Genomic DNA, 56,767 nt, shown 5'->3' with positions numbered 1-56,767 from the left:
CGGCTGAGGCGCGAGGTCGGCAAGTTCCTCTCCTCGGTGCGGGCGGCCTGAGCCGCGCGCTACGGCGCAATCGTAAGCACCGCCTTCATGTTCGGGTGGAAGCGACAGTAATACTCCACCGTGCCGGCCTTCTTCAGGATCGACGTCACGGTCTTCTTTGGCGGTGTGGTCACGTCGAAATCGCCGTTGCGGGCGGTCGCGGTGTGCGCGAGTACATCCTTGTTGATCCATTCGATGGTATCGCCGACCTTGGCTGAGACTTCGGCCGGCGCGAACACCAGATTGTCGATCGTGATCTGGATCGTCGCCGCATGCGCCGGGACGGCTATCGCGCCGAACAGCAGGGCGGCCATAGCAAGCAGATAGCGTCCTGGACGCATGGCGGGCTCCCTATTTCAAGCCAGCGGCGACGTGTTCGGCGTGCTGCTGATGGCCCTGAAAGATCTTCAGGCCGGTCTGCAGCAGGCTCTTCAACTCGGCGTTATTGGCCGACGGGATCAACTGCGTCTCCAGCGCGCTGTTGACGGCCTTGTGGTAGGCGACCTCGTTGGCGACATAGGCCTTGTCGTATTCGGCGCCTTTGAGCTTACTGAGTTCGGCGAGCTTCTCGGTGGCCTGCTTCGACAGCGCCTTGCTGGTGTCGTTGTCTTCCGGCGTCACCTTGAGCTTCTTGACGAGGTCGAGCGCCTGCTTGTTCACGGCTTCATGGTCGCGCACCATGTCCTGCGCGAACGCCTTGACGTCCTTGTTGCCGGCCTTCTCGATCGCCTGCTTGGCGGCGGCGATGTCGATGACGCCAGCGGTGTAGGCGATATGCGCGATCTGGGGATCGGTGGGCTTTGCGCCCTGCGCCAGCGCGGCGCTACCCAGGATGCTCAATGCGGCGATTGCCGCGCTCAGTCGAACGAACATGTCTGACACTCCTGTGGCGCGGCGTGGAGGCCGCGCGTTGTTGACGAACAGGAGTTGGATGGTCGTAGAGTGCAGAGGTTCCCGGAAAATTTAATCGAACCCCAGCCGCTTCAGGACGGCATCGGTCAGCCGTTCACAGCGCCTGCCGGCAAACGGAAACGCTTCCATCACCACGGGGCCGATCTTCCTCTCGACATTGTCGCGCAGCATGGTGCGGGCGCGGTGCAGCCGGCTCTTCACCGTCTCCGGCTTGAGCGAGAGAATCTCGGCGGTCTCTTCCACATTCATGCCCTCGATCACGCGGGTGATGAAGACGAGACGGAACGCCTCCGGCAATTCGTCGATGGCGTGCTCGACGACACGCTGAATTTCACGCTGGGCCATGGATTTTTCCGGATCGTCGGAGGCGGCGAGGGGGAACTGGATGATCCGGGCTTCGAGCGCGCCCTGCGGCAACGAGTCTATCTCGACGGCAGGCCGCTGGCGGCGAAGACGGCCCAGCGCTTCGTTCATCGTGATCCGCGACAGCCATGTCGACAGGCTGGAATCGCCACGAAAACTTTCCAGATGCGTGAAGGCGCGAACGTAGGCTTCCTGCACCACGTCCTCGGCCTCGCTGTCGTTGCGGAGCAGGCCGCGGGCAAGGCGATAGAGCCTGCGGTTATTCGCCTGCATGATGGCGCGTACGGCCGCCTCGTCGCGGGCCAGCGCCCGCCGCACCAGCTCGGTGTCGCTGGATTCGACGGGCGCTATTTGCGGTATCTGGGCCTGGCGCATGATGTCCACCAATAACAGTGTATTGGGGTTGGATGCGGCAGGATTGGAAAGGTTCCCGAGAATTTGTAGTGGTTACGCCCCCACCGGCACCCGGTCGAGGAACCCGGTGATGCTGCGGATGCGGCCGTCGCTCAGCACGGCGAAGTCCGTGCCCTTGATCGGGCTGTCGCCGCCGTCGGGTCCGAGGCCCCAGGAGAAGCGGACGTGGTCGCCAAAGCCGTTGGGCTCGCCGATCAGGCTGAATTTGAAATCCGGAAAGCGCTGCTGCACGCCTGCGATCAGCGCGTCGACGCCGTCATGGCCGTCGCCCGACATGAGCGGGTCGACATATCGGGCGTCGCTGGTCCAGTTCTGGCTGAGGATTTCGCGCCGGCGGCTTGGAGTCCGCTCGTTCCACAAATCGATGTAGCTGCGGGCGATCTTGTTGATATCGGTCATCGTGCTCTCCTTCGGTTACGCCGGATTGATCGGCTGACCGACTATCGAAAAATTGCACGCGCCGATCGATTACCTCGGAGGTCAAGGATTTCGATTTTGCTGGTCCACCGTTCCGCTGCTGCCCCGGCCATGGGCGTCCAGCGCATCGAGGAAGCATCGCACTTTTGCGGGAACGAACTGACGGGCCGGCAGCAGCGCGTGAATGTTGAGCGGCTCGCACACGTGATCGTTGAGGATCCGCCGCAACGATCCCGCTTCCTCCGCCGCGCGGGTAAAGCTCGCCGTCACCCGCAACACGCCGAGCCCGGCGAGAGCTGCTTGCAACCGGATGTCCGCGTTCGAACTCACCAGCCGCGCTTTCTGAACCGCGAGATGTTCGGTGACACCGGCCGGCGTTGTTAGAGCCCACGGCGCGTCATGGGGCCCGGTCAGCATCGGAAGGCGGGCAAGTTCTTCCAGCGTGCGCGGCTCGCCGAATTTTTCCAACAGCGCAGGCGCGGCATACAGGCCGCGTTCGAGCGACGAAACCCTGCGGATCACGATTCCCGTCGATGGCAGCGGTGACTCCAGCATTGCAAACACGATGTCGTAATTCTCGGCCACCGGGCTGACGATCTCGTGCTCGACATCGATCCGGATGGTGAGGTCAGGGTAGCGGTCCATCAATTCGATCGCGACCGGCCCTGCATGGTGCGCACCGAACTCATAGGGCGACTTGATGCGCAACGTGCCCGCGACGGCGCTGCTCATGGCCAGCGCCTCGCCATGCGTATCGTGCAGCGCAATGAACAGCGGCCGCACCCGCTGATAGATGGTGTCGCCGGCATCCGTCAGGCGCAAATGACGCGTGGTTCGCTCGATCAGCCGCAGGCCGAGATTGGCTTCCAGCCGCTGCACTGCAGCACTGAGGCTCGACTTGGGATGGCCGAGCACGCGTGCGGCGGCGCTAAATCCGCCATGCTGCACCACCTCGCAAAACAGCTCCCAATCGCGCCAGTCCATCGGGGGCAATCGTCCATGTGGCGGGACGGTGTGTCCAGGAAATCCGGATACAAGGGAAACCGCCGATCCCATAGAAGATGACACAAAAGCAGTGCGGTTCGCAAAACACACCAAGGGAGAAACGGCATGTCGGATGACGGAATCTTTCTGCGGAATTCCTGGTACGTCGCAGCCTGGAATCACGAGTTGATCGACGGCCGGAAGCTCGCCCGGACCATTCTCGAACGGCCCGTGGTGATCTATCGCGGCACGAGCGGCAGGGTCGTCGCCCTCGACGACCGCTGTTGCCATCGCGCGGCGCCGCTGTCCATGGGCCGGATCGAAGGCGACGACATTCGCTGCATGTACCACGGCATGAAATTCGAGCCGGGCGGAAAGTGCATCCAGATCCCGGGCCAGGACATGATCCCGCCAAAACTCGGCGTGCGCAGCTATCCCGTGGTCGAACGCTACAATCTGATCTGGATCTGGATGGGCGACATCGAAAAGGCCGATCCGAACCTGATCGTGGACTATCCGCCGCTCGCCGATCCCAAATGGCGCGGCTTGCCCGGTTACATGCACTACAAGGCCAACTGGTTGTTGATCGTCGACAACCTCAGCGACTTCGCCCATCTCGCCTTCGTACATACCCATACGCTCGGCGGCTCCGAGGAATACGCCTACAAGACCAAGCCGGTCGCGATCGAGAAACTCGACGACGGCTTTCGTGTCGAGCGCTGGCACATGAGCGCCGATCCGCCGCCCTATCATCGCAAGGTGATCTCCAACAAGACCGACAAGATCGATCGCCGCAATATCGGGCGTATGATCGTACCCGGCATCTTCCTGCTCGACACGATGTTCGCGCCGGCAGGGCAGGGCGCGGAGAAGGGCGTGCAGGTGCCGGGCACGCGGCAATATCGCAATGCGCAATTCATGACGCCGGAGACGCGCAGCACCACGCATTTCTTCTGGAACTATCTGCACGATTTCGACATCGATAACCCGAACATCGCGCTGTCGCTGCGCAACAGCCTCGAAGAGGCGTTTCACGAGGATCTGGCGATCATCGAGGCACAGCAAAAGGTTTTCGACGCCGATCCGAACTATCAGTTGCTCGCGATCGGTGCGGATGCGGCGCTGACCTATTTCCGCTGGGTGCTGGCGCGGCGGATCGAGGCCGAGCGAAACGCGGCGAAGGCGGCGTAGAGGGCAAGGGGCGGTGACAGGCCGTCCCGCCCCTCAGTCGTGAGAGCATGACCATTGATCGGGCTGGGACCTGCGCCAAATTTGGCGTAAAAGCTCGCTCTCGACCTCGTTGGTTCTTGATCAGAGTCAAAGCTTGAGCTCTTGCCGTCCTCACTATGTGGGATGAATGAGCATGACAGAAAAAAAGAAACCGTCGGAGCCGGATGCGCGCGCCGACTGGACGCAGCAGGTGTGGCTGTGGCCGCTGGAAGCTTCGCGATTGGCGCTGCACACCTACGCGCAATGGTTCGCCGATCAAAAACCTGAGCCTTCCCGCGCGCCGGACCAGAGGCCGTTGGGCTGGACCACCCCGAACGTGGTGAGGCTGCAACTTCCGTCGATGCGGTTGCGGGAATTTTCGCGTGGGATCTCGGCGCAGCCGCCGCTTCTCATCTGCGCTCCCTATGCGCTGCACGGTGCGCTGATCGCGGATTTCGCGCCGGGTCATAGTCTGGTGGAGGCACTGCAGAAAGGCGGCGTGAACCACATCTATGTCCCGGAATGGTGCTCGGCCACACCGGAAATGCGCTATCTGTCGATCGACAATTATCTGGCCGATCTCAATGTCGCGATCGATGAGATCGGTGCGCCGGTCGATCTTGTCGGCCTGTGCCAGGGCGGATGGCTGTCGCTGGTCTATGCCGCGCGTTTTCCCGGCAAGGTGCGGCGTCTGGTGCTGGCCGGCGCTCCGGTCGATGTTTCAACACCGTCAGAGCTCTCGAAGATGGTGGCCGCGCTGCCCCAGCAGGCTTTTGAGCAGATGGTGCAGCAAGGTGACGGGATCGTCAGCGGCGAGCACATGCTGCGGTTCTGGAACATTCCGTTCAGTCAGCAAGACGTGGAAGCCGCGTTGCAACGGAGTCTCGGCGACGGATCGGACGAGGCCAGGATGTTGCTGGATCGCTACGAGCGCTGGGATCGCGCGACGCTGGATCTGCCGGGGACCTACTATCTCGAGGTGACCGACCAGGTTTTCCGCCAGAACCTGATCGCCAAAGGCCGCTTCATCGCGCTCGGCCGCAGGATCGATCTCGCCGAGGTGCGCGTGCCGGTCTTCCTGCTGGCGGGAGCGGACGACATCGTCGTCCCGCGCGATCAGGCGTTCGCCACGGCAGAGTTACTGGGCACGCGGTCGGCGTGGCTGGAACGGGCCAGCGAGCCGTGCGGCCACCTCAGCCTTTTCATGGGCCGCAAGGCCTTGAACCATTCGTGGTGGCGGATCGCCCGATGGCTTCAGGCCGATATCGGCGATGCCGCCGGCGCCAGGATCAGCGCGTGAGATGCAAATGAAAATGCCCCGGACTGCGGGTGCAATCCGAGGCAGAGACATACCTTGCGGCAGATGGCCTTACTTCCCTGCCACCACCATGATCTCGACATTGTACTGCGGCGCCGCGAGCTTGGCCTCGACGGTGGCGCGCGCCGGCGTGTTGCCCGCCGACACCCAGCCGTCCCACACCGCGTTCATCTCGGGAAACGTCTTCATGTCGGTGATGTAGATCGTGGCCGACAGCAGCTTCGATTTGTCGGTGCCTGCCTTGGCGAGATGGCCGTCGATGATCGCGAGGATGTCCTGCGTCTGCTCGGTCACGCTCTTGCCGGCGGCCTTGCCGGCGACGACGCCCGCGAGATAGACGGTGTTGCCGTGGACGACGACCTGGCTCATGCGAGGTCCGGTTTCGAAGCGCTGGATGGTCATGTTTTTCTCCTGATAAGGGGCGGCGGTTTCTTAGCGCGCTCAGGTCTTGAGGGCTACTGCGTTATTTGCATTGAACCTCGGCATAGGCGAGCGGAAGCGACGCCGTCCTTCAGACGGCTATGTCAGGGCTTGACGAGAAGGCTTCACCCCGCCGCCTTCGCCGCTGCGCGTCCCGCATTTCGCCCCGAGAACAGGCAGCCGCCGAGAAAAGTGCCTTCCAGCGAACGGTAGCCATGCACGCCACCGCCGCCGAAGCCTGCCGCTTCGCCTGCGGCATAAAGTCCCCGGATGATCTCGCCGTTGCTGCCGAACACGCGCGAGTCGAGATCGGTTTCGAATCCGCCCAGCGTCTTGCGCGTCAGGATGTTGAGTTTGACCGCGATCAGCGGGCCGTGGTCGGGATCGAGGATGCGATGCGGTTTGGCGGTCCGGATCAATTTGTCGCCGATGTAACGGCGCGCATTGTGCAGGTTCATCACCTGCGCGTCCTTGACGTAGGGATTTGTGATTTCGCGGTCGCGTGCCTCGATCTGCGCCTTGATGTGATCGTGCTTGAGCAAATTGTCGCCCGATAGCGCATTCATCGCATTGACGAGATCGGCGAGATTATCGCGCACGATGAAGTCGGCGCCGTTCTTCTTGAACGCTTCCACCGGTGCGGGTGCGCCCTTGTTGGTGGCGCGCTTGATCGTCAAGCGCCAGCTCTTGCCGGTGAGGTCGGGATTCTGCTCGGAGCCGGAGAGCGCGAACTCCTTCTTGATGATGCTCTGGGTCAGGATGAACCAGGAATAATCGTGGCCGGTGCCCATGATGTATTCGAGCTGGCCGAGCGTGTCGGAGCCGGGGAACAGCGGCGCGGGGAGGCGTTTTCCGGTGGCGTCGAACCACATCGACGACGGGCCGGGCAGGATGCGGATGCCGTGGCGCGGCCAGATCGGATTCCAGTTTCGGATGCCCTCGACGTAGTGCCACATCCGGTCGCGGTTGATCAGCCGAGCGCCGGCGGCTTCCGTGATGCCGATCATGCGGCCGTCGACATGTTCGGGCACCCCGGAGATCATGAATTTCGGCGGCTCGCCCAGGCGCTTCGGCCAGTTCTGCCGGACCATGTCGTGGTTGCCGCCGATGCCGCCGGAAGCGACGATCACGGCCTGCGCGCGCAGCGTAAAATCGCCGATCACCTTGCGCGAGGAGCTCTTGCCGCGTTCGACGGCATCCGGCTCGAGGATTGAACCACTGACGCCCTCGACTGCGCCGTTCGTCATCACGAGTGTGTCGACGCGGTGGCGAAATCTGAACGTTAACCGGCCATTTTCTTGCGCTTCGCGTGCGCGGCGCTCGAACGGCTCGACGATGCCGGGACCAGTGCCCCAGGTGACGTGAAAGCGCGGCACCGAATTGCCATGGCCCATCGCGTCATAGCCGCCGCGCTCGGCCCAGCCGACCACCGGAAAAATACGGTGGCCCATCGCGCGCAGCCAGTCGCGCTTTTCGCCGGCAGCGAACGCGACATAGGCTTCCGCCCATCGCTTCGGCCAAAGGTCGTCGTCGCGGTCGAAGCCCGCTGTCCCCATCCAGTCTTGCAGTGCGAGATCGTAGGAATCCTTGATGCCGAGCCGGCGCTGTTCGGGAGAGTCGACCAGGAATAATCCGCCGAACGACCAAAAGACTTGTCCGCCAAGGCTTTGCTCGCCTTCCTGATCGACGACGATGACGCGCTTGCCGGCATCTGCGATCTCCGTCGCCGCGACCAGCCCCGCCAGTCCGCCGCCGACCACGATTACGTCTGTGACCTCAGTCATCGTTTCCTCCCCCGTGCCATTTATGATTCAAGCCCGCGTCCTCGCGCGCGGTCAACGGCAATGGTTCTTGCCTGTGACCGCGTCGCCACCTCGGCGAGAGTCGCGTGTTCCAGTTTGGGACCTTTTCGCGCGGAGGGTGCAGCGGCCCGGCAACACTTAATTTGAATTTGTTTTGACCTGCTGTGTCTGCCTAGACAAAATCACGATCTCAAACGACGCTACGTCCTGTCTTGCATCACTAAGACGATCAGATTCGGTTTCGACCTTCTTCGACTGGGGCTGGGATATTATGAAGCTGCTGACTGGGTTGCTTGCAGCGGTGCTGCTGCTGGCGGGGGTAGGGGCGAGCCAGGCGGTGGTGCGGATTGCCGACGACCGCGGCGGCCGGATCGGTACCTATGTCGACAAATACCAGGGCCTGCGCACCTCAGGCGAAACCGTCATCATCGACGGCCTGTGCGCCTCGGCCTGCACCATCGTGCTCGGCGCGGTTCCACACGACCGTATCTGTGTGACGTCACACGCCAATCTCGGCTTTCATGCCGCTTGGGATTTCGGCGCCAACGGCCGCGCCGTCACCAACGCCGAAGCCACCCACATGCTTTATACGATGTATCCGCCCCCGGTTCGGAAATGGATCATGGCGCGCGGCGGCCTGACCCCGCGCATGATCTTCCTGCGCGGCAAGCAGCTGCAGACGATGTACAAGCCCTGCTACCTCGACGCGCAGGCCTCCACCAACAGGCCGGCATCGCGCTGAACGCGAGCGGCTGTTTCGCCGAAAAGTGACGTGGTGGCCGGGTCTTCCCGGCCATTTACTTTTCGTGCACCTCTCAGCCGGGCTTGCCCCTCCGCATGACGTGATGTCGGGCGCGGCCATTCCGCTTGCCTGCCCCGGGAACTGGCCCTATCTGAAACGCATGGCTCAGCCCGTTTCCACCCACCAGGACTTGATGGCGGCCGCTCGGCCGCAGGGCAGGGCGGCGTCCATGATCGTTTGGAGCGCAGCCACATCAGGCGCGCTGGCCGTGCTCGGCGCGGCGGCATTGTGGTTCCATTACGGCACCGCGGTGTTTTTCGAGATGATCGCCGCCGGCATCTCGGCCTGCTTCTGATACGGCGAAAAGGAAATCAATGATGGACCGGACGATCCGCCCGCTGGTGATTATCGCCGCCTTTGCCGCGAGCCTCGTGGTCGGGCTGGTGATCATGCTGTGGGCGATGGGCGGTTTGCGTACCGTCACGGCGCCGGCAGCGATCGGCGGTCCGTTTCAACTGACCGACCAGGCCGGCCAGGTCGTCACCGAGCAGAATTTGAAGGGCAAGCCGACGCTGATCTTCTTCGGCTTCACCCATTGCCCCGATGTTTGCCCGACCTCGCTGTTCGAGATTTCCGAGGTCTTGAAGGCAATGGGCACGGACGCCGATCGCGTCAACGCCTGGTTCGTATCCGTCGATCCCGAGCGCGACACGGCCGCCGCGATGAAGGACTACCTCTCCAGCTTCGATCCGCATTTGAAGGGGCTGAGCGGCGATCCGCAGGCGGTGGCCAAGGTGATTTCGGTCTACCGGGTCTATGCCAGAAAAGTCCCGCTCAAGGACGGCGACTACACCATGGACCATACCGCGCTGATCTATCTGATGGATCGCGACGGCCATTTCGTCGCGCCCTTCAACCTGAAACGGACGCCGGAGGAAGCCGCCAAGGATTTGAAGCGCTATCTCTGAGCGGGCAAGGTCGGCCAAAAGCTGTAAAACGGCCCTCGCATCGCGGGCCGGATGGTCTATAAGGCCATGAAATTCCGCAAGCATTGCCGAAGATGCCATATCCTAACGCCCCGTTAACCAATGCAAGACTGCGTCGAACCGCCCGCGCCTGGCTGGCCGGGCTGTCGATCGCGTCCGCGTTGATGGTTGTTGGCGGTGCGGCGCACGCCCAAACCCAACCCCGTCCGGCGGTCGAGGCGGCACCGCAGGCGGTGCCCGGCTTCTGGGACCCGCGTCGGCGTCCGGACCGACCGGACATGTCGCGCCTCACCGTGATCCGGTTCCTGACCGAGACCGATTACCCGCCGTTCAACTTCACCGGCGCCGACGGCAATCCGGCCGGCTTCAACGTCGATCTGGCGCGCGCGCTCTGCGACGAGATCAAAATCAGCTGCACTGTCCAGATGCGCCGGTTTGAGACGCTGGTCGATGCGATCACAAGCAATCGCGGGGACGCCATCATCGCCTCCATGGCGGTGACGCCGGCCTTGCGCGCCAGGCTCGATTTCACCGATCCCTATTACCGCGCGCCGGCGCGCTTCGTGTCGCGGCGCGACGCTGTGATGCCGGAGGTCCGCCCGGAATATCTCGAAGGCAAGAAGGTCGGCGTCATCGCCGGCACCTCGCACGAGGCCTATCTGAAGGCGATGTTCACCGACGCCGAGATCAAGTCCTATCCCAATGACGACGCGCTGCGGCTGGCGCTTCGGCGGAGCGAGGTCGATTTCATCTTTGGCGACGCGATTTCGCTGGCGTTCTGGATCAACGGCACCGATTCCGGCGAATGCTGCGCCTTCTCCGGCGGGCCCTTTGTCGAGAGCCGCTATTTCGGTGAGGGCATCGGCATCGCCGTTCGCAAGGGCAACGATCTGCTGCGGACGTCGCTGAACTGGGCGCTGTTCCGGATTTGGGAAAAAGGCCGCTTCACGGATCTGTGGCTGCGGTATTTTTCGATCAGCCCGTTTTAGCACCGTCATTCCGGGATGGTCCGAAGGACCAGACCCGGAATCTCGAGATTCCGGGTTCGATGCTGCGCATCGCCCCGGAATGACGGCGAGCCCCCGTCATTTTGCATTTTGCCTCGGAAGCGCTAGTTTCCGCGCCTCTTGGAGAACCTTCTAGATGTCCGTCATCGACCTTGCCTTTTGCCCGAGCGATCTGCGCGCGCTCGCCGAACAATCCAACGCCTGGCCGTTCGAGCAGGCCAAGGCGATTGTCGCGCGGCTGAAGAAAAGTCCGAAGGAAGAGGTGCTGTTCGAGACCGGCTACGGCCCGTCGGGCCTGCCGCATATCGGCACCTTCGGCGAGGTCGCGCGCACCTCGATGGTGCGCCATGCCTTCCGCGTGCTCACCGAGGATAAGATCAAGACGCGACTGCTCGCCTTCTCCGACGATATGGACGGGCTGCGCAAGGTGCCGGACAACGTGCCGAACAAGGAGCTGCTGGAAGCCAATCTCGGCAAGCCGCTGACCAGGGTGCCCGATCCCTTCGGCACCCATCCAAGCTTCGGCCAGCACAACAACGCGCGGCTGCGCGCCTTCCTTGATCAGTTCGGATTCGACTACGAATTCGCGAGCGCGACCGACTACTACACTTCGGGCAAGTTCGACGCGGCGCTGCTGCGCATGCTGGAGCGGATCGAGAAGGTGATGGCGATCATGCTGCCGTCATTGCGCGAGGAGCGCGCGGCCAGCTATTCGCCGTTCCTCCCCATTTGTCCGCGCACGGGCCTGGTGCTCTATGTGCCCGTGACGGCGCATGACGCGAAGGCCGGCACCATCTCCTACGAAGATCCCGACACCAAGGAGAGCGTCACCGTTCCCGTCACCGGCGGCCATTGCAAGCTGCAATGGAAGCCGGACTGGGCGATGCGCTGGTTCGCGCTCGGCGTCGACTATGAAATGGCCGGCAAGGACCTGATCGACTCGGTGAAGCTCTCCGGCAAGATCTGTTCGGCGCTCGGCGGTACGCCGCCGGAGGGGTTCAACTTCGAACTGTTCCTCGACGAAAAGGGCCAGAAGATTTCGAAGTCGAAGGGCAATGGACTCACGATCGACGAATGGCTGCGCTACGCCTCGCCGGAATCGCTATCGCTGTTCATGTACCGCGAGCCGAAGTCGGCGAAGCGGCTGTATTTCGACGTCATCCCTCGCGCCGTCGACGACTACCAACAATTCCTCGACGGCTTTACGCGGCAGGATGCCAAGCAGCAGCTCGCCAATCCGGTCTGGCACATCCATTCCAGCAAGCCGCCCAAGGCCGACATGCCGGTCACGTTCCAGCTCCTGCTGACGCTGGTGTCATCATCGAACGCGGAAAATGCCGAGACGCTGTGGGGCTTCATCGGCCGCTATCGTCCGGGCGTGACGCCGAAGAGCCATCCGAAGCTCGACGCGATGGTCGGTTACGCCATCAACTACTACCGCGACTTCGTGGCGCCGACCAAGCAGTTCCGCGAGCCGACCGAGGGCGAGCGCGCCGCGCTGCAGGATCTGCGCGATGCGCTGTCGCAATTGCCGGCAGGGTCGAGCGCCGAAGACATTCAGAACGTGGTTTACGAGATCGGCCGCCGCGAGCCGTTTTTGGATCAGGTGAAAAAGGGCAAGGACGGCCGGCCCGGCGTCTCGCTCGACTGGTTCAACATGCTCTACCAGGTGCTGTTGGGTCAGGAAAAAGGCCCGCGCTTCGGCTCGTTCGTTGCGGTGTACGGCGTAACCAACGCAATCGCGATGATCGACGGCGCGCTGGCGCGGTCGGCTTAATCTTCCTTGTCCGACAGGGGGAGAAGGAAGAAGGCGCGACAAATTGAGATGGCAGGCCCGCTGCAATTTCAGCCGTGGCCGCGCCGGATTGCGCTACAATGTCCGGCATAACAACGGTCAAAGCCCCAGCCGAGGGGCAGGCAACACAGTGGGAGAATGCTCATGCAGTTCAGGGTTTCGCCGAAAGCGCTCGACAACAGCAGCGCCGAGGAATGGCAGGCGCGGGTCGATCTCGCCGCGGCGCACCGGCTGGCCTTCAACCAGGGTTTTTCCGAAGGCATCTTCAACCATCTGACCTTCGCGGTGCCCGGCCGCAGCGACCGCTACTACCAGATCCCGTTCGGCACACATTGGTCCGAAGTTACCGCCTCCTGCTTCATGGAAGTCGGCATCGACGATGGCGAGGTCAAGCGCGGCGAGGGCGAGGTGGAGCGTTCCTGCTATTGCATCCACGCGCCGATCCACAAGGCGCTGCCGCAGGCCAAGGCGGTGTTTCACACCCACATGCCCTATGCCAGCGCGCTGACCCGGCTCGAAGATCCGCGCATCAAGGAGATCGGCCAGACCGAGGTCGGGCTGTCAGGCGCTATCGCCTATGACGACGAATATACCGGCCCGGCACTGGATCCGGCCGAAGGCGCGCGGCTGGCCGGCGTGATCGGCGACAAGAAGGTGCTGTTCATGGCTAATCACGGCATCTCGACGGTCGGCGCCACCGTCGCCGACGCTTATGACATGCTGTACTACGTGGAGCGCGCCGCGCAGGTGCAGATCTACGCGATGTGGACCGGGCAGAAGCTGAAACAGCTTCCTGCGCTGGTGGTGGAGAAGACCAAGCGCGATTACAAGGACGAGCATCTCTACAAGGGGCCGACTCCGGCCCAGCGGCACTTTGATGCGCTGAAGCGAATGCTGGACCGCAAGGAGCCGGATTACGCGACGTAATTTTTCGTCGTCCCTGCGAACGCAGGGACCCATACGCCGCGGCCTTCGGAAGGGGCAGACGGGAAGACGTCGCGCTTCGCCACTAACATTTGGGGTTATGGGTCCCTGTGTTCGCAGGGACGACAGCAACGACTGACTCGCCCACACGATCTACCCAAGATCGCCCTCGACATCGTCAGCCGGCAGCCGCTCTGACCTCATCCGCAAACTGCCGCCAGATCTCCGGCTGCCAGCTTCCATTGGCGGCGCCCGAGGTCGACGGCAATATCCACACCCTGGTGTGGCCGATCAGCTCAGACTGCTCGCCATAGTCTCGCTTGCCGTCGAAGAATTTCTGTCCGGCCGTCTTGCTGGTGAATGCGAGGAATTGCGGGCGGAATGTCGTGATGGCATTGCGCAGCCGGGCGCGATCCGCCGCCGTCAGTTTCGGAAGCGTGGCACGGTCCATCCCTGCGCCTGCTTTCACCAGATCGGTCAGGCCGATCCCGTGTTGCAGCAGGCTGCGATATTGATGCGGCTGCAGCGGCTCCGGCGTGAGCTTCGTCTCGTGCAAAATCTTCCAGAACTTGTTTTGCCTATGCGCGTAGTAGGCCCTCGCGGCGGCGGATGTCGTCCCGGCGGCGGTTCCGCACAACACGATGCGAAGGGAATGTTGCAGCAGGTCGCTCAGCACGTCCGTCACGAAGCGACATTCCTACTGGCTCGCCCACACGATCCTTGCGATCCAGGCGACGTCGTCGGCGTCGAGTGCGCGGTCGGGCTGGGCCGGGTTCAGCGATTGCAGTTCCAGCGTCCTGGTGGTGCGGCGCTTCAATTCCTTGACCATCACTTCGCCATCCGACGTCTTGAGCACCACGCGGTCACCGCGCCGGATCGGCGTGCCCGGCGACACCACGATGATGTCGCCGTCGCGATAAGTAGGCTTCATCGAATCGCCGGAGATCTCCAGCGCATAAGCGTGCTCGTCAGAGGCCTGTGGCAGCGCCACCTCGTCCCAGCCGCGGCCGGCGGGAAAGCCGTTCTCGTCGAAATGGCCGCCGCTGCCGGCTTGCGCCAGCCCCAGCAGCGGCACCGATGGCAGGCTGCGCGCGCCGTCGCCGATCAACTGCACAAAGGTGTCGATCGACGAGTTGGTCGCGGCCAGCGCCTTGGAAACCGATTCGGTCGAAGGCCAGCGCTCGCGGCCATCAGCCGTGACACGCTTGGATTTGTTGAAGGTGGTGGGGTCGAGGCCACTGCGTTTGGCAAGGCCGGACGGCGACATCCCGGCGCGTTCGGCCAGCCGGTCGAGCGCGGTCCAGACCTGGCTGTGGGTCAGAATCCGCTGCGCCTTGGATTGTCTCGCCATCGAAAACCTCTGAATCGCCTAGGAATTATTGCCTCATTCGGCCGGTTTGCGCAAATCTCGCGTAGCGTTTCCAGCGAAAGCCTGCCCCGCACTTGATGCGGGGTGGATACCGGTTCGCGTGGAGAAACGCGTCAAAGCAGGAAATTGACGCCCGGTTCTGTCGAATCACCGCCGAACGGGCACAGCGCCTGGTGCGGCAGCGCTTGAGTTGGCGGCCTGCCGCCTTTACGGTCGGCCGCAACCCCGGCCATTTCCGGGAAAATCCCAAGCACTCAAACGACAAGCCCGGACGCCGTGCGCACGATCTATAAAATCACTCCCGCCTCGGCCTGGCGCGAGGCCGAACGGCAGGGCGTCTACCGGGGTAGCAGCGACGATCTGCGCGACGGCTTCATTCATTTCTCCACGGCGTCCCAGGTCGTCGAGACGGCCCGAAAGCATTATTTCGGCCAGACCGGCCTGTTCCTGGTCGCGGTCGATGCGGACGCGCTCGGCGATGCCTTGCGCTGGGAGCCCTCGCGCAACGACGAACTGTTCCCGCATCTCTATGGCGAACTCGATCTCGGCGCGGTGACCGCCATCCTCGACATGCGCGCGCGGTCCGACGGCTATCACGACATTCCGGAGCTCATTCCGTGATCCGCGCCTTCGACGCCTTTTCGCTGCCACTGCTGCGCTGGTTCGATCCGGAGGACGCGCATCGCATGGCGATCCAGGGCCTGCGGCTGCTGCCTCCGGTCAAGTCGCGCGCCGACGACCACAAGCTGGCGGTGCGTGCCTTCGGCCTGAACTTTCCCAATCCGATCGGCATGGCCGCGGGCTTCGACAAGAGCGCGGAGGTGCCCGACGCGCTGCTGCGGCTCGGTTTCGGCTTCGTCGAGATCGGCACGGTGACGCCGAAGCCGCAGGGCGGCAATCCGCGGCCGCGGCTGTTTCGCCTCGAGCGCGATGAAGCCGTGATCAATCGCATGGGCTTCAACAATGACGGCGCCGAGGCTGCGCTGCGGCGGCTTGCGGCGCGCGCCCATCATGGCGGCATCGTCGGCGTCAATGTCGGGGCCAACAAGGATTCGTCCGACCGCGTCGCCGATTACGTCAAGCTGATCGAGACGTTCGCGCCGGTCGCGAGCTATTTCACCGTCAACGTCTCCTCGCCGAACACGCCGGGCCTGCGCAATTTGCAGCAATCCGCAGCGCTCGACGATCTGCTTGCCAAGGTGATCGATGCGCGCGAGAGGGTACGCAAGAATGCCGGCGATTCGCCGGTGCTGCTCAAGGTCGCGCCGGATCTCAGTCTGGCCGAACTCGACGATGTCGTGCAGATCGCGCGCTCGCGTGGCGTCGATGGCATGATCGTCGCCAACACTACGCTGGCACGTCCCTCGTCCTTGCGCGAACAGGCGAGAGCGAAAGAGCAGGGCGGATTGTCCGGACGGCCGCTGTTTAGGCTGTCAACGCGCATGGTGGCGGAGACCTATGTCCGCACCGAAGGCGCATTTCCCCTGATCGGCGTCGGCGGCATCGATTCCGGTGGCGCGGCGCTGACGAAGATCCGTGCCGGCGCCAGCCTGATCCAGCTCTATTCGTCGCTGGTCTACAAGGGCCTCGGGCTGGTCGAGGACATCAAGAACGACCTGGCCTCGACGTTGCTGCGAACCGGGCGCGACTCGCTGTCGGAGATCGTCGGCGCTGATGCCGCGACGATCACGGCCGAGGACTGGCCAGTGGTGTAGTTGCGTTCTCTTAGCCCGGATGAAGCGAAGCGCAATCCGGGAAAATCCCACTGCGGCGACCGCCCCGGATTTCGCTTCGCTGCATCCGGGCTACGGGCCGAACGACTTCCTCAGCAGCGCGGGATATCTCAGCGCCTCGAGCCCGCCGCGGGCGGCGTAATGCACCAATAGCGCGCCCCATAGCCCGGCATTGCCGAACGAGCGCAGCGCAAACCATGCGGTGAGGAAGATCAACAGCGACAGCACCATCAGATTGCGCATGTCGCGCGCCCAGGTCGCGCCGATATAGATGCCGTCAAAGGCAAAGGCGAATACGCCGAGCAGCGGCGCGAAAATCACGAACGGCAAATAATCGCGCGCGATGCGCCGCACTTCCACGCTTGCCGTCATGATGTCGATAAACGCAGGCCCGAACAGCAGGAAACAGGCGGCGACCGCGAGCGCGAAGCCAAAGCCCCACATCACGACGAGCTTCACGGCACCTGCGAAGGCCGCCTTGTTGTGTGCGCCATAGGCACGGCCGCAGAGCTGCTCGGCGGCATTGGCGAGGCCGTCGAGGAAAAAGGCGCCGAACAGCAGGAAATTGTTGAGTACGGCATTGGCGGCGAGCGTCATGTCGCCGGCGCGGGCGCCCTGCGCGGTGAAGAACAGGAACGCCGCGATCAGCGACGCGGTGCGGATCATGATGTCGCGGTTGACCGCGAGCATGCGCATCAATTTGGGGCGGTCGAACAGCAACGCGCGGGAGCCTGCGAATTGCCCGTCCGAAAGGTGGCGCGCGATCAGCAAGCCGAGCAGGAGGCCTGCGGCCTCCGCGATCAGCGCCGCGATTGCAGCGCCGGCAATTCCGAAGTCGAACACCAGCACCAGTACGACGGTCGCCGCCACGTTGATGAGGTTGATGGTGATCTGCATGCCGAGCGCCAGTTTGGCGCGGGCCTGCCCGATCAACCATCCCAGCACGACATAATTGCCGAGCGCCAGCGGCGAAGACCAGATCCGGATGATGAAGTATGTTTTGGCCGCGCGCGTAACGCCCTCACTGCCGCCCATCGCGTTGAGCAGAATAGTGGCGAGCGGAATCTGAAGCGCAATCAGCGCCGCACCTACCAGCGCCGCGACGATCAGCCCGCGCATCAGGATCGCGCGTAATTCCGACGTCTCGCCGGCGCCCAGCGACTGCGCCGTGAAGGCGACCGTGCTCATGCGCAGGAAGCCGAACAACCAGAACATGCAGTCGAAAAGTACCGAGGCCATCGCCACGCCGCCGAGCAGCGTGGCGTCGCCGAGCCGGCCGATTGCGGTGGTCGAGACGATGCCGATCAGCGGTGTGGTCAGATTCGCGATCATCGCGGGACCCGCGATGGCAAATACCTGTGCCGTCGTGACCTTGGATGATGAAGGGGAGGGGGCGTGCATGCCTAGAGTTCGACGATCATGCCGTCATAGGCAGCGGTGTAAGGAAGCTCACCCAGCCGGCCGAGCATGTCGTCGCTCATATGCGTCAGCACCAGCCGTTTGGCGTTGATCTCAGGCAGGTGCGCTTCCAGCGTCTTCAGGCTGAGATGGTTCTTGACGATCCTATCGTAGTAATAGGCCTCGGCAATGAACAGGTCCGCGCCGCGCGCCGCCGGGATCAGCATGTCCGTCCATTCGGTATCGGCGCTGTAGGCGATGACGCGGCCCTCGGCCTCGATGCGATAGGCCAGGAATGGTCCGCCGGATTCGCCGTGGACCACCGGATACGGCGTCACCTTGACCTCGCCAAAAGTCCGGCTCTGCTCCGGTTCGAGCGCAACGACCGAGAGATCGAAGCGCTGCTTTGTTTTCGAGGAATGCTCGAACAGCGCTTCCATCAGGTTGGCGAGCTTCGCCTCGATGCCTAACGGGCCTGCGACAACCAGCGGACGCGAGCGGCGCGTGAACTGCGCATCCAGCAGCAGGAACGGCAAGCCCGCAAAATGGTCGCCATGAAAATGCGTGATCAGGACCAGGTCGATTGTCTCGCGCGCGATGCCGAGGCGTTTCAGTGCGGGCAGCGACGACGCGCCGCAATCGATCAGGAAATTGACACTGTTGCCCGTGACGTGGAAGCAGGTGTTGAACCTGCCACCTGAACCGAGCGCGTCGCCGCAGCCGACAAATCGCAATTGCATCGGCTGCTCACCGCCTCTGGATGGCCTATCGTCCGCGCGGCGCGCCGAACAGCCGCGACAGCAGCCAGATCGGGATCACGATGACAGCGCCGAGCAGGAAGTAGCGCCACAGCCAGTTGACGGCGTCGAAGCCGAGATCCCACAGCCGCCGGAACAGGGTCTGGATGCTGTGCAGGATATTCCAGGGATCGAAGCCGATGGCGGCGAGCACCACGCCGACCAGGATCGACAGCAGGATCAGCCGGAACGCTACCGCCAGCGGCGAGCCGCCGAGAAAGCGGTACAGGCCGTCATTGCTGGCCGGCAGGTCTCTGACGTCGTTGGGCATCGGTTTCTCCTGCGGAAGGTCCCGCACAATATAGGACACGGCGGGGCAGATGGGGAACCCGCTCAATGCAGTCAATGGGCGCCATGCGCCGGCGGAAACTATATTTGACGCGTTTTCTTCACGCGAACCGGTCCCCACTTCGCTTGAAAACGCTTTGTTAATTTGCCGTCACGTCCTTCAGCATTCGCTCCAGCGTTTCCAGCCGGTCGGCCTCGCGCGGCGGCTTGTCCCAGCGCAGCCGGCTGATGCGCGGAAACCGCATCGCGACGCCGGATTTGTGCCGCGGCGAGCGCTGCAGCCCCTCGAAGGCGACTTCCAGCACCAGGCCCTGGTCCGGCTCGTGCACGACATGGCGTACGGGGCCGAATTTTTCTGTCGTGTTGCGGCGGACGAAACGGTCGATCTGCAACAGCTCCTCGTCGGTGAAGCCGAAATAGGCTTTTCCGACCGGCACCAGTTGCTCGCCGTCCTCGCCGTTGGTCCAAACCCCGAAGGTGTAGTCCGAATAATAGGACGAACGCTTGCCGTGGCCGCGCTGGGCGTACATCAGCACGGCGTCGATGATGTGCGGGTCGCGCTTCCATTTCCACCACTGGCCCTTCGGGCGGCCCGGCAGATACGGCGCGTCGCGCCGCTTCAGCATCACGCCCTCGACGGCTTCGGCATCCTCGCCCGCGCCGGCGCTGGAGGGATCGGCGCGTGCCGCCACCAGCGCCTCCCAGCTATCGAAGGCAATCGTCGGCGAAAGGTCGATGCGCGGATCGTCCAGCTTTTTGACGAAAGCCTCGAGATGCGCGCGGCGCTCGGCAAACGGCAGTTCGCGTAGATCGTTCTCATCGTCGCCGAGCAGGTCGTAGGCGCGCAAGTGGATCGGAAAATCCTTGATCAGTTTCGGCGAGACGACTTTCCGGTTCAGCCGCTGCTGCAGCACGTTGAAGGTCTGCACGCGCCCCTCGCGCAGCACCAGCAGTTCGCCGTCGATGGCGCCGGGCAGATGCAGCGACGGCACGAGATCGGGAAAGCTTTTTGTAATGTCCTCGCCGGTGCGCGAATAGAGCCGCGCCTGCAGATGGCCGCGCTCGTCGCGGCCGGAGACGGCCTGCACCCGAATGCCGTCCCATTTCCATTCCGCGATGAAGTCCGCGGGGTCGAGGCTAGCGAAATCCGTGTCCTCGATCGCATGCGCCAGCATCACCGGGCGGAACGGCGCGGGATCGCGATTGACCGGCTTCTCGCCGCGGCCCTCCAGCCATGCAAACAGGTCGAGATAGGGCGGGGCCAGCCCCGGCCAGATCAGTTCGATCTCATGCGCATCCTTGCCGCCAAGCGCGGCAGCCGCGGTTTTCGCCAGCCGCGCCGAAATCCCGATCCGCATCGCGCCGGTGACGAGCTTTAGCAGCGCCCAGCGGCCGGTCTCATCGAGCTCGTCGAGCCAGCGCGCGAGCTGTTTCGGGAGGTCGGTCTTGCCGAGCGTGCGAAGGGTGGTGACGACTTCACTCAGTGTGGGCGGCGGAGGGTTGTTGTGGCCGGGCAGCGGGGCCTTCCCCCACATCAGTGCGACTGTCTCCGATAAATCGCCGACATAGTCATACGACAGTCCGAACAACACCGGATCGGTACGATCCATAATCAGATCGCGGATCAGGCCCGGCTTGGCATGCTTGAACGACAGCGCGCCGGTCAGCGCCGCCAGCGCGTAGCCGCGGTCGGGGTCGGGCGTGTCGCGGAAATAGGCCGTGATCAGCCGCAGCTTGTTGTTGCGGCCGGGCTCGTAGGCAAGGCGATCGAGCAGTTCGGCAAAACGGTTCATGCCTCGGCCTCGTCGGCCGCGACCACTTCGCTCTCCCCTTCGTCGCCATAGCCGACGAGATCGAGCGGCCGCGCGGCAAGCCCACGCGTCTTGCACCAATGCACCAGCGCGTCTTCCTGCCCGTGCGTGACCCAGACCTCACCGGCGCCGGTGGCCGAGATGGTCGCGGTCAGCCCGTCCCAGTCGGCATGGTCCGAGATTACCAAAGGCAGTTCGACGCCGCGCTGGCGGGCGCGCGCCCGCACCCGCATCCAGCCCGAGGCGAAGGCCGTGACCGGATCGGGAAAACGCCTGGTCCAAACGTCGGATGTGGCCGACGGCGGCGCCAGCGTGATGGTGCCGGCGAGATCGGCCTTCTTCACGCCCTGGACCGCGCGTAGCTCGCCGAGGGCTATGCCACGGCTTTCATAATAGCGCGTGATCGTCTCCATCGCGCCGTGCAGATAAATCGGCGCGTCGTAGCCAGCCTCGCGCAGCAGCGCGATCACGCGCTGCGCCTTGCCGAGCGAATAGGCGCCGACCAGATGCGCGCGCTCGGGAAACAGCGCCACCGACGCCAGCAGTTTTTTCACCTCATCCGCCGCATCCCCATGGCGAAACACTGGCAGGCCAAACGTCGCCTCGGTGATGAAGACGTCGCAGGGCACGACTTCAAACGGTGTGCAGGTCGGGTCGATGGCGTCCTTGTAGTCGCCCGAGGCGACGATGCAGGTATCATTGCAGGTCACGGCGATCTGCGCCGAGCCGAGCACATGGCCCGCGGGATGGAATTTGATTTTGACCTCGCCAACGGTGATTTCCTCGCCATAGCGCACCGCCTGGGTGGTCGAAGCAAAATTATCGCCATAGCGCAGCCGCATCATGTCGAGCGTTTCCTGCGTGGCGAGCACGGCGCCATGGCCGGGCCGGGCATGATCGGAATGGCCGTGCGTAATCACGGCGCGCTCGACCGGGCGGACCGGGTCGATATGGAAGCCGCCCGGCTTGCAGCAAAGGCCGGCGGGAGCGGGGGTCAGGATGTCCTGCGGACGCATCCGGGTTATATAGGAGGCCTTACGACGAATTTTACCTGTCATGCGCGGGCTTGACCCGCGCATCCATCCTGAAAGAATCCTTCTTTTGATGGATTGCCGGATCCCGGCTACGCAAGGCTTCGCCGGGCACGCTGGTGTCAGGCCGGCGTAGCTTCAGCGAAGTCGGCAAGCCCGGCAATGACAAGTCTGGAACCCATGCCTGCCCGCCTCTTTCTGTCTTCCGGCGATCTGATGGCCGACCGCCGGTTCGAGTTCGCGCGCGACCTGCAATTGAAGGGCGATCTGCCCGCCGCCGCCGATTTGCTCATGCAGGCGATCGAACTGGCGCCGGATTTCACGTCCGCATGGTTCACGCTTGCCGATATCCGTGAACAACTCGGCGAGCATGAAGCGGCGGTTGCGGCGTATCAAAAGGCCCAGACCAGCGATCCCGGCGATCGCCACGGCGCTGGCCTTCGATTGATGCGGCTCGGCGCCGAACCATTGGTCGGCATGCCGCAGGCCTATGTGCAAACCCTGTTCGACCAATATGCGCCGCGATTTGAAACCTCTCTCGTCGACGATCTCGGCTATCGCGGCCCGGCGCTGCTGTTCAAGGCCGTGCTGTCAGTGCGATCAGCCGCGCGCAAGCCGGCGTTTTTCAAGCGCGCGATCGATCTCGGCTGCGGCACCGGGCTGGCGGCGGCAGCCTTCGCCAGGGAGGTCGATCATTTCATCGGCGTCGACCTGTCGCCGCGCATGATCGAGCGGGCGCGCGCAACCGGCCTCTACGCCGAACTCGAAGTCGCCGACATGCTGCAGGGTCTGCGGACGAGGGGAGATGCGAGCGCCGATCTCATTCTCGCCGCGGACGCGATGGTGTATGTCGCCGAGCTCGCGCCGGTGCTCGCCGAGGCAGCTCGGGTGCTGGCCACCGGCGGGCTGCTTGCCTTCACCACTGAAACCCATGACGGCGAAGGCGTCGTCATCGGCCAAGGGCTGCGTTACGCCCATGCGGCGGCCTATGTTCGCGCGGTGGTCCAATCTGCCGGCCTCAAATTATCCCTGCTGGAAGATCGTTCCGCCCGCAACGAGGATAACGCACCGGTTCCCGGCTTGGTCGCCGTCGCCGCGAAAACTTGAGTCTAGACGCTACGCACGCCGCGTAGGGCGGCATTGCGTGCGACATGTCTGCTATTGCCACTGACCCCGGAATGCCTGATCAAGGCTCCCATAAGGGAGAAACAACAATGAAGAACAAACAAACGCGCCGCGAATTCGGTGTCACCGTGCTTGCCAGCGCCCTCGCATCGGCGATGCCCGCGCCCTTTGTCTGGGCGGCGGAGAAAAAATACGATGCGGGTGCGAGCGACACCGAAATCAAGCTCGGGCAGACCGTGCCGCATTCCGGCCCCGGCTCGCTGTACGGCGTGCTCGGCCGGGTCGGCGAGGCTTATTTCCAGATGCTGAACGAAACCGGCGGCATCAACGGGCGCAAGATAAAATTCTTCACCATGGATGACGCCTACAGCGCGCCGAAATGCGTCGAGGCGACGCGGCGGCTGGTCGAGCAGGAGGAAGTGCTGGCGTTGTTCGGCTCGCTCGGCACCGCGCCGCAGACGGCCGTGCACAAATATCTCAACTCGAAGGGCGTGCCGCAGCTCCTGCTCAATACCGGCGCGTCGAAATGGAACGATCCGAAGAATTTTAAATGGACCATGGCAGGCCTGCCGCTGTATCCGACCGAAGCGCGCATTCTTGCCAAGCACGTCATCGCGGTGAAGCCAAATGCCAAAGTCGGCATCCTCTACCAGAATGACGATTTCGGCCGCGATTTCCTGGGGCCCTTCAAGAAGGTGCTGGCCGATGCCGGCGGCACCGCCCAGGTCATCATCGAGCAGACCTACGACCTGACCGATCCGACGATCGATTCCCAACTCATCAATCTCTCGAAGTCTGGGGCGGATGTTTTCTACAACATCTCGACCGGCAAGGCGTCGTCGCAGTCGATCCGCAGGGCCGCCGAACTCGGCTGGAAGCCGCTGCAGTTGCTGTCGGCGGGATCGACCGGACGTTCGATTCTCAGTGCCGCGGGCTTTGAAAACGCGAACGGCATCGTCGCCATCCGCTATTCAAAGGAGGCTGGACCGGGGCGCTGGGAAAAGGACAAGGACGTGATGGCGTTCGAGGAGTTGCGCAAGAAATATCTGCCCAACGTCGATCCGGACAACACCATCGCCTATGCCGGCTACGGCCAGGCGGCATCGATGGGCGAAATCCTGCGGCGCTGTGGCGACGATCTGACCCGCGCCAACGTGCTGAAGCAGGCGTCCACGCTGGCCGGCTTCCACTCGCCCTTCTTCCTCGACGACATCAATTACAGCTACACGCCCGACGACTACTCGCCGATGAAGACGCTCCATATCTCGGCCTTCGACGGCAAGGACTGGCAGATTTCCGAAAAGGCGGTCACGGAATAGGGCTCTCCGACCTCTCCCCGCAAAGAGCGGGGCGAGGTGAAAAGAAAAGCCCCGGCCTCTCGGCCGGGGCTTTCGTTTTGGTCACCTCTCCGCGATCAGTACTTCGCGACCACCGGCTGGTTGAAGTGGTAGTTGAGTCCGGTACGGAAGATGTGTTCGGTCGCGCCGGTGGCGAATGTCGTGGTGACGCCGTTGTTGGTGAACGGGGTCGTCGACGCGCCGAGGTCGACATAGAGATATTCGGTCTTCGACGTCCAGCCGGGCCCAAACAAGCCGAACAGCTCGAACGGCGTTTCGATGCCGGCACCTGCCGTCCAGCCGGCCCTGGTGTTGGAAATGTCGACAGTGTTGGTGCCGCCGAACGAGGAGAAGATGCGGGTCTTGACCTCGCCATACGCCAGGCCGGCGGTGGCATAGAACAAATTCGATCCGGCCGCGTAACCGATCCGGCCACGCAGGGTGCCGAGCCACGGCAGACGCTGGTCAAATTGCGCGAACGTCACGGCGTTGCAGTTGAACACGCAGGCCTTGTCGTCCCGCATCGACGAACCCTGAATGTCGGCTTCCACGCCGAACACCCAGTTCGCAGCCTGCCAGTTATAGCCGCCCTGCACGCCGCCGATGAAGCCGAGGGGACTCAGGGTAATGTGCGGAAGCGACGCAAACTGAAGCTCGCTGCGGTCGCGTCCCAGTCCGGTGCCGCCATTGGCGCCGAGATAGAATCCGCTCCAGTTCATCGCGATCGATTCCGCGCGCGAATCCGGGGCGCCGATCCGGTAGTTCAGCCCGCCGCGAAAAATGTGCTCGCGATATTCGAAGCTGAAGGTGTTGGCCCCGACGGTCGTCGATCGGTTGCCGAGATCGAGATAGAGATATTCGATCTTCCCGGTCCAGTTGCCGCCGAGCGAAGCTTCGACGCCGCTGCCGATCACGTAGCCGGTCCGGACCTCCTGGTTCACGGTAGTGGCCGTTGTGACGGGGAAGGCGATCCCGCCGAACACCGGCGCGAACGTGTTTGCCATCGTGTCCTTCACGTTGGCGTAGGCGAAGCCGCCCGTTACGTAGGTCAGCACCGGGCCGCTGGCATAGCCGAGGCGGGCGCGCGCGGTGCCGAACCAATCGATCCGCTGGTCGAACGTGATGGACCTGGCCGGGAGGCAGCTCGACACGCAGGTATAATTGTCATGCAGATCGGCGCCCTGGATGTCCGCCTCGACGCCGAAGACCCAGTGTCCGGCCTGCCAGTTGTAACCGGCCTGTACGCCGCCAAGCGCGCCGAACGGCGACTGGTAGGAGATTTCCGTGAAGTTCGTGGGCGGCGCGTTAATGGTGGTGAGGTCACGCCCGACCCCGAGCCCGGCATTGACGCCGACATAGAAGCCGGTCCAGTCGTAGATTGCCGCCACGGGTGTCTTGTACGTTGGCGCCTTGACCGGCAGATCCGCCGCATGCGCACTTATCGAGGCGGCATCAGCGCCGCCGCTGCAATTCTCTTCACGTTCCCCACCCCACGCTTGCTACCTTAGGTCGGGGGAACCTAAATGAGGTGCGACATTCTGTCCGTGACATTGAAGCCACACTCAGGAATTGTTCCCTGTGGAGCTTCTTGCGCAGAGGCCGAAGAGGGCAGCATGCGAGTGATCACCGGCTCATCGATCCCGTCAGCGCGGCCTCGACCTGTCGGTCAGGACGGCATAGCTCTCCCATTGTGACCCTCGCGCTGCACCCCGACATATCGCTGCTTCCGGACGTTTTTCTCCGCTGGTTCGCCGCGCGCGGCTGGTCGCCGCGCGAGCATCAATTGGCGCTGCTGGCAAAAGCGCGCGACGACCGCTCCGCGCTGCTGATCGCGCCGACCGGCGCCGGCAAGACGTTGGCCGGATTTCTGCCGACGCTGGCGGAACTCTCTTCTTCCGCTGCTTCGAAGGGGAGCGGCGAGAAGAACCTCATCTCCACCGGCCGCACCGTGAAGCGCACCGGCGGCCTCCACACCCTCTACATCTCGCCGCTGAAAGCCCTCGCGGTCGATATCGCGCGCAATCTCGAGACGCCGATTGCCGAGATGGGCCTGCCGATCAAGGTCGAGACCCGCACCGGCGACACACCGGTGTCGCGACGGCAGCGGCAGCGGCGCTATCCGCCGGACATCCTGCTCACCACGCCGGAACAATTGGCGCTGTTGCTGTCGTCCGACGATGCACCGTTCCTGTTCTCCTCGCTCAAGCGCATCGTGCTCGACGAATTGCATGCGCTCGTCACCTCCAAGCGCGGCGATCTGCTGTCGCTTGGTCTCGCGCGGCTGTGGCGGCTGGCGCCCGAAATGCGCGCGATCGGGCTTTCCGCGACGGTGGCCGAACCGGAATCGCTGGCGCGGTTTCTGGCGCCGCAGCACGATGGCAAGGAAACAGCCGCCGACATCGTCGTGGCCGGCGGCGCGGCGGCACCAGTTGTCGAGATGCTCGATACCAAGGAGCGCTTGCCATGGGCGGGCCACACCGCGCGCCATGCGCTCGGCGAAATGTACGAGCTGATCAAGCGCAACAAGACCACGCTGATCTTCGTCAACACCCGCAGCCAGGCCGAAATGCTGTTCCAGGATTTCTGGCGCATGAACGACGACGGCCTCGCGATTGCCCTGCATCACGGTTCGCTTGACGTCGCTCAGCGCCGCAAAGTCGAGGATGCGATGGCGGCCGGAAAGCTGCGCGGCGTGGTCTGCACGTCATCGCTCGACCTCGGCATCGACTGGGGCGACATCGATCTCGTCATCAATGTCGGTGCGCCCAAGGGGTCCTCGCGTCTGATGCAAAGAATCGGCCGCGCCAACCACCGGCTCGACGAGCCCTCGCGCGCGGTCCTGATACCGGCCAACCGTTTCGAGGTGCTGGAATGCCGCGTCGCGATCGATGCGATCGCCGAGAATGCACAGGATACGCCGCCCTTGCGTACCGGTGGGCTCGACGTGCTGGCGCAGCACGTGCTCGGCTGCGCCTGCGGCGAGCCGTTCCTGTCAGACGAGCTTTACGCGGAAGTTCTGACATCGGCGCCATATGCTTCTCTCACGCGAACCGATTTCGACGACGTGGTCGATTTCGTCGCCACCGGCGGCTATGCGCTGAAAACCTACGAGCGCTTCGCGCGCATCAAGCAGGACAAGCAGGGGCGCTGGCGTGTCGCCAACCCAAGAGTGCGGCAGAGCTACCGCCTCAACGTCGGCACCATCGTCGAAGAGGCGATGCTGAAGGTAAAGCTGGTGCGCGGACGCGGTGGCCGGGCCGGCTCCACCGGAATGATCGGCCGCGGCGGCAGGATGCTCGGCGAGATTGAGGAATACTTTATCGAGGGACTGGTCGCCGGCGACACCTTTGTGTTCGGCGGCGAGATCGTACGCTACGAGGCACTGGTCGAGGACCAGGTCTATGTCTCCCGCGCCAACGACAAGGATGCCAAAGTGCCGTCCTATATGGGCGGCAAGTTTCCGCTGTCTACCTATCTTGCCGAACGCGTGCGGAAACTGCTGGACGACCGGCGGCAGTGGAATGCGCTGCCGGAGCAGGTGCGCGACTGGCTGTCGCTACAGAAAAATTTTTCACTTGTGCCGGCAGTGCGGGAACTGCTGGTTGAAACCTTTCCCCGCGGCAACAAGCATTACTTCGTCTGCTATCCCTTCGAGGGGCGGCTGGCGCACCAGACACTCGGCATGCTGCTGACCCGGCGCATGGAGCGCGCGCGAGTGCGGCCGCTCGGCTTCGTCGCCAATGAATATGCGTTGGCGGTGTGGGGCCTCGGCGACATGTCGTTCATGATCCGCCACGGCAAGCTCGATCTCAACGCGCTGTTCGCCCCCGACATGCTTGGCGACGATCTCGAGGCGTGGCTGGCGGAATCGGCGCTGATGAAGCGCACCTTCCGGAACTGCGCGCTGATCTCCGGCCTGATCCCGCGCCGCTTCACCGGCGAAGAGAAAAGCCGCCGCCAGGTGCTGTTCTCGACCGACCTCGTCTATGACGTGCTGCGCAAGCATCAGGCTGACCACGTGCTGTTGCGCGCGGCGCGCGCGGACGCCGCCGCCGGGCTGCTCGATCTCAAGCGTCTGGGTGATATGCTCTCGCGTATTCTGGGACGAATCACCCATCGGGAACTCGAACATGTTTCGCCGCTCGCGGTACCGGTGATGCTGGAAATCGGCCGCGAGTCAGTTTATGGCGAAGCGGCGGATGAGTTGTTGGCGGAAGCCGCCGATGAACTCATCAAAGAGGCGATGGGGTAAGACGTGAAGGCAGGGGCGCAATTTTCGGGAGACGATCAAGAGATGCGCGCCTCGAAGGTCATGGTTGCCGACGTCACGTTCGTTGCCGACCTCTTCGGCGCGCTGTTCTGGCAGGAGCAGCGCCTGCTCGTCGTCTCCGACCTGCATCTGGAGAAAGGCTCCAGCTTTGCGGCGCGCGGTGTGCTGCTGCCACCCTATGACACGGTGGCGACGCTCGGCCGTCTCGCCGCCGTGATCGCGCGGCATGACCCGCGCATGGTGATCGCGCTCGGCGACAGCTTTCATGACCGCGCCGCCCACGAACGTCTTTCGGCGCCCGATCGCGAGGCGCTCTCGGCGATGCAGGCGCGGCGCGACTGGATCTGGATTTCGGGCAATCATGATCCAGCGCTGCCGCCCGATCTCGGCGGCGTGGTCGCGAGCGAAGTCGCGATCGGCCCGATTGTGTTCCGCCATGAGCCGACAGGGGCGGCGGGCGAAATCGCCGGCCATCTGCATCCCAAGGCACGCGTCGCCACCCGTGGCCGCCCGATGGAGCGGCGATGCTTTGCGAGCGACGGCGAGCGCGCGGTGATGCCGGCGTTCGGCGCCTATACCGGTGGGCTGAGCATCCGCGACGTCGCGTTCGCGAAAATCTTTGGCGCGCTCGGCTTCATGGCTCACGTGCTCGGCGACAACCGGGTACATGCCATCGCTGCCTCGCGCTGCTATTAGGAGTAGCGCCGGCATCGTCTTAACCTCGCCCCGCTTGCGGGGAGAGGTCGGATCGCATCGCAGATGCGATCCGGGTGAGGGGGTACAGGTCTCACCACCCCCGGCACTCGTGGAGGCAGCCCCTCACCCCAACCCTCTAAGAGCGAGCTTCGTTCGTCTCGACCCCGCGAAGAGCGGGGCGAGGGAGCGCAGCGTGCTCGCTGACTCTTACGCCGCCTTCGCCTGCACCGTGCTGCAGAATTCGGCCAGCCGATCCGCCAGCCGCAATGTCGCGGGGCTGGCATCGGGGGCCGCCACCAGCGCCACTTCGGTTCGGTCGATCGGTGCAAAACCATCCTTCGCCGTCAGCACGCGATGATCGGCCTGGATCGCCATCTCGGACAAAATGCTAAGGCCCATGCCGGCGGCGACCGCGGCCTGGATGCCGGAGAGGTTTGAAGAGGTATAGGCCATGTGCCAGAAACGCCCGGCGCTTTCCAGTGCATGGATCGCGCCCGCGCGATATAGGCAGCCCGAAGGAAAGCCGATCAGCGGCACCGAGCCGGTGCTGACATCGCGTGGATGGGTTTTGCTGGTGACCCAGTGCACGCGCTCCGGCCACACCGCGATGCCACCCTTTTCCCCGGCGGCACGCTTGAACAATGCGAGATCGAGTTCGCCGCGTTCGAGCTCGCGCTTGAGGTTGGCGCTCTGATCGGCGCGCACGTCGAGCCGCAGGCCGGGATGTGAGCGCGAGAATGCCGCCAGCAGTTTCGCCAAGCGATAGGCGGCAAAATCCTCGGGCACACCAAGCCGCACCGCGCCCTCGCTCTCGGGGCGCGCCACCACGTCGCGCGCTTCCTCCGCCAACGCCAGCAGACGCCGCGCGTACGACAATAGCCGTTCGCCGGCTTCGGTCGGCGTCACGTCCTTGCCGCTGCGGTTCAATAGTGGCTGGCCGACATCGTCTTCCAGCCGTTTGATTTGCTGGCTGACGGTCGATTGGGTGCGGTGAACGCGTTCGCCGGCACGGGTGAAGCCGCCGGCATCGACGACACTGACAAAGCTGCGCAGGAGCTCCAGATCGAGCATGTGAATGCTCCATTCATAAATCCACTGGATGTCAGTTTATCATTTAATTTACAAATATCAAGCCAAGGGCCTACCTGATTGGGAAAGGAGACTTCCCAGGAGATTTGCCATGTCGCTCGCGCCCTCGGTCGCGGTTCCTCGCGCCGGTTTCAATCCGCTCCCGCTCTATATCGGCCTGTTCTGCCTGCTCTGGAGTTTTGCCTTCGTCGCCGGCAAGATCGGCGTCACCGATTGCCCGCCGCTGATCCTGCTTGCCGCGCGTTTCTCGCTGGCCGGCGTCCTGATCCTCGGCATTACGGTGCTGCGTGGCGAGGCGTGGTCTTCGCTCGCCTGGCGCGATGCGGCCGTTTTCGCGATCATCGGCGTCGCCAACAACGCGCTCTATCTCGGCCTCGGCTACACCGGGCTGCAGACCGTATCCGCAGGCCTCGGCGGCCTGATCGTCAGCGCCAATCCGGTGTTCACCGCCGTGCTCGCGGCGGCCTTTCTGGGTGAGACACTGACCTGGCGCAAGGTGATGGGCCTTTTGCTCGGCATTGCCGGCGTCGGCTTTATCGTCTGGCACCGCATGTCGGTTGGCACGGATGACTGGCACGGCATCCTGTTCACGTTGGCGTCATTGGCCTCGATCGTGGCCGGCACCATCCTGTTCAAGGTGCTTGCGCCGAAGGGCAGCCTCTGGGTCGGCAATGGCGTGCAGAATCTCTCAGCCGGCATCGTGCTGCTGCCGTTTGCGTTCACCTTCTCCAGCGTGGGCGACATCGTGCCGAGCGCGCGGCTCCTGGGTGCGTTCGCGTTCCTCGTGCTCGGCGGATCGATCCTTGCGTATCTGCTCTGGTTTCATCTCCTGAAAGTGTGTGGCGCGACCGCCGCGAGCGCCTATCATTTCCTGATGCCGCCGCTCGGCATGCTGTTCGCGTTCCTCGTGCTCGGTGAGCATGTCGAACTTCGCGATCTGCTCGGGATCGTTCCGGTGGCGCTCGGCATCTATCTGGTGACCCGCCCGGCGGCGTCAGCGCCGGTCAAGAGGAGTACGACATGAGCCTATCAATCACCCTGATCGGCGGCCCCACCGCCCTGATCGAGATCGACGGCTTCCGTCTCCTCACCGATCCGACCTTCGATGAGCCCGGCGCTTATCAACTGCCGCATGTGAAGCTGGAGAAGTTGACCGGGCCCGCAATGAGCGCGCGCGATGTCGGCGCGATCGATGCGGTGCTGCTGAGCCACGATCAGCATTCGGACAATCTCGACCATTCCGGCCGTGACTTTCTCGGCGAAGCAAAGCGCGTGCTGACGACGGAGGCGGGCGCCAAGCGGCTCGGCGGCAAGACCGAGGGTTTTGCGCCCTGGGCATCGACCGAGCTGAAGAAGGGCGGCCAGTCGTTGACCATCACGGCCACGCCCGCCCGTCACGGACCGGCCGGCATCGAGCCTTTGTCGGGCGACGTGATCGGCTTCGTGGTGGAATCGAGCAGGGCAGGCAGCCGCCCGATCTACATCAGCGGCGACACCACCTGGTTCGATGGCGTCGCGGAAGTGGCAAAGCGCTTCAAGTGTGGTGTGGTGCTGCCGTTCGCCGGCGCAGCCCAGACCCGCGGTCCGTTCCATCTCACGATGGATACCAACGACACCATCGAGACCGCGCGGGCATTTTCCGATGCAGTGATCGTGCCCGTGCATACCGACGGCTGGGCGCATTTCCGCCAGAGCGCCGGCGATTTGCGCGCCACCTTCGATACGCTGGGGTTTGGATCGCGCTTGCGCATTCTGGAGCCGGGCGTGGCGACGACCATCGAGACGGCGCACCCCGCGTGACGGCAACGGCGGCTGCTTGTCTGCCACGGCGTCCTCGGGCAGGGTCCCGGTCCGGAACCTGCTCCCGTCAGGTTCGTTGTCGCTGCGGCTGGACCCGGCATGGCAGAGCACCACAAGTCGAACTCGAAACGTCAAACGAACAAGCATACTGGCAGTGACAGGCTGGCCCCGAAGGCCAGGCCGCCGCAGCCGTTTCGCTTCCGCGATGCGCTGAAGGCGCTCGGCCCCGGCCTGATCACCGGCGCGTCCGACGATGATCCGTCGGGGATCGGCACCTACAGCCAGGCCGGCGCGAAGCTCGGCTACGGCATCGGCTGGACCATGCTGCTGACGTTTCCGCTGATGGTGGCGATCCAGGAAATTTCCGCGCGCGTCGGCCGCGTCACCGGGCACGGCATTTCCGGCAATGCGTGCCGGTACTATCCGGCGTGGCTGCTCCATGTGGTGGTGACGCTGCTGTTCGTCGCCAACACCATCAACATCGCCGCCGACCTCGGCGCCATGGCGGACGCCAGCAAACTGCTGATCGGCGGCCACAGCATCGTCTATGTCCTGCTGTTCGGCGTGACCTCGGTCGCAGCGCAGATCTTCCTCGACTACAAGCGCTATGTCGCGGTGCTGAAATGGCTGACGCTCAGCCTGTTCGCCTATGTCGCGGCGCTCGCCTTTGCAAAAGTTTCGTGGGCTGAGGCGCTCGCCGGCATCCTCGTTCCGCGCCTTTCCTGGAGCCTCGACTATTTCACGACCATCGTCGCGATCCTCGGCACCACGATCTCGCCCTATCTGTTCTTCTGGCAGGCTTCGCAGGAAGCGGAGGATCAGCGTGTCGACGCGACGAAGCGGCCCCTGATCGAAAAGCACTATGGCGCGCGGAAGGAATTTCATCGCATCCGCGCCGACACCATCATCGGCATGGCGTTCTCCAATCTGATCGCGCTGTCGATCATCATTACCGCGGCGGCGACCCTGCATGCGGCCGGCAAGACCGATATTCAGACGTCGGCGGAGGCGGCCGAAGCGCTGCGCCCGATCGCCGGCGCGTTCGCGGAAGTGATCTTCGCGCTCGGCATCGTCGGCACCGGACTACTCGCGATTCCGGTGCTTGCCGGCGCCACGGCCTACGCCGTCGGCGAGGGGCGGCAATGGCCGGTCGGGCTCGCGCGCAAGCCGAAGGAAGCGGCCGCATTCTATGCCGTGCTGGCGCTGTCGGCGGGTATTGGCATCGCGCTGAATTTCACCTCCATCAACCCGATCTCGGCGCTGTACTGGAGCGCCGTCATCAACGGCGTGCTCGCCGTGCCCGTGATGGTGCTGCTGATGTTGATGGCGCGGCGCAAGGATGTGATGGGCCGCTTCGTGGTCGGCGGTTCGCTTTTTTGGCTGGGCTGGCTGTCGACGGCTGCGATGATGCTTAGTGTCGTCGCGATGGGCGTCGGATTCTTTGTCGGGAAGTCGTGATGGGGATACATGGTGGGCACGCTTCGCTTTGCCCACCCTACGAACTGAGCGACGGGCTCAATCCTTCCTAAACACGATCGAGGCCATCCATCCCGTCATCAGCGCCATGAACGCCGTGATCAGCCCGTAAACAAAACCGTGCTGCTGCGCGGTGGTGGCGACGAACTGCTCGAAGCCGACCTTGACGATTTCGAACGCGGTGTCGGTCTTGGCCACCAGTGCGCCGTCGGCGAACAGCTTGATCTCGACGTTATAGAGGCCGATCGGCACTTCCGCGGGCAGGGGAATGCCGGTGCGGAACAGCGTCGGCGTCAGGAATGTCACCGCCGAGGTCTCCTCGCGATAGAGGCCGTGCTGCCGTCGCAGCCGCACGAAGGCGCTGCGGAACACGTCGTCGGGCACCACGTCGGCGTAGTCGCTGCCGACGCGCTGGGTCAGCAAGACGTTGTTCAGCCCGAGCTGCTGCCGCCGCTGCACTTCGGGCGAGGCGATGGCGTCGAACGGCCGGTTGGAGAACAGCGCCAGGTAGCTCGGCACTTTCAGGAACTGCCGGGAGTCGGTGTTGATCCAGATCCCGAACCGGCGCTCCTTGCGGCGGGTGACCATGTCGGCGCGCGGGCCGGCAACCGTCACCACCAGATCGTAGGTGCGATTGGCCGGCGTGGTGGCGTCCTTCTCCACCGAGCCGAACAGCACGAGCTCCTCGCCGGAATAATTCGGCGTCACGGTGACGCGGTGGTTCGACACCGACACGATCAGCCGCTCGGCCTGCGTGGGCGAGGCCGCGAGCACTGCGCCCAGCAAAAGCCCGATCAGCGTGAGCGGGAGGCGCATGGTCATCCCGTCACCCCGGTTTCGCGGATGGTGAAGAGATCCTCGGGCCGGATCACCAGTTCGACGGCAAACCGGACGCCGACGGCGAGCACCAGCAGCCCGAGCAGCAGCCGCAAATGTTCGCCGCGGATTTTCTGCCCCGCGCGTGCGCCGAACTGCGCGCCGGTGACGCCGCCGACCATCAAGATCAGCGCCAGCACGGCATCGACCAGATGATTGGTGATGGCGTGCAGCATGGTGGCGAACACCATCGTGACCAGCGTGAGCACCATCGAGGTGCCGATCACGGTCGAGGTCGGCACCCGCAGCACGTAGATCAACAGCGGCACCAGGATGAAGCCGCCGCCGATGCCCATCACGGCGCCGATGAAGCCGATGACCAAGCCGATCACGACGACGGGAATCACGGACAGATAGATTTTCGAGCGCTTGAAGCGCATCTTCAGCGGCAGGCCATGGATCCAGACATGGCTGCCAGGGCGGCGCATGGTGACCGGGCCGCCGCGGCGGGCCCGCAACAGCGCCCGCAGGCCCTCCCAGAACATCAGGCCGCCGACGGTGGTCAGCAGGATCACGTAGGACATCGCGATCATGAGATCGAGCTGACCAAGCGAGCGCAGCAGCGTGAAGGTCCAGACCCCGAGCGCCGTGCCCATGGTGCCGCCGGTCAATAGCACCGCCGCCAGCAGTGGATCGATGGCGCGCCGTCGCCAATAGGACAGCGCGCCGGAAAACGAGGAGGCGGCGATGTGGCTGGCGACGGAGGCGACCGCGACCGCCGGCGCAATGCCGACGAAGATCAACAGCGGCGTCATCAGGAAGCCGCCGCCGATCCCGAACATGCCGGACACGAACCCAACCGCCGCGCCCATCGCCAGGATGAGGAAAACATTGACTGGGATATCGGCGATCGGGAGGTAGAGCTGCACGCGCGTCTGCTTTTGTAGCTTTGCCGCAAGAGACGGCCGGGCGGCCGCTCAGGGCATGGTTTCTGTTGTATTTGCCGGCAGTGGAAGCCGGTTCGCGCATGCACCTTTGCGTGCGCAGGGCCGGTTCCCGCGTCTTTGCATAACTGAATTCGAAGGGATGAGGGACTAAAAATGCCCGGGAAGGCAAATTTTTGCCGTACACGCGCGCGTCCGTCAGGACGTTGAAACGCGTTACAAATCCGAGGGCCAGATCCGTTCGTGCAAGCTCGGGCGCCCGGCTGGCTCAGGGCTTTCCGAGCGGTTCGGTGACGAGGTTCATGGCCAGCGCCTGTTTGGGGCTGAGCCAGCGAATCTCCCGGGTCTCGGACATTGCTTCCACGATGGAGGACGACACCCCCATTTTGGTCATGTAGCCCAGCACAGCGCCGGCAATCCGCTGGGCTTCCGCGACGGGGTCGTTCACAGGGCTGGTTGTGACAAACCGATGAACACCCAATGCCGAGCCCAATACGCCGAAGCGGGTCTTGCCCCCGGCATAGACCAGCACGCAGGCGCTGGCGCAATAAGCCGGCTTCACCCGGCCCGAGGCGTCGGCGCCGCCGACCGCGGTCGCAAGCGAGCGTGACCGGATGATCTCGCCCATGATCATGGCCTGGTTCAGATCGCCGCCGGGGGAGGCCAGCAGGACGATGTCGCCGGGGACGAGATTGGCCTGGTCCAGCTTGTCGCGAAACAGCGCTGCAGCGGCGGGGCCGATCGTGCCGCTGACGAAGAGTGCGCGGCGACCCTGCCCGGCGCCGTCGAGGTCGACCTTGTCGATCAGCGAAAAAGTCAGGCTCGGCGAGACGTACTGGTCTTTCCAGTAGTGCCAGGCCTCGGGCTGCGACAGGTCGCGGTAGGCGCGAATGCAGACGCCGGAGACCAGCAGGATGAAGATGGCGATCGACCAGAAATGCCGTTTGTGCCGGCGCGGCTGCACTGGCGACGGCTGGGCCTGACCAGCCGGCATGCGCGGCGGCGCGACCGCGGGGCCTGTCGGCGACCTGCGGAAGCGATTTTCCCCCTGGCTGTCTTCAGTCGACAATTGGTCCTCGTGGCAAGTCGACCCGTTTGGGGTCGGGTCATAGCGTTTTCGAGCGAAGTGGGTACCCGGTTCGCGTGAAGAAAACGCGTCAAAACAAGAATCTAGAGCTTTGGTTCTGATTCAATCAGAACGAAAGCTCTAGCCCCAAGCATTATACGAATTTATGGCAGAGGATTATGGCGGCGATGCCAGCGGCATCGCGACTTGTCTTATTGAACAGCGGCGGTGCGCTTGGCCGCGACGGCCGGCTTGGCGCCGGGCTTGCCGGTGGCCGGTGCGGGAGCTGAATCCCAGCCGCCGGCGGGCGAAGCCACGTTGACGGCGTCGTCGGGCTGCGGCTCCGGCGTAAAGGTCTGGATCGCGAGCCGGGCGGCCGCCAGCGACTGAACGTCGAGGCGCTTGGCGATATCGTCGCGCTTGCGACCGGCGTCTGCGTCGCCCTGGGCTGCCGCCAGGCTGAACCATTTGAAGGATTCGGCGAGGTTCTGTTCGACGCCGATGCCGCGGGCATAGAGGATGCCGAGGTTGAACTGGCTGTCGGCGACGCCGCGGTCGGCGGCCTTGCGGAACCAGATCGACGCGCTCTTGTAATTGGCGCCCTTGCCGCCGCCATCGGCGTCGAGCACGGCCAGATTATGCATCGCCTTGGCGCTGCCGCGCTCGGCCGCCTGCGCATAATAGCGTCGCGCGATATCGACGTCCTTTTTTACGCTCAGGCCCTTCTCGTAGAAGGTGCCGAGCCGGAAGATAGCCGGCACCACGCCAGCCTGGGCGGCGCGGTCGTACCATTTCGCGGCCTCGTCGAGATCAGGCGCAACGCCCTTGCCTTCGGCAAAGCGCACGGCGACCTCGTAAGCCGCAGCCGGATCGCCCTTCAGCGCGGCGGCGCGCAATGCCGGGCCGCCGATGCCGTCAGGCAGCCGCTCGGTCGGCGGCACCGCGATCATGGCGAGCTTGCCGCCGGTGGCCGGCATCGTCGTGATCGCGCCGGTGACGTCGCTGGCTGCCGCGGGGGCCGGCGGGGCCACGATCCGCGCGCTATCCAGCGTGTTCGGTGCGGAAGAATTGTTCGACTGCTTCTCGACCGGCGTCGGCGACATCATCAGGGGTCCTGGAGCCGCTGGCATTGCGGGCCTGGTGCTGCTCTCCGCCGGCGCCGGGGCCTGCGCCGCCGGAGCGGCCGGCTCGCTGGGCTGTTCCATCATCGGCAGTTGCAGCACGCTGCCGGTGTCGAGCAGCGTCATCGCCATCTTGAACGTGCCGAGCACGATCACGACCACGCTCGCGCCGACCAGGAGCGAGCGGATCTTGGAGGAGATGTTCGAGGGGTTCTTGTCGTCCGCCTTGGCCTTGTCGCCGCCCTTGTCCTTGGGCGCGGCCTTTGCCGAACGTCCCGCTTTCTCGGGAGGCGGCGCAGCGGCTGCGGCCTGCGCGGCGCGGCGCGCGGCGGCAATGAAGCTCGACGAGCTCACCGGCTCCTTGGGTGCGGAAGCGATTTCGCTGATCGCGTTCTCGGAAGCTGCGATCCGCTCCGACGGCGAAGACAAGCGCGCGGTCGGCCGCGTGCCCGGCTCGAGCGGATGATCCGGCGGCAATTCCGGCGCGATCGCGGTGCGCGGCGCGGCGGCGTGCGGCTCCAGGATTTCGCTGATCGCCCGCGGCGGCAATGGCGGGGCGGCCGGCGCGGCCGGCTGTGCGGCGTGGAATTCGCGTGGCGCGGCGGCGAAATGTTCCTGGGGCTGCGCTTGCAGCGCGGCGGGGTTCGGCAGTTCCGGTTTCGGCGGCGGCGCGGGCTGCATCAGGGGCGGTGGCGCAAAGGCCTGCGGCGGCGTTGCCGCACGCGGGGCCTCTTCGCGGATTTCAAGCGCCGCCCGGGCGGGCTCGGGCGCCGCCGGAGCTGCGGTGCGAACCGTGCGCAGATCACCTTCGATCGTCGACAGGCGGTCGACCACGTGGCCGAGCGTGCTGTGAACGGTCTCGAGCGAGTCCTGCGTGCGGCGGTCGGTTTCCGACTGGCTGAAGCGGATGTCGGACAGCTCGCGCTTGACCAGATCGACGATGCCGGGGTCCGTCGGCTGCGCGGTGTCGCCGGAATTGCGGGAATCGGCGAGCGCGACCAGGCTGGCGTGCTGGCGTTCGAGCGAACGCAGAATATCGTGCAGCCCTTCCTCGACCCGTCCGAGATCGACGGCGGGCGTGGCGGACCGGTCGTTGTTAGAGGCTTCCAGGCGCTCCAGCAGATAGGACACGCGTTGCTCGAGATGGGCAAAGGCCGACGTGTTGTCGTTGCCGACCGGGAGGCGATCGAGCCGTTCCGACAGCGAGCGCACTGCGTTTTCGAGGAGTTCCGAATGCTCGCTGGCAGCCGGCGGCTGCCTTGCTTCCACTGTCGCGGTCAGCGCGACCAGGCGCTGCTCGATCATGCCCCAGGCGTCGCTGTTGCTGTCGAAGCGGGAAAGCTGATCGACCTTGGCCGACAGCGTGTGCACGTCGTCGGCGAGCCGGGCCAGTGCGTCGTTGGAGGCGACGTTGGAGACGATTCCGCGCAGCGCCACGATCGCGCTTTCGAGCTGCTGCACCGTCGAGGGATCGTCGTTCGAGCGCAAGATCAGATCGAGCTTGGCGCCGAGATTGCGGATCGCCTCGTCATAGCCGGTGAGCTGCTCGGCCGGCGTCAGCGAGCGCAGCGCTTCGCGGATTTCGCCGAGCGCGCGTTCGATGCCGGCCAGCATCTGGCCATCGGTGCCGTGCTGGCGGCTGTCGTCGATGCGGCGGGACAGCGAGCGGATTTCGTTCTCGAGCGATTCAATCTCCCGGCGCGGCACCGCTTCGGTGATGGCCTGACGGATTTCGGCGAGTTCGCTGCGGAAGGCGGCGATCGACTCCTCGACATGATCGGGACGCTGCAGCGCCTCGATCTGGCTCGTGATCTTGAGCAGGTGCCGTTCGAGCGAGGAAAAATCCGGCCCCGCAGGCGCTGCCTGCATCATCGGCTGCGAAAAGTTGGGCTGGGCGGCAGAGGCCGTCGGTGCGGCGTTGCGCGACGACATCTGGCGCGGCGGCGGACTGTCGAGTTCGTTCTGGCGCGCGGCGATTTCGGCGATTGCAAAATCCAGCGAGGCCGGACTGAGCGGCGGCGCGGGGCGATAGACCTGGGCTGCGGCCCGCTCGACCTGATCGGTCTGACGCTGCTTTTCCTGCATCTGGGCCTGCCGGGTCGGCGCTGGGTTGGAAATCTGCGAGAGCCGCGCGTCGAGGCGCGAAATGGCGTCGTTGAGCTGGCGGGCCACCGTCGGCTCGCCACGGGCTGCTTCGCCACGCGGCGTCTCGCCGCGCGGCGCGGGCCGCGAAATCTGCTCGATCTGCTTTGTGATCGAATCCAGCCGCTGATGAATGTCGGCAACGTCGCGGCTTTCACGGCTCGGCATCGCCGGCCGCTGATGGGAAGGCGCGCTGAAGCTGGGCGGAAGCGGTTCGCCGATGGTGGAATTGAGCCAGTCGCTCAGCGACATGCCGGCGCGCCGCGCGGCCGCCTCGGCCCTTTCGCGGACGGATGGATCGATGCCGTCAACACTCCACGATACGCGCGAATTCATGCTCTCGTCCGGTTCCGCTTCGGCGCCCCACCAGCGCCATCAGCCTCCCCGCGCGTCCCACAGAAGAGACAATCTTATTTCCGCGCAGGTCGCCTGCCTCGGAACTGACTTTTGTTCCTTACGGTAAAGAACGGGTTAAGGAATGGGACGCACGGCCGCAAAAGTTACCGGGGCGTCAAATCGGCTGTGGCCGTTCCGATTCAATCGGAACGCAACCGCAGGGCCGAGATACAAAATCGCGAAAACAACCCCATGCAAAGTAGAATGGGCGCCGGCTAGCAGCCCTCCTGCCGCTTGCGTTCCCGGGTGCGGGATGGTCCGCCGTCACGGCCCACCCTGATCTCATCGCGCTCTACCCGTTGTTTTCGCGCTGGCCTTCTTCGATCGGCACGACGTTGGTCCGTGCTGCGCTGGCGGTGAGGGCCGACAGCGCCTCGATCGCCTCTTCGCACCACTCGGCAACAGCGCGCTCATGGGCCAGGCCGATGCGAAGCCCGAGCAGTTTGCCGACGTCGGCCGGCGGCGCCGTGCCGTCCGGAAAGCGTTTGTTGAGCAGCCGCTCATATCGCGCAAAACGGTCGCGGTGATGTTCCAGCCGCGCCATCAGGTCGGTGCGCACCGGTTCGATGTCGACGCTGTCGAGCGCATAGAGCCGCACCAAAAGGTCGTCCTTGATCGAGGCCGGAACGCTGGGCCGGGCGGCCCAATGCCGGAGAGCGGCCCGCCCTTCCGGCGTGAGCGTATAGACCAGCTTGTTCGGCTTACCGGACTGCACCACCTCGCGGCCCTGGATATGGCCGCGGTCGCGAAGCTTGGTGAGCTCGCGATAAATTTGCTGGTGGTCGGCCTTCCAGAAGAATCCAATGGAGTTGTCGAACGTCTTGGCGAGCTCGTAGCCCGTCATCGGACGTTCGGTCAGGCAGGCAAGGATCGCGTCACCAAGCGCCACGACGCCGGCCTCCGGAATAACAGTGATTGACATTATGCATAAAGTTGCATATGCGTCAATGCGCATAAGCTCCGGAGAAGCCCATTCCCCGGCGCCAGCCCGTCATCGCCCGCACAGGAGACATGATGACCATGAGCGGCCTCGACAAGTGGTACGGCTACATGAAGTCCCACGACACGGCGGCATTGTGGGACCTGCTGCATCCGGATGCGGTGTTCGAAAGTCCCGTCGTCCACACGCCGCAGCGCGGGCGCGACATCACCTTCAAATATCTGGCGAGCGCCGAGAAGGTCCTTGGCGGCCCCGGCTTCAAATATACGGGCGAATGGCGCAGCGCGAACGGCGCGGTGCTCGAATTCGAAAACGAGATCGAGGGCATCAAGATCAACGGCGTCGACATCATCACCTTCAGCGATGACGGCAAGATCACGCATTTCAAGGTGATGGTGCGTCCGCTGAAGGGAATCAATCTGCTGCACCGTTTGATGGGGGAGCAACTCGCCAGGCAGTGAGGCCAGGGCAGCGCCGTCCGGCGCGCCTTATGTCGCAATGGCTGTCCGCATATTTGCTGGCCTCTTACTCCCTACGACTGCCCGAACCGGATAAGGTCTCGTTCCGGATCGCCACGACGAATTCAGTTCAAGCGCCTTCGCCACTCTTTGCCCCTGCCGGGAGAACATCATGCCGATCTACAAAGCCCCCGTGGAAGACGTCACCTTCCTGCTTAACGACGTGTTCCAGATTGATCGCTACGACAATCTGCCCGGGTTCACCGACGCCTCCGCCGACGTGCGCGAGGCGATCATCGGCGAGGCGGCAAAACTCTCCGAAGAGGTGCTGCAGCCGCTCAACCGTGTCGGCGATCTCGAAGGCTGCAAGCGGAATGACGACGGCTCGGTGACCACGCCGAAGGGTTTTAAGGAAGCCTTCAAGCAGGTGGCCGAAGGCGGCTGGCTCGGACTGTCGGCGCCGGCGGAATATGGCGGGCAGGGGCTGCCGGTGACGCTGAGCCAGGTGGTCACCGAATTCCAGAGCGCGGCCAACATGGCGTTCTCGATGTATGGCGGCCTGACCATGGGCGCGACTGCGGCGCTGCTGGTGCACGGCAGGCCCGAGCAGAAGAAGATGTTCGTGCCGAAGATGGTGGCGGGCCAGTGGACCGGCACCATGAACCTCACCGAGCCGCAATGCGGCACGGATCTCGGCCTGTTGCGCACCAAGGCCGTCAAGCAGGCCGACGGCAGCTACATGATATCAGGCACCAAGATCTTCATTTCCGCGGGCGAGCACGATATCACCGAGAACATCATCCATCTGGTGCTGGCGCGCATCGAAGGTGCGCCGGCCGGCATCAAGGGCGTGTCGCTGTTCGTGGTGCCGAAGGTGTTGGTCAATGCCGACGGCTCGCTGGGCGCGCGCAACGGCGTGTCCTGTGGCTCGATCGAGCACAAGATGGGTATCCACGGCAATTCCACCTGCGTGATGAACTACGACAACGCCACCGGCTGGCTGATCGGCGAAGAGAACAAGGGCATGCAGGGCATGTTCGTGATGATGAACGAGGCCCGCCTCGGCGTCGCCGTGCAGGGCCTCGCACAGTCCGAAGTCGCCTATCAGAACGCCGTCCAGTATGCGCGCGAGCGTCTGCAGGGCCGCTCGCTGACCGGCGCCAAGGAGCCGGACAAGCCGGCCGATCCCATCATCGTGCATCCCGACGTGCGTCGCGTGCTGCTCACCATCCGCGCCTTCAACGAGGCGGCCCGCGCCATGGTGGTGTGGACCGCGCTGAAGAGCGACGTCGCGCATCGTTCCTCCGACCCGAAGGACCGCCAGGAAGCCGACGACCACATGGGCTTGATGACGCCGGTCATGAAGGGCGTGATGACCGACGTCGGATTCTCCAACGCGGTGCTGGCGCAGCAGATGTATGGTGGCCACGGCTACATCGCCGAGCACGGCATGGAGCAGTTCGTGCGCGATGCGCGCATCGCCATGCTCTATGAAGGCGCCAACGGCATTCAGGCGCTCGACCTGGTCGGCCGCAAATTGCCGCGCGATGGCGGCCGCGCCGTGATGGCGTTCTTTGCCGAGGTCGGCGCTTTCGCCAAGGAGCACGGCGGCGACGAGGCGATGAAGCCGTTCGTCACCCCGCTCTCGGCAGCCCTCGGCCATCTGCAGCAGGCCACCGGCTGGCTGATGCAGAACGCGCTGACCAAGCCCGACAATGCGGGTGCGGCCGCCACCGACTACATGCAATTGTTCGGTCTCGTGACCTTCGCCTATATGTGGGCGCGGATGGCCAAAGTGGCTCAGGACAAGATTGCGGGCTCCGGGGCCACGCCCTATCTCTCCACCAAGCTGGTGACCGGCCGCTTCTTCATGGAGCGGATGCTGCCGGAAACCTCGGTGCATCTTGCACGCATCCAGACCGGCTGCGCGACCACCATGGAATTGGCGGCGGAAGCGTTCTGAGATTTTTTCGCCGTTTCCCTGTCTTTCGCCTATAATATTATGATCCTCATACCAGGAGGGCGTCATGCCTGAGGCATATATCTACGATCACGTTCGCACCCCGCGCGGCCGAGGCAAATCCGATGGCGCGCTCCACGAGGTCACCGCGCTGGCGCTCGCCACCGTGCCGCTGCAGGCGCTGAAGGAGCGTAACAATCTGGCCGAGGACGTGGTCGATGACGTCGTGCTCGGCGTGGTCGATCCGGTCGGCGAGGCCGGCAGCGACATCGCGCGCTTCGCCGCGCTGAAGGCGGGGCTCGGCGAGACAGTTCCCGGCGTGCAGCTCAGCCGCTTCTGTGCTTCCGGCCTCGATGCCGTGAATTTCGCCGCCGCCCAGATCATGGCCGGCCAGCATGAACTCGTGATCGGCGGCGGAGCCGAGTCCATGAGCCGCGTCGGTATCGGCGCGTCCGGCGGCGCCTGGCCGATGGACCCCTCGATGGCGGTGCCTTCCTATTTCATGCCGCAGGGCGTCTCGGCCGACCTGATCGCCACCAAGTACGGTTTTTCGCGCGACGACGTCGACGCCTACGCGGTGCAAAGCCAGCAGCGCGCCGCAAAGGCCTGGGACGAGGGCCGCTTCAACAAGTCGGTGGTGCCGGTCAAGGATATCAACGGCCTGACCATCCTCGCCAAGGACGAACACATGCGCCCGACCACGACGATGCAGTCGCTCGGCCAGTTGCAGCCGTCGTTCGTGGTCATGGGCCAGATGGGCGGCTTCGACGCGGTGGCGATCCAGTCGCATCCCGAGGTCGAGAAGATCAACTACGTGCACCACGCCGGCAATTCCTCAGGGATCGTCGACGGAGCGGGCGCGGTGCTGCTCGGCAGCAAGGAGGCCGCCGCCAAGTACAGCCTGAAGCCGCGCGCAAAAATCCGCGCCTTTGCCAATATCGGCTCGGAGCCCGCGATGATGCTGACCGGCCCTGTCGACGTCACCGAAAAGCTGTTCGAGCGCTCCGGCATGAAGAAGTCGGACATCGATCTGTTCGAACTGAACGAGGCCTTTGCCTCGGTGGTGCTGCGCTACATGCAGGCCTTCGACATCGATCCTTCGAAGATCAACGTCAATGGCGGCGCGATCGCGCTCGGCCATCCGCTCGGTGCGACCGGTGCGATGATCCTCGGCACCGTGCTCGACGAGTTGGAGCGCACCAACAAGTCCACCGCGCTGGTGACGTTGTGCATCGGCGGCGGCATGGGGACGGCTACGATCATCGAAAGAGTGTAGGTGCCGTAGGGTGGGCAAAGGCGCTCTTGCGCCGTGCCCACCATCACGCACCCCGCTGGGAATGGTGGGCACGCTGCGCTTTGCCCACCCTACGAAATCCAATTTAACCGCCGCGCCTGACATCGGCTGCCGGCATCGAGGGAGCACCAACATGGCCTTCAAGAATTTCAAGGTAGAGACCGACGCCGACGGCATTGCGCTCGTCACCTGGGACATTCCCGGACGTTCGATGAACGTGCTGGACGAGACCTCGACCACCGAGCTCGAAGAGATATTGAAGCAGACCACGGCGGATGCCGCGGTGAAGGGCGTCGTCATCACCTCCAGCAAGGAGGCCTTCTGCGCCGGCGCTGATCTCTCGATGCTCGAGGGCATGAACGTCGCCTATGCCAAGATGCTGAAGGAGAAGGGCGAGGAAGCTGCCAACCAGATGCTGTTCGAGCAGAGCCGCCGCTTCTCGCTGGTATTGCGCGGCATCGAAACCTGCGGCAAGCCGTGGGCGGCCGCGATCAATGGGCTCGCGCTCGGCGGCGGCTTTGAGGTGACGCTGTCCTGCCATTACCGCGTCGCGGCTGAAAATCCCAAAACTCGCCTCGGCCTGCCCGAAGTGAAGGTCGGCCTGTTCCCGGGCGCCGGCGGCACCCAGCGCGTGCCGCGCCTCGTCCCGCCGCAGGATGCGATGACGATCCTGCTCAAGGGCGATCCGGTCACGGTCGACAAGGCCAAGGCGCTCAATCTGATTCACGCCATCGTGCCGGCGGCCGATCTGATCGAGGCGGCCAAGGACTGGATCAAGGGTGGCGGCAAGGCGGTCGCGCCCTGGGACGAGAAGGGTTTTAAGCTGCCGGGCGGCCCGGTGTTCTCCAAGGCCGGCATGATGATGTTTCCGGCCGGCAACGCCATCTACCGCCGCGAGACCTACGACAATTACCCGGCGGCGCGCGCTATCATGAGCTGCGTCTACGAGGGCCTGCAGTTGCCGATCGACGCCGCGCTCCGCGTCGAGTCGCGTTACTTCACCAAGGTGCTGCGCTCCAAGGAAGCGGCGGCGATGATCCGCAGCCTGTTCCTGTCGATGCAGGAACTGAACAAGGGCGCGCGGCGTCCGCAGAACGTGCCGCCGACCAGGATCAAGAAGGTCGCCGTGATCGGCGCCGGCTTCATGGGCGCCAGCGTCGGCTACGTCTCCGCGCGTGCCGGCCTCGACGTGGTACTGATCGATCGCGACCAGGAAAGCGCCGACAAGGGCAAGGCGCATGCGCAGAAGGTGATCGACGAGCAGATCACCAAGGGCCGCGCCAAGGCGGGTGACCGCGACGCGCTGCTGGCGCGCATCACCCCAACCGCGGACTACGCCACGCTCGGGGATTGCGATCTCGTCATCGAGGCCGTGTTCGAGGACCGCAAGGTCAAGGCGGACACCTTTGCCAAGGCGCAGCAGTACTTGAAGCCCGATGCGATCTTCGCGTCCAACACCTCGACGCTGCCGATCACCTCGCTTGCCGAAAGCTTCAAGGAGCAGGGCAAGTTCGTCGGCATCCACTTCTTCTCGCCGGTCGAGAAGATGATGCTGGTCGAAATCATCCTCGGCAAGAACACCGGCGATGTCGCGCTCGCCGCCGCGCTCGACTATGTGCGGGTGATCGGCAAGACGCCGATCGTCGTCAATGATTCGCGCGGCTTCTACGCCAACCGCTGCGTCGGCCGTTACATCGCCGAAGGCAACGAGATGTTCCTGGAAGGCGTGCCGCCGGCCATGATCGAGAACTGCGCCAAGATGGCCGGCATGCCGGTCGGCCCGCTGTCGCTGTCGGATGAAGTCGCCCTCGACCTCGGCCTCAAGGTCATCAAGGCGACGGAAGCGGATCTCGGTCCCAATTCCATCAACCCCGACCAGAAGAAGCTGATGGTGGAGCTGGTCGAAAAACAGGGCCGCCTCGGCCGCAAGAACAGCAAGGGCTTTTACGACTACCCCGAGAAGGGCAAGGGCCAGAAGAGCCTGTGGCCGGGATTATCAGCGCTGCAGCCGAAGCAGCTCGATCCGGATACGCTCGATATCGAGGAATTGAAGCAACGCTTCCTGGTGGTGCAGGCGGTGGAAGCCGCGCGCACGGTGGAGGATCACGTCATCACCGATCCGCGCGAGGCCGATGTCGGCTCGATCCTCGGCTTCGGCTTTGCGCCGTTCACCGGCGGCACGCTGTCCTATATCGACTTCATGGGCACGCGAAAATTCGTCGAGCTCTGCCACAAGCTGGAGGCCAAATACGGCTCGCGCTTCACCCCGCCGAAACTGCTGGAAGACATGGCGGCCAAGGGCGAGACTTTCTACGGCAAGTTTCCGCCGAAGAAACAGGCGGCGTAATATTTCCCCCGTCATTCCGGGATGGTCCGAAGGACCAGACCTCAGGGGTGCAATTGCACCCCGGGGAATCTCGAGATTCCCCGATGTGCAATTGCACATCGGAGGTTCGATGCTTCGCATCGCCCCGGAATGACGAACACAAAAAAGGCCGGATTATGGATCCGGCCTCCTTCGATATGTGGCTGTTCGCAAGAAACTCACGCCGCCTTCAGCAGGCCTTCCTTGGTCAGCGCTTCCTGCACCTTTGGGCGCGCTCCGACGCGGGCCTTGTAGGCCATCAGGTTGGAGAGATGAGCGAGATCCCATTTCATCCGTTCGGCCCATGACAGCATCGTGAACATGTAGCCGTCGGCGACCGAAAACTGCTTGCCCATCAGGTAGTCTTTGCCGGCCAACTCGCCGTCGACGTACTTGAACTTGCCCATCACCCGGTCCTTGAAGAAGGCCTTGGCGTCATCTGACAGCGCCGGGGCGAACTGCGGACCGAGGTTCTTGTGCAGCTCGCTGTTGATATAGGTGAGCCAGGCCTGCAGCTTGTAGCGATCGGCATGGTCGCGGCTGGGGGCCAGATTCTTGTCCGCGGCCTTGTCGGCAATCATCTGGACGATGACCGGGCCTTCGGTGACCAGTTCGCCGGAATCCAGCGCCAGCGCGGGCACCTGGCCCTTCGGATTGACCGCCAGATAGTCGTCGCCGTTTTCCAGCTTCTTGGCGCGCAGATCGACCTTGACTAGGTCGTAGGGGAGGCCGGCCTCCAGTAGCGCGATATGGGGGGAAAGGGAGCAGGCGCCTGGCGAATAATACAATTTCATTGGATTTTCCTTTCGTTTCCGTCCCTTGGAAATCTTGGCTTTGGGCGATGGAACGACTAAATGCATCTGCATGAAATAGTCAAGATTGATGCAGCTGCATTTAGTGCGGTACACTGATCTGTGACTGGCATGGACCGTAGCATGAAACGCAAACCATCGACCGAGGCGACCGCCGCCTGGATCCGCCTGATGCGGGTGCAGAGCCGGGTGCTCGATGCCGTCGAGCAGGATTTGAAGAAAGCGGGCTTTCCGCCGCTGGCCTGGTATGACGCGCTGCTGGAACTGTCGCGCGCGCCTTCCGGCGAGATGCGCCCGGTGGAACTGGAAAAGCAGATGCTGATCCCGCAATATTCCACCTCGCGGCTGATCGACCGCCTGGTCGACGAGGGCCTGGCGGCGCGGCGCGAATGCAAGATCGACAAGCGCGGGCAGTTCGTGGAGATCACCGAGGCCGGGCGCGAGCTGCAGAAGAAAATGTGGAACGCCTATTCGGCGGCGATCGAAAAGCACGTCGGCTCCAAACTGTCCGATGCCGACGCCATGAAGCTTTGCGGTCTGCTCGACCGGCTGGGCTGCTCCTGCTCCGAGGTCAAGGCGGCCGCTGCCCGCGACGGCGTGCCGGCGCGATGACAGTCCTGATATGTTTCGTTGATGCGGACGACGCCGTCCGCATTCCCTTGGCCACACGGCGCGTTCGGTCGAATCGCCAGAGATCCGGATTTTTTCATGGCGCGTGACCAGATCGATATGACGCCGCTGCAATCACGTGACGAACTCGTCACGTGGTTCGAAGCCGGCACCAAGCCGCCGTCCGAGTTCCGCATCGGTACCGAGCACGAGAAGACCCCGTTCACGCTGGAGGGCCGTCAGCCCGTGCCGTACGAGGGCTCGCGCGGCATCGGCGCGCTGCTCGAAGGCATGCAGCTTTTGCTCGGTTGGGAGCCGATCATGGAGCGCGGCAACATCATCGGGCTTTACGACGTCACCGGGGGTGGCGCGATTTCGCTGGAGCCGGGCGGGCAGTTCGAATTGTCGGGGGCGCCGGTCGAGACCGTGCACCAGACCCAGTCCGAACTGATGGCGCATCTGGCGCAGGTCCGCGAGATCGCAACGCCCTTGGGGATAGGCTTTCTCGGGCTTGGCATGACGCCGTCCTGGTCACGGTCGCAGATCCCGGTGATGCCTAAGGGCCGCTACAAGATCATGACCAACTACATGCCGAAGGTCGGGCAATACGGCATCGACATGATGTACCGGACCTGCACGGTGCAGACCAATCTCGACTTCTCCTCGGAAGCCGACATGGTCAAGAAACTGCGGGTGTCGATCGCGCTGCAGCCGGTCGCGACCGCCCTGTTTGCCAATTCGCCGTTCACCGAAGGCAAGCCCAACGGCTTCCTGTCGTTCCGCTCCGAGATCTGGCGCGACACGGATAACGCGCGCTCCGGCATGTTGCCGTGGGTGTTCGAGGACGGCATGGGATTCGAGCGCTATGTCGATTACGCGCTCGATGTGCCCATGTATTTCGTCAAGCGCGGCGAGACCTATGTCGACGTCGCCGGCTCGTCGTTCCGTGCCTTCTTCGAGGGCCGCAACAACTCGCTTCCCGGCGAGCGCCCGACGTTGTCGGACTGGGCCAACCATTTGTCGACGATTTTCCCGGAAGTCCGCCTCAAGCGTTATCTGGAAATGCGCGGCGCCGATGGCGTACCGTGGGGCCGGCTGCCGGCGCTGCCGGCGTTCTGGGTCGGGCTGCTGTATGACGACGAAAGCCTGAACGCGGCATGGGATCTGGTCCGCCACTGGACCGCGCAGGAGCGTCAGGCATTGCGCGACGACGTCCCGCGCTTCGGCTTCAAGGCCAGGATCAGGGATCGCTATTTGTTCGAAATCGCCCGGGAATGCCTGAAGCTGTCGCATGCGGGGTTGCGGCGGCGTGGCCGCATCGATCAGCTCGGCCGTGACGAGAGTCGCCACCTCGAGCCGCTGGAGCGCATCCTCGAATCGGGCCGCACGCCGGCGGAAGAAATGCTGGACAAGTTCAACGGCGAGTGGGGCGGTTCCGTGGAACCCGTCTATCAGGAATACGCGTTTTAATTGAACGGGTTGCTTAACCTTCCGGCCGTTCATCCACCGTACAGGTTGATGGCGCTCAAATGGCGCTCGGATCAAAGAGATAGGGCGGGGTGGTGATTTGAGGTCACCCCGTTCTGAAAGCGCGCATTCGAAAGCAACTACGGATGAGGACTGTCCGCCTGCTCAGGGCGTGTGTGGTCACGCTCGCCTTTTTGGCGGCGGCCGTATCCGCGCGCCCGGCGCTGGCGCAGGCCAATTTCGACCGTCCCGGTGGTGATTATCTCAGCGCACCCGTGATCTCGGGCGATCCGGCGGAATGTGCGCTGGTGTGCGAGCGCGATCGCCGCTGCCGCGCCTGGACCTTCAGCTATCCGACCGACCTGGCCAACCGCGCGGTGTGCTGGCTCAAGAGCAACGTGCCGGCGCGGGTGCAGAGCGATTGCTGCGTCTCCGGCGTGCGCGGCGCCGGCGTGCTCGAACGGCGCAACGAGGCAGTCGAAACCTCGATCGACCGCTTCGGCGGCGACTACAAGAGCTTTGATCTCAAGAGCGGTGACGGCGACGACGCCTGCAAGGCCGCCTGCGCCGCCGACAACAAATGCCGCGCCTGGACCTATGCGCGGCCGGGCTATGCCGGCAAGGAGGCGCAGTGCTTCCTGAAGAAGGACATCAAGCCGCCGCGACGCAAGGCGGGGTTCACGTCCGGCGTGGTGAGGTAGGGCTACGGCTTCATTCGGCCGGCAGCACCGTGATCTCCGGCCACAGCGCCTTCCATCGCGCCGCTTTCGCCGCGTAATTCACGGCGGAAAAATTCGCGCCGGGATTGGGCCGCACGATCAGTGCGGCGACATCGTCATACCCGTTCGGCGCGTACACCTCGTAGCCTTCGCGCGTGCGCCGGATTCCGATCTGGGTATTCCCGGTCAAGAACCGGTCTATGCCTTGCATCGAACACCGCAGCTCCGGGTAGGGCAGGCCATGCTTTTCGGGGTACCAGAGATGAACGCGCGCCTGGTTGCGCGCCTCGACCGCGATGCCGCGGCTTGCAAACCGCTCCGCCAGCGTGCGGATGACGTTGTCTTCCGCCTCCCACGATGTATCGGGATCGAAATAGAACACGTCGTAATCGTTGATGCCGTAATCGACCGCGCGGCTCGTCAGCACGTTCCACACCGTCTGCACCAGACAGCCGGAGACCAGCCACGCATCCGGCAGCGCAAGCCGAAACAGTTCCTCGGCAATGATTTCGTTGGCGGGATTTTGCAGGGCGGCGGTGAGGAATTGGTCGCGGTTCATCGTACTGCCGTAGGGTAGGCAAAGCGAAGCGTGCCCACCATTCCCTTACGATCGTGGAAAGATGGTGGGCACGGCGCCGCGCGCCTTTGCCCCCCTACGAATTCATGTCGAATTCCTTCACCGCCTTCTTCGACGCCAGCGTGCGCCAGTGTCGCCGCAGCAATGGCTCGACATTGGCGCGCTTGGCCTTCGACAGGCGGATCAGCACCATCGGATAATCGCGGTAGTGATCGGTGAAGTAAAACACCTTCGGCTGGCTTTCCACCAGCATCTCGCGCTCATCTTGCGGCACGCCCGGCATCACCAGGCTGTCACCGTCTTCCTTCAACCGCGCCAGCATCTTCTTGCGCACTTTGAGCGCCGGCGTGCCGTAGGAGGTGCCGTCTTCGACTTCAGGCCAGGCCAGCGCGATTTTTCGCAACTCGTCGAAGGTCATGGGCTTCGCCCGGCGAAGAATGTAGCCCGGATGGAGCGAAGCGAAATCCGGGGAAACTGCATCCGCTGGCGAAACCTTTCCCGGATTTCGCGGAGCCTGTCATCGGGCGCGCATTCGCGCGACCCGTTGGCTGCATCCGGGCTACGTCCTCACTGCACCGAGGTAAAAAACCGCGCCAGCCGGAAACCCGACAGCCACGTCCACATCGGCTGGCTGCGCATGCCGAGATCCCACGAGCCGACCACGGCATCCGCACGGCCGATCAGATTGTCGATCGGCAGCAGTCCGACGCCGCCGTCGCGCACCGCGACGCGGCTGTCGGCGGAATTGTCCCTGTTGTCGCCGAGCACGAACAGTTTGCCCGGCGGCACCGTCACCTCGGGCGTGTTGTCGAGCCTGCCATTGTCATGCATCTTGAAAATGGCGTGGCTGACGCCGTTCGGCAGCGTCTCGACGAAGCGATAGGCACGCTCGGTGTTACCGCGATCGTCTTCCGCCTGACCTGTGCCATCGGGCTTCAGCGTCGCGGCGTGGTCGTTGATGAAGAGCTGGCCCTGCCGCAACTGGATGCGGTCGCCCGGCAATCCCACCACGCGCTTGACCCAGGCCTGCGAGCGGTCGCCGGGCCAGCGGAACACGACGACGTCGCCGCGCTTGGGCGTGTCGCCGAACAGCCGGCCGGTCTCGGGGAGCGTGATCTGGATCGGCAGCGACGCCGCACCGTAGCCGTAGGGAAATTTCGAGGCGAGCAGCGCGTCGCCGATCAACAGCGTCGGCTCCATCGAGCCGGACGGCACGTAAAACGGCTCGGCCAGCGCGCCCTTGGCAACGAATACGATGGCCACGATCGCAGCTAACTGCGCGGCCTGCGCACGCCAGCTCACAGGCTTGCCCGGGGAAACTTCCTTATTGGTCACTACCTTCTCGTCGCTCACTAGCCTGTTCCTCCGACGGTGATCTTTTCCATCCGCAGCGTCGGCTGGCCGACGCCGACAGGCACGCCCTGGCCGTTCTTGCCGCAGGTGCCGATGCCGGTATCCAGCGCCAGATCGTTGCCGACCATGGTGATCCTGTGCAGGTCGGTCGGCCCGTTGCCGATCAGCATCGCGCCCTTCAATGGCGCGCCGAGCTTGCCGTTCTCGATTTTGTAGGCCTCGGTGCACTGGAACACGTATTTGCCCGAGGTGATGTCGACCTGGCCGCCGCCGAAATTCGCGGCGTAAATGCCGTTCTTTACTGAGGCGAGAATCTCCGCCGGATCGCGGCTACCCGCCAGCATGTAGGTGTTGGTCATGCGCGGCATCGGCACATGGGCGTAGCTCTGACGGCGGCCGTTGCCGGTCGGCTTCATGTTCATCAGCCGCGCGTTCTGCCGGTCCTGCATGTAGCCGACCAGGATGCCGTCCTCGATCAGCACGGTGCGGTTGGTCGGCGTGCCCTCGTCGTCGATCGAGAGCGAGCCGCGCCGCGAGGCCATGGTGCCGTCGTCGACGACGGTGACGCCCTTGGCCGCGACCTGCTTGCCCATCAATCCTGCAAACGCCGAGGTCTGCTTGCGATTGAAGTCGCCTTCGAGGCCGTGACCGACCGCTTCATGCAGCATCACGCCCGGCCAGCCGGCGCCCAGCACGACGTCCATTTCACCGGCGGGGGCGGGAACCGATTCCAGATTGACCAGCGCCTCGCGGATCGCGCCGTCGGCGGCCTCGCGCCACGCCTTGGTCTCGATGAAGCGCGCGTAACCTTCGCGGCCGCCATAGCCCTTGCTGCCGCTCTCCTGCCGGTCGCCCTGGCCTGCAACCACGGAAATATTGACCCGCACCAGCGGGCGGATGTCGCGATAGCTCTCGCCATCGGGACGCAGGATTTCCACCACCTGCCAGGTGGCGCCCAGGCTGATGGACGCCTGCCGCACCCGCGGATCCTTGTCGCGCAGATAAGCGTCGATCTCGGCCAGCAGTTTTACCTTGGTCTCAAAACCCGGCGCATCCAGCGGGTTCTCGTCGCCATAGAGCCGCACATTGGTATGCGCGGGAGCAGCGGCAAAATTGCCGCTGTAGCCGCCGCGCACGGCCGCCACCGCATCCGCCGCGCGGATCAGCGCCGGCAGCGAGACATCGGACGAATGCGCATAGCCGACCGCATCGTCCTTGACCGCGCGCAGGCCGAAGCCTTGGGACGTGTCGTAGGTCGCCTGCTTCAGCCGGCCATTGTCAAAACCGAGCGCTTCGGTCTGGCCATACTCCAGAAACAGCTCGCCATCGTCGGCCCCGGCCAGCCCCCGCGTAATCTCACGTCGGACGGCATCGCGGTCGAGATTGGCGCGGTCGAGAAGGGAGGTCGTGGCGGGATTGGTCATCAAATCAGTCCGTTGTCGGAGGGGCACATCCAAGATAGTTGTTTCCCGGCCATTCCGCGAGGGGCGGGATCAACACGTTGCCGAGACGATGGCCTCAGTCGAAATTGTTCCGATAGCGCAAGACCATATCGAAAGCTTTCATCGAGCCCTCGATTTCGTCGCGCGGGAGCGGCGCTATCTCGCGTTTCTGGAAGCCCCGCCGTTCGAATCAACGCGGGCCTTCGTTCTCGACAATATCAAGCAGGGTTATCCGCAACTGGTCGCAGTGTCGGCCGGCCAGGTCGTCGGCTGGTGCGACGTCGTGCCCAACCCAAGGCAGATTTATGCCCATGTCGGCGTTCTCGGCATCGCGCTTTTGCCGGAATTCTGGCGGCAGGGAATAGGAGGGCGTTTGATCCGGCAGACGCTCGATGCGGCGCAGGTCTTCGGGCTGCGCCGGGTCGAACTGACGGTTCGGGAAAACAACGCGGTGGCGATCGATCTCTACAAGAAATTCGGGTTTGTCATCGAAGGACGGCAGCGCAACCGAATTCTGATCGATGGCGCTTACGAAAGCCTGATCCTCATGGGCGTGCTGTTCTAGCAGCTTCCCTCAAGGCAGTTTGTCATACCCCTCGCCCAGCCCATTCAGGCTGAGCGGAAACCCAATTCCCTCTTCGGGCGTCTCAAAGATAATAAAAGTTGCCGTCTTGGCGGTCCTGAGCTGCCCGAGCAGCTTCTCGTCCATCACCACCTCGGCGACGCACCCATTGGGCAGGCACCGCACAAAGCCGGCCCGTCCCACGTCCTGATTATCCAACTTCAGGCCGAGCCCGGAGGGGAGCAGCACACCCAAGGGCGCCACCACCCGCATCAGCTTGCTCTTCTGGTCGGCGGTTTTCAGCACGATCACGGTCAGGCCGGCGTTGGAGCGGTCTTCGGCCACCACGCTCTGGATCAGGGCACACTGCTCGCCTTGCGCGCCGGGCGGGGTGTCGCAGCGGATCTGCCAGTCGCCATGGACCGACCGCACCGCGCCTTGGGCGCTGGCCGCCTGGGTCAGGCCGAGCAGGAACACCACGGCGAGCAGGCCGCCGAGCCAGCGGGCCGGTTCCAATCCACGTCCTGCCTGATGTTTCGAACGCCCCATCCGGGTCGATCCTCTTATCATTTCCGGCTGCGCCGGTGATATTTCCGGCCCGGCAGCACACATTTGTAACCGGGCTGGACTGATACGCAATGACGGCGCCTTGAAGGCAGTCCCGCGAACCGATCCGCGCCGCCGAGGACCTATGCGAATCAGGCCGCTCGGGAGCGCCGTGACTGTGCCTACATCCGGCAACCGGGCTGTCAAGCGGCGCGGGCTTGCAAAACGGCGGGTTTTTGCTGATTTGCCAGGAAAATCCGACATCCGGCGAATAGCAGGTGACGCATGGCGTTGCGCCCTACTACTGCATTGCGAGAGCCTTGGAATTATGGTTTGAGAGGCTGGATTTCGACGCGTTCTAACGATCTGGCCCAAGGTACCCTGGCAATACTGTTGCAGGTACTTTTGAAGGTGTACTTCCAAAAGTACCTCCGGTAGGCCGTTTGTGAGAGCGGATCGTGCGGCATTTTCGGCCATTCGGCTGAAATGCTTTTGGGGATTTTATTCAAGGGAGCGCGAGCGGCATGAAGATGTCGAGTGGCCAGATGGGCTGGCGGTTGCTGGGATTGGCGGTGGCGAGCATGGCGCTTGTCTCCGGCGGGACGTCTTTTGCGGCGCAGCCGCAGCCGTGGGAAGTCACGCTGCAGCCAGCCGCCTCCCCGGTGATGGAAAACATCGTCTGGTTCCATAACTTCCTGTTCGTGCTGATCACGCTGATTACGCTGTTCGTGCTGGCGCTTTTGGTCGTGGTGGTGGTGAAGTTCAACGCCAAGGCCAATCCGGTCCCCTCCAAGACCACCCACAACACGTTGATCGAGGTGGCGTGGACGCTGATTCCGGTGCTGATTCTGGTCGGCATCGCAGTGCCGTCGTTCCGCCTGCTGTTCCAGCAACTCGACGTTCCCAAGGCCGATCTGACCGTCAAGGCCACCGGCAAGCAGTGGTACTGGAGCTACTCCTATCCCGATAACGGCAAGTTCGAATTCGATTCGCTGCTGGCGCAGGACAAGCAGCCGCGTCTGCTCGGCGTCGACAACGAGATGGTGGTACCGGTCAACAAGGTGATCCGGGTCCAGACCACCGGCGCCGACGTGATCCACGCCTTCGCGGTGCCGGCGTTCGGCATCAAGATCGACTCGATCCCCGGCCGCCTGAACGAGACCTGGTTCAAGGCCACCAAGGTCGGCATGTATTACGGCCAGTGCTCCGAACTGTGCGGCAAGGATCACGCCTTCATGCCGATCGCGGTGCGGGTCGTGAACGACCAGGAATTCGCTGCCTGGGTTGAGACCGCGAAGAAGAAATATGCGACCAACCCGGCGAATACCTTCGCCGCGGCTGGCCAGGCTGCGCAGTAGGCGCAGGCCAGGGGATAAGGGCGACGGGACCTGAAAGGGTCCGAAAAGGGACTGCAAGGCAGGATTTACAAAATGGCAACGAGCGCAGCGACACACGACGACCACGCCCACGGACATGACGACCATGCGCATGCTCATCCGACCGGATGGCGGCGCTTCGTCTATTCGACGAACCACAAGGACATCGGCACGATGTACCTGGTGTTCGCGATCATCGCGGGTGTCATTGGTGCGGCGATGTCGATCGCGATCCGCATCGAGCTGATGT

General features: G+C 63.9%; 54 protein-coding genes and 1 pseudogene (2 of these 55 only partly in view). 28 read left to right on the top strand and 27 right to left on the bottom strand.

Annotated elements, in window-relative coordinates; genetic code table 11:
• Nucleotides 1-51 carry the end of a methyl-accepting chemotaxis protein gene (locus V1283_RS34900; RefSeq protein ID WP_334391136.1) on the top strand. Its footprint begins 2,025 nt before the window's first position, so the window shows 51 of its 2,076 coding nt (coding positions 2,026-2,076); its start codon lies beyond the left edge, outside the window; it ends in the stop codon at nt 49-51.
• 8 nt (nt 52-59) lie between these two features.
• On the opposite strand, the gene V1283_RS34895 is transcribed toward V1283_RS34900, so the two are convergent.
• From V1283_RS34895 to V1283_RS34875, 5 genes are all read right to left on the bottom strand, one after another.
• On the bottom strand, nt 60-380 hold the full coding sequence (locus V1283_RS34895) for a cupredoxin domain-containing protein (protein WP_334391135.1): 321 nt from the start codon (nt 378-380) through the stop codon (nt 60-62).
• A 10-nt stretch (nt 381-390) separates the two neighbouring features.
• Nucleotides 391-912 (bottom strand): DUF4142 domain-containing protein, encoded by a 522-nt coding sequence (locus tag V1283_RS34890; RefSeq protein WP_334391134.1) that lies wholly within the window; start codon nt 910-912, stop codon nt 391-393.
• Nucleotides 913-1,002: 90 nt separating this feature from the next.
• Nucleotides 1,003-1,689: an RNA polymerase sigma factor gene (locus tag V1283_RS34885; protein ID WP_334391133.1), complete on the bottom strand. Its 687-nt coding sequence runs from the start codon at nt 1,687-1,689 to the stop codon at nt 1,003-1,005.
• Nucleotides 1,690-1,761: 72 nt separating this feature from the next.
• Nucleotides 1,762-2,127: a nuclear transport factor 2 family protein gene (locus tag V1283_RS34880; RefSeq protein WP_334391132.1), complete on the bottom strand. Its 366-nt coding sequence runs from the start codon at nt 2,125-2,127 to the stop codon at nt 1,762-1,764.
• An 81-nt stretch (nt 2,128-2,208) separates the two neighbouring features.
• Nucleotides 2,209-3,129 (bottom strand): LysR family transcriptional regulator, encoded by a 921-nt coding sequence (locus V1283_RS34875; RefSeq protein ID WP_334391131.1) that lies wholly within the window; start codon nt 3,127-3,129, stop codon nt 2,209-2,211.
• Nucleotides 3,130-3,255: 126 nt separating this feature from the next.
• On the opposite strand from V1283_RS34875, the gene V1283_RS34870 reads away from it, so the two are divergent.
• Nucleotides 3,256-4,320, top strand: a complete 1,065-nt coding sequence (locus V1283_RS34870; RefSeq protein ID WP_334391130.1) for an aromatic ring-hydroxylating dioxygenase subunit alpha — start codon at nt 3,256-3,258, stop codon at nt 4,318-4,320.
• 166 nt (nt 4,321-4,486) lie between these two features.
• Nucleotides 4,487-5,638, top strand: coding sequence for an alpha/beta fold hydrolase (locus V1283_RS34865; protein ID WP_442895803.1), 1,152 nt, complete (start codon nt 4,487-4,489; stop codon nt 5,636-5,638).
• A 69-nt stretch (nt 5,639-5,707) separates the two neighbouring features.
• Here V1283_RS34865 and V1283_RS34860 read toward each other — a convergent pair whose 3' ends face one another.
• The gene (locus V1283_RS34860; RefSeq protein ID WP_334391129.1) at nt 5,708-6,058 is read right to left on the bottom strand and encodes a RidA family protein; all 351 of its coding nucleotides are present in this window, start codon (nt 6,056-6,058) and stop codon (nt 5,708-5,710) included.
• Between the two features lie 143 nt (nt 6,059-6,201).
• Nucleotides 6,202-7,860 carry an FAD-binding dehydrogenase gene (locus V1283_RS34855; RefSeq protein WP_334391128.1) on the bottom strand — a complete coding sequence of 553 codons (1,659 nt, stop codon included), beginning with the start codon at nt 7,858-7,860 and terminating at the stop codon, nt 6,202-6,204.
• Between the two features lie 289 nt (nt 7,861-8,149).
• Here V1283_RS34855 and V1283_RS34850 point away from each other — a divergent pair, with 289 nt between their 5' ends.
• The 6 genes from V1283_RS34850 (at nt 8,150) to V1283_RS34825 (ending at nt 13,335) form a co-directional block, all read left to right on the top strand.
• Nucleotides 8,150-8,620, top strand: a complete 471-nt coding sequence (locus tag V1283_RS34850; RefSeq protein ID WP_334391127.1) for a hypothetical protein — start codon at nt 8,150-8,152, stop codon at nt 8,618-8,620.
• A 229-nt stretch (nt 8,621-8,849) separates the two neighbouring features.
• Nucleotides 8,850-8,975 (top strand): hypothetical protein, encoded by a 126-nt coding sequence (locus tag V1283_RS34845; protein WP_334391126.1) that lies wholly within the window; start codon nt 8,850-8,852, stop codon nt 8,973-8,975.
• 22 nt (nt 8,976-8,997) lie between these two features.
• On the top strand, nt 8,998-9,588 hold the full coding sequence (locus V1283_RS34840) for an SCO family protein (protein ID WP_334391125.1): 591 nt from the start codon (nt 8,998-9,000) through the stop codon (nt 9,586-9,588).
• A 182-nt stretch (nt 9,589-9,770) separates the two neighbouring features.
• Nucleotides 9,771-10,595: a transporter substrate-binding domain-containing protein gene (locus V1283_RS34835; protein ID WP_334393286.1), complete on the top strand. Its 825-nt coding sequence runs from the start codon at nt 9,771-9,773 to the stop codon at nt 10,593-10,595.
• A gap of 154 nt (nt 10,596-10,749) precedes the next feature.
• On the top strand, nt 10,750-12,390 hold the full coding sequence (locus tag V1283_RS34830; protein WP_334391124.1) for a lysine--tRNA ligase: 1,641 nt from the start codon (nt 10,750-10,752) through the stop codon (nt 12,388-12,390).
• A gap of 162 nt (nt 12,391-12,552) precedes the next feature.
• Nucleotides 12,553-13,335, top strand: a complete 783-nt coding sequence (locus V1283_RS34825) for a class II aldolase/adducin family protein (RefSeq protein ID WP_334391123.1) — start codon at nt 12,553-12,555, stop codon at nt 13,333-13,335.
• Between the two features lie 175 nt (nt 13,336-13,510).
• On the opposite strand, the gene V1283_RS34820 is transcribed toward V1283_RS34825, so the two are convergent.
• Nucleotides 13,511-14,017 (bottom strand): mismatch-specific DNA-glycosylase, encoded by a 507-nt coding sequence (locus V1283_RS34820; protein ID WP_334391122.1) that lies wholly within the window; start codon nt 14,015-14,017, stop codon nt 13,511-13,513.
• A 12-nt stretch (nt 14,018-14,029) separates the two neighbouring features.
• A complete protein-coding gene (locus V1283_RS34815) occupies nt 14,030-14,683 on the bottom strand; it encodes a helix-turn-helix transcriptional regulator (RefSeq protein WP_334391121.1) in 654 nt (217 codons plus the stop codon).
• A 294-nt stretch (nt 14,684-14,977) separates the two neighbouring features.
• Here V1283_RS34815 and V1283_RS34810 point away from each other — a divergent pair, with 294 nt between their 5' ends.
• A complete protein-coding gene (locus tag V1283_RS34810; protein ID WP_334391120.1) occupies nt 14,978-15,322 on the top strand; it encodes a DUF952 domain-containing protein in 345 nt (114 codons plus the stop codon).
• Nucleotides 15,319-16,416 carry a quinone-dependent dihydroorotate dehydrogenase gene (locus tag V1283_RS34805; RefSeq protein ID WP_334391119.1) on the top strand — a complete coding sequence of 366 codons (1,098 nt, stop codon included), beginning with the start codon at nt 15,319-15,321 and terminating at the stop codon, nt 16,414-16,416. Before V1283_RS34810 ends, V1283_RS34805 begins: the two co-directional genes overlap by 4 nt.
• A 90-nt stretch (nt 16,417-16,506) precedes the next feature.
• Here V1283_RS34805 and V1283_RS34800 read toward each other — a convergent pair whose 3' ends face one another.
• From V1283_RS34800 to V1283_RS34780, 5 genes are all read right to left on the bottom strand, one after another.
• Nucleotides 16,507-17,835, bottom strand: a complete 1,329-nt coding sequence (locus V1283_RS34800; RefSeq protein WP_334391118.1) for an MATE family efflux transporter — start codon at nt 17,833-17,835, stop codon at nt 16,507-16,509.
• 2 nt (nt 17,836-17,837) lie between these two features.
• On the bottom strand, nt 17,838-18,572 hold the full coding sequence (locus V1283_RS34795; protein WP_334391117.1) for an MBL fold metallo-hydrolase: 735 nt from the start codon (nt 18,570-18,572) through the stop codon (nt 17,838-17,840).
• A 25-nt stretch (nt 18,573-18,597) separates the two neighbouring features.
• Nucleotides 18,598-18,900: a DUF6460 domain-containing protein gene (locus tag V1283_RS34790; protein WP_212422329.1), complete on the bottom strand. Its 303-nt coding sequence runs from the start codon at nt 18,898-18,900 to the stop codon at nt 18,598-18,600.
• A 157-nt stretch (nt 18,901-19,057) separates the two neighbouring features.
• Complete coding sequence (locus V1283_RS34785; protein WP_334391116.1) at nt 19,058-20,710, bottom strand: cisplatin damage response ATP-dependent DNA ligase; 1,653 nt, start codon at nt 20,708-20,710, stop codon at nt 19,058-19,060.
• Nucleotides 20,707-21,744 (bottom strand): ligase-associated DNA damage response exonuclease, encoded by a 1,038-nt coding sequence (locus V1283_RS34780; protein ID WP_334393285.1) that lies wholly within the window; start codon nt 21,742-21,744, stop codon nt 20,707-20,709. The genes V1283_RS34785 and V1283_RS34780 overlap by 4 nt, the downstream gene beginning before the upstream one ends.
• A 195-nt stretch (nt 21,745-21,939) precedes the next feature.
• Here V1283_RS34780 and V1283_RS34775 point away from each other — a divergent pair, with 195 nt between their 5' ends.
• Together V1283_RS34775 and V1283_RS34770 are read left to right on the top strand one after the other, a co-directional pair.
• A complete protein-coding gene (locus tag V1283_RS34775; RefSeq protein ID WP_334391115.1) occupies nt 21,940-22,866 on the top strand; it encodes a class I SAM-dependent DNA methyltransferase in 927 nt (308 codons plus the stop codon).
• A gap of 107 nt (nt 22,867-22,973) precedes the next feature.
• On the top strand, nt 22,974-24,203 hold the full coding sequence (locus V1283_RS34770) for an ABC transporter substrate-binding protein (protein WP_334391114.1): 1,230 nt from the start codon (nt 22,974-22,976) through the stop codon (nt 24,201-24,203).
• 95 nt (nt 24,204-24,298) lie between these two features.
• On the opposite strand, the gene V1283_RS34765 is transcribed toward V1283_RS34770, so the two are convergent.
• Nucleotides 24,299-25,609, bottom strand: coding sequence for an outer membrane protein (locus V1283_RS34765; RefSeq protein ID WP_334391113.1), 1,311 nt, complete (start codon nt 25,607-25,609; stop codon nt 24,299-24,301).
• A 302-nt stretch (nt 25,610-25,911) separates the two neighbouring features.
• Between V1283_RS34765 and V1283_RS34760 the strand changes: the two genes are divergently transcribed.
• Nucleotides 25,912-28,473, top strand: coding sequence for a ligase-associated DNA damage response DEXH box helicase (locus V1283_RS34760; RefSeq protein ID WP_334391112.1), 2,562 nt, complete (start codon nt 25,912-25,914; stop codon nt 28,471-28,473).
• A 42-nt stretch (nt 28,474-28,515) separates the two neighbouring features.
• Nucleotides 28,516-29,187: a ligase-associated DNA damage response endonuclease PdeM gene (gene pdeM, locus V1283_RS34755; RefSeq protein WP_334391111.1), complete on the top strand. Its 672-nt coding sequence runs from the start codon at nt 28,516-28,518 to the stop codon at nt 29,185-29,187.
• 207 nt (nt 29,188-29,394) lie between these two features.
• Here the strand turns inward: pdeM and V1283_RS34750 are convergent, their stop codons facing one another.
• The gene (locus tag V1283_RS34750; RefSeq protein WP_334391110.1) at nt 29,395-30,258 is read right to left on the bottom strand and encodes a LysR family transcriptional regulator; all 864 of its coding nucleotides are present in this window, start codon (nt 30,256-30,258) and stop codon (nt 29,395-29,397) included.
• 109 nt (nt 30,259-30,367) lie between these two features.
• On the opposite strand from V1283_RS34750, the gene V1283_RS34745 reads away from it, so the two are divergent.
• From V1283_RS34745 to V1283_RS34735, 3 genes are all read left to right on the top strand, one after another.
• Nucleotides 30,368-31,300: a DMT family transporter gene (locus tag V1283_RS34745; protein ID WP_334391109.1), complete on the top strand. Its 933-nt coding sequence runs from the start codon at nt 30,368-30,370 to the stop codon at nt 31,298-31,300.
• Complete coding sequence (locus V1283_RS34740) at nt 31,297-32,076, top strand: MBL fold metallo-hydrolase (RefSeq protein ID WP_334391108.1); 780 nt, start codon at nt 31,297-31,299, stop codon at nt 32,074-32,076. The genes V1283_RS34745 and V1283_RS34740 overlap by 4 nt, the downstream gene beginning before the upstream one ends.
• 99 nt (nt 32,077-32,175) lie before the next feature.
• On the top strand, nt 32,176-33,534 hold the full coding sequence (locus V1283_RS34735; RefSeq protein ID WP_334391107.1) for an NRAMP family divalent metal transporter: 1,359 nt from the start codon (nt 32,176-32,178) through the stop codon (nt 33,532-33,534).
• Between the two features lie 57 nt (nt 33,535-33,591).
• Here V1283_RS34735 and V1283_RS34730 read toward each other — a convergent pair whose 3' ends face one another.
• The 5 genes from V1283_RS34730 to V1283_RS34710 form a co-directional block, all read right to left on the bottom strand.
• On the bottom strand, nt 33,592-34,368 hold the full coding sequence (locus tag V1283_RS34730) for a TIGR02186 family protein (protein ID WP_442895905.1): 777 nt from the start codon (nt 34,366-34,368) through the stop codon (nt 33,592-33,594).
• Between the two features lie 2 nt (nt 34,369-34,370).
• Nucleotides 34,371-35,297 (bottom strand): sulfite exporter TauE/SafE family protein, encoded by a 927-nt coding sequence (locus tag V1283_RS34725; protein WP_334391105.1) that lies wholly within the window; start codon nt 35,295-35,297, stop codon nt 34,371-34,373.
• A 283-nt stretch (nt 35,298-35,580) separates the two neighbouring features.
• Complete coding sequence (locus V1283_RS34720; RefSeq protein WP_334391104.1) at nt 35,581-36,381, bottom strand: hypothetical protein; 801 nt, start codon at nt 36,379-36,381, stop codon at nt 35,581-35,583.
• Between the two features lie 209 nt (nt 36,382-36,590).
• Nucleotides 36,591-39,977 (bottom strand): hypothetical protein, encoded by a 3,387-nt coding sequence (locus tag V1283_RS34715; RefSeq protein ID WP_334391103.1) that lies wholly within the window; start codon nt 39,975-39,977, stop codon nt 36,591-36,593.
• Nucleotides 39,978-40,329: 352 nt separating this feature from the next.
• The gene (locus V1283_RS34710) at nt 40,330-40,926 is read right to left on the bottom strand and encodes a PadR family transcriptional regulator (RefSeq protein ID WP_334393284.1); all 597 of its coding nucleotides are present in this window, start codon (nt 40,924-40,926) and stop codon (nt 40,330-40,332) included.
• Between the two features lie 125 nt (nt 40,927-41,051).
• Between V1283_RS34710 and V1283_RS34705 the strand changes: the two genes are divergently transcribed.
• The 4 genes from V1283_RS34705 to V1283_RS34690 all read left to right on the top strand — a co-directional run bounded on the left by V1283_RS34705 (nt 41,052) and on the right by V1283_RS34690 (nt 47,036).
• Nucleotides 41,052-41,438, top strand: a complete 387-nt coding sequence (locus V1283_RS34705; RefSeq protein WP_247519609.1) for a nuclear transport factor 2 family protein — start codon at nt 41,052-41,054, stop codon at nt 41,436-41,438.
• Between the two features lie 169 nt (nt 41,439-41,607).
• Nucleotides 41,608-43,398, top strand: coding sequence for an acyl-CoA dehydrogenase C-terminal domain-containing protein (locus tag V1283_RS34700; protein WP_334391102.1), 1,791 nt, complete (start codon nt 41,608-41,610; stop codon nt 43,396-43,398).
• 64 nt (nt 43,399-43,462) lie between these two features.
• Nucleotides 43,463-44,671: an acetyl-CoA C-acetyltransferase gene (locus V1283_RS34695; RefSeq protein WP_334391101.1), complete on the top strand. Its 1,209-nt coding sequence runs from the start codon at nt 43,463-43,465 to the stop codon at nt 44,669-44,671.
• Between the two features lie 151 nt (nt 44,672-44,822).
• Nucleotides 44,823-47,036 carry an FAD-dependent oxidoreductase gene (locus V1283_RS34690; RefSeq protein WP_334391100.1) on the top strand — a complete coding sequence of 738 codons (2,214 nt, stop codon included), beginning with the start codon at nt 44,823-44,825 and terminating at the stop codon, nt 47,034-47,036.
• A 197-nt stretch (nt 47,037-47,233) separates the two neighbouring features.
• Here V1283_RS34690 and gstA read toward each other — a convergent pair whose 3' ends face one another.
• The gene (gstA, locus tag V1283_RS34685) at nt 47,234-47,848 is read right to left on the bottom strand and encodes a glutathione transferase GstA (protein WP_334391099.1); all 615 of its coding nucleotides are present in this window, start codon (nt 47,846-47,848) and stop codon (nt 47,234-47,236) included.
• 141 nt (nt 47,849-47,989) lie between these two features.
• Here gstA and V1283_RS34680 point away from each other — a divergent pair, with 141 nt between their 5' ends.
• The 3 genes from V1283_RS34680 (at nt 47,990) to V1283_RS34670 (ending at nt 50,643) form a co-directional block, all read left to right on the top strand.
• Nucleotides 47,990-48,478: a MarR family winged helix-turn-helix transcriptional regulator gene (locus V1283_RS34680; protein ID WP_334391098.1), complete on the top strand. Its 489-nt coding sequence runs from the start codon at nt 47,990-47,992 to the stop codon at nt 48,476-48,478.
• A 96-nt stretch (nt 48,479-48,574) separates the two neighbouring features.
• On the top strand, nt 48,575-49,945 hold the full coding sequence (locus V1283_RS34675) for a glutamate--cysteine ligase (RefSeq protein WP_334391097.1): 1,371 nt from the start codon (nt 48,575-48,577) through the stop codon (nt 49,943-49,945).
• 143 nt (nt 49,946-50,088) lie between these two features.
• On the top strand, nt 50,089-50,643 hold the full coding sequence (locus V1283_RS34670) for a PAN domain-containing protein (protein WP_334391096.1): 555 nt from the start codon (nt 50,089-50,091) through the stop codon (nt 50,641-50,643).
• A gap of 10 nt (nt 50,644-50,653) precedes the next feature.
• Here the strand turns inward: V1283_RS34670 and V1283_RS34665 are convergent, their stop codons facing one another.
• The 4 genes from V1283_RS34665 to tldD form a co-directional block, all read right to left on the bottom strand.
• Nucleotides 50,654-51,220, bottom strand: a complete 567-nt coding sequence (locus V1283_RS34665; RefSeq protein WP_334391095.1) for a nucleotidyltransferase family protein — start codon at nt 51,218-51,220, stop codon at nt 50,654-50,656.
• 94 nt (nt 51,221-51,314) lie between these two features.
• Nucleotides 51,315-51,656: an MmcQ/YjbR family DNA-binding protein gene (locus V1283_RS34660; protein ID WP_334391094.1), complete on the bottom strand. Its 342-nt coding sequence runs from the start codon at nt 51,654-51,656 to the stop codon at nt 51,315-51,317.
• Between the two features lie 149 nt (nt 51,657-51,805).
• Nucleotides 51,806-52,591 carry a signal peptidase I gene (gene lepB / locus V1283_RS34655; protein ID WP_442895802.1) on the bottom strand — a complete coding sequence of 262 codons (786 nt, stop codon included), beginning with the start codon at nt 52,589-52,591 and terminating at the stop codon, nt 51,806-51,808.
• Nucleotides 52,591-54,015, bottom strand: a complete 1,425-nt coding sequence (tldD, locus tag V1283_RS34650) for a metalloprotease TldD (RefSeq protein WP_334391093.1) — start codon at nt 54,013-54,015, stop codon at nt 52,591-52,593. Before tldD ends, lepB begins: the two co-directional genes overlap by 1 nt.
• 88 nt (nt 54,016-54,103) lie before the next feature.
• Between tldD and V1283_RS34645 the strand changes: the two genes are divergently transcribed.
• Nucleotides 54,104-54,598: a GNAT family N-acetyltransferase gene (locus tag V1283_RS34645; protein ID WP_334391092.1), complete on the top strand. Its 495-nt coding sequence runs from the start codon at nt 54,104-54,106 to the stop codon at nt 54,596-54,598.
• Between the two features lie 9 nt (nt 54,599-54,607).
• Here V1283_RS34645 and V1283_RS34640 read toward each other — a convergent pair whose 3' ends face one another.
• Nucleotides 54,608-55,144, bottom strand: coding sequence for an invasion associated locus B family protein (locus tag V1283_RS34640; protein ID WP_334391091.1), 537 nt, complete (start codon nt 55,142-55,144; stop codon nt 54,608-54,610).
• A 521-nt stretch (nt 55,145-55,665) separates the two neighbouring features.
• Here V1283_RS34640 and coxB point away from each other — a divergent pair.
• Nucleotides 55,666-56,499, top strand: a complete 834-nt coding sequence (gene coxB, locus V1283_RS34635) for a cytochrome c oxidase subunit II (RefSeq protein WP_334391090.1) — start codon at nt 55,666-55,668, stop codon at nt 56,497-56,499.
• A gap of 72 nt (nt 56,500-56,571) precedes the next feature.
• Nucleotides 56,572-56,767, top strand: a pseudogene (ctaD, locus tag V1283_RS34630) (cytochrome c oxidase subunit I); it runs 1,431 nt beyond the window's last position.

Source organism: Bradyrhizobium sp. AZCC 2262 (assembly GCF_036924535.1).
In the GTDB taxonomy this organism is placed as follows: domain Bacteria; phylum Pseudomonadota; class Alphaproteobacteria; order Rhizobiales; family Xanthobacteraceae; genus Bradyrhizobium.
Note: the sequence above shows the minus strand (reverse complement) of the source record. Positions and strands in the feature narration are given on the sequence as shown.

Coding starts and splice junctions, on each gene's coding strand:
- V1283_RS34895 (WP_334391135.1), bottom strand. CDS start 380: ATGCGTCCAGGACGCTATCTGCTTGCTATGGCCGCCCTGCTGTTCGGC.
- V1283_RS34890 (WP_334391134.1), bottom strand. CDS start 912: ATGTTCGTTCGACTGAGCGCGGCAATCGCCGCATTGAGCATCCTGGGT.
- V1283_RS34885 (WP_334391133.1), bottom strand. CDS start 1,689: ATGCGCCAGGCCCAGATACCGCAAATAGCGCCCGTCGAATCCAGCGAC.
- V1283_RS34880 (WP_334391132.1), bottom strand. CDS start 2,127: ATGACCGATATCAACAAGATCGCCCGCAGCTACATCGATTTGTGGAAC.
- V1283_RS34875 (WP_334391131.1), bottom strand. CDS start 3,129: ATGGACTGGCGCGATTGGGAGCTGTTTTGCGAGGTGGTGCAGCATGGC.
- V1283_RS34870 (WP_334391130.1), top strand. CDS start 3,256: ATGTCGGATGACGGAATCTTTCTGCGGAATTCCTGGTACGTCGCAGCC.
- V1283_RS34865 (WP_442895803.1), top strand. CDS start 4,487: ATGAGCATGACAGAAAAAAAGAAACCGTCGGAGCCGGATGCGCGCGCC.
- V1283_RS34860 (WP_334391129.1), bottom strand. CDS start 6,058: ATGACCATCCAGCGCTTCGAAACCGGACCTCGCATGAGCCAGGTCGTC.
- V1283_RS34855 (WP_334391128.1), bottom strand. CDS start 7,860: ATGACTGAGGTCACAGACGTAATCGTGGTCGGCGGCGGACTGGCGGGG.
- V1283_RS34850 (WP_334391127.1), top strand. CDS start 8,150: ATGAAGCTGCTGACTGGGTTGCTTGCAGCGGTGCTGCTGCTGGCGGGG.
- V1283_RS34845 (WP_334391126.1), top strand. CDS start 8,850: ATGATCGTTTGGAGCGCAGCCACATCAGGCGCGCTGGCCGTGCTCGGC.
- V1283_RS34840 (WP_334391125.1), top strand. CDS start 8,998: ATGGACCGGACGATCCGCCCGCTGGTGATTATCGCCGCCTTTGCCGCG.
- V1283_RS34835 (WP_334393286.1), top strand. CDS start 9,771: ATGGTTGTTGGCGGTGCGGCGCACGCCCAAACCCAACCCCGTCCGGCG.
- V1283_RS34830 (WP_334391124.1), top strand. CDS start 10,750: ATGTCCGTCATCGACCTTGCCTTTTGCCCGAGCGATCTGCGCGCGCTC.
- V1283_RS34825 (WP_334391123.1), top strand. CDS start 12,553: ATGCAGTTCAGGGTTTCGCCGAAAGCGCTCGACAACAGCAGCGCCGAG.
- V1283_RS34815 (WP_334391121.1), bottom strand. CDS start 14,683: ATGGCGAGACAATCCAAGGCGCAGCGGATTCTGACCCACAGCCAGGTC.
- V1283_RS34800 (WP_334391118.1), bottom strand. CDS start 17,835: ATGCACGCCCCCTCCCCTTCATCATCCAAGGTCACGACGGCACAGGTA.
- V1283_RS34795 (WP_334391117.1), bottom strand. CDS start 18,572: ATGCAATTGCGATTTGTCGGCTGCGGCGACGCGCTCGGTTCAGGTGGC.
- V1283_RS34790 (WP_212422329.1), bottom strand. CDS start 18,900: ATGCCCAACGACGTCAGAGACCTGCCGGCCAGCAATGACGGCCTGTAC.
- V1283_RS34785 (WP_334391116.1), bottom strand. CDS start 20,710: ATGAACCGTTTTGCCGAACTGCTCGATCGCCTTGCCTACGAGCCCGGC.
- V1283_RS34780 (WP_334393285.1), bottom strand. CDS start 21,744: ATGCGTCCGCAGGACATCCTGACCCCCGCTCCCGCCGGCCTTTGCTGC.
- V1283_RS34775 (WP_334391115.1), top strand. CDS start 21,940: ATGCCTGCCCGCCTCTTTCTGTCTTCCGGCGATCTGATGGCCGACCGC.
- V1283_RS34770 (WP_334391114.1), top strand. CDS start 22,974: ATGAAGAACAAACAAACGCGCCGCGAATTCGGTGTCACCGTGCTTGCC.
- pdeM (WP_334391111.1), top strand. CDS start 28,516: ATGCGCGCCTCGAAGGTCATGGTTGCCGACGTCACGTTCGTTGCCGAC.
- V1283_RS34750 (WP_334391110.1), bottom strand. CDS start 30,258: ATGCTCGATCTGGAGCTCCTGCGCAGCTTTGTCAGTGTCGTCGATGCC.
- V1283_RS34745 (WP_334391109.1), top strand. CDS start 30,368: ATGTCGCTCGCGCCCTCGGTCGCGGTTCCTCGCGCCGGTTTCAATCCG.
- V1283_RS34740 (WP_334391108.1), top strand. CDS start 31,297: ATGAGCCTATCAATCACCCTGATCGGCGGCCCCACCGCCCTGATCGAG.
- V1283_RS34735 (WP_334391107.1), top strand. CDS start 32,176: ATGGCAGAGCACCACAAGTCGAACTCGAAACGTCAAACGAACAAGCAT.
- V1283_RS34730 (WP_442895905.1), bottom strand. CDS start 34,368: ATGCGCCTCCCGCTCACGCTGATCGGGCTTTTGCTGGGCGCAGTGCTC.
- V1283_RS34715 (WP_334391103.1), bottom strand. CDS start 39,977: ATGAATTCGCGCGTATCGTGGAGTGTTGACGGCATCGATCCATCCGTC.
- V1283_RS34705 (WP_247519609.1), top strand. CDS start 41,052: ATGACCATGAGCGGCCTCGACAAGTGGTACGGCTACATGAAGTCCCAC.
- V1283_RS34700 (WP_334391102.1), top strand. CDS start 41,608: ATGCCGATCTACAAAGCCCCCGTGGAAGACGTCACCTTCCTGCTTAAC.
- V1283_RS34695 (WP_334391101.1), top strand. CDS start 43,463: ATGCCTGAGGCATATATCTACGATCACGTTCGCACCCCGCGCGGCCGA.
- V1283_RS34690 (WP_334391100.1), top strand. CDS start 44,823: ATGGCCTTCAAGAATTTCAAGGTAGAGACCGACGCCGACGGCATTGCG.
- gstA (WP_334391099.1), bottom strand. CDS start 47,848: ATGAAATTGTATTATTCGCCAGGCGCCTGCTCCCTTTCCCCCCATATC.
- V1283_RS34680 (WP_334391098.1), top strand. CDS start 47,990: ATGAAACGCAAACCATCGACCGAGGCGACCGCCGCCTGGATCCGCCTG.
- V1283_RS34675 (WP_334391097.1), top strand. CDS start 48,575: ATGGCGCGTGACCAGATCGATATGACGCCGCTGCAATCACGTGACGAA.
- V1283_RS34670 (WP_334391096.1), top strand. CDS start 50,089: ATGAGGACTGTCCGCCTGCTCAGGGCGTGTGTGGTCACGCTCGCCTTT.
- V1283_RS34665 (WP_334391095.1), bottom strand. CDS start 51,220: ATGAACCGCGACCAATTCCTCACCGCCGCCCTGCAAAATCCCGCCAAC.
- V1283_RS34660 (WP_334391094.1), bottom strand. CDS start 51,656: ATGACCTTCGACGAGTTGCGAAAAATCGCGCTGGCCTGGCCTGAAGTC.
- tldD (WP_334391093.1), bottom strand. CDS start 54,015: ATGACCAATCCCGCCACGACCTCCCTTCTCGACCGCGCCAATCTCGAC.
- V1283_RS34645 (WP_334391092.1), top strand. CDS start 54,104: ATGGCCTCAGTCGAAATTGTTCCGATAGCGCAAGACCATATCGAAAGC.
- V1283_RS34640 (WP_334391091.1), bottom strand. CDS start 55,144: ATGGGGCGTTCGAAACATCAGGCAGGACGTGGATTGGAACCGGCCCGC.
- coxB (WP_334391090.1), top strand. CDS start 55,666: ATGAAGATGTCGAGTGGCCAGATGGGCTGGCGGTTGCTGGGATTGGCG.